Genomic DNA, 57,671 nt, shown 5'->3' on the forward strand with positions numbered 1-57,671 from the left:
CTGTACCATCCTCTGCATGTAACTCCATCACAGCACTTTCCTCAATCACCGTTTCAAAATAAAGTGTAATGCTGTCCAACGGTTCTGTTACCGTGGAACCTTCCTCCGGATCAGACGTATCAAGATGTGTATGTGCAAAAGCAGGACTTGCACTAAAAGCGAAGAGTAAGATAACAAAAGCCAGTGCTCCTGTGAATTTCTTCATCGTTTTTTCCTCCTTAACCTAATGAATTCAGAATAATTTCTCCAGTCTATAGCTTACATGAGAACAAGATTTGCAACAAGTATAATCAAAGTGAAAAAATTACATTTTGATGAACTATGAACAATTAATGACAATGCTGCTCAGCTAAAGGTTTGTACGCAAGATTGCAAAGAAAGCGGAAAATCTTTTCAAGGCTTTCTTTAACGAATACTAAGTTTTCTGATAAACTATAATAAACAACTCAACTTATGCACCTAAGAATAAGCATATAAATCTTGCTATTTCAGGATTATCATGTTCTCTACCACACTTGCTTTTGGTTAAATATCCGGCCATTCTGGAATTAGTGATTGTGCATAGCTCCGCTCCGGCCAACCACTCCGTTCCCGCCGCAGCGGTGCTTTACACTTCACCTTCTATCCTTTGTCAAGGGAGTTATCAAAGGAACCATCAACTCCTGTTTCTATGGAAATGAAGTTTCTTTTTTTAGGTGCATAAGTTGAGTAAACAAATTGATCTTTATTTCAAAACCTGGAGGAGGTAATATGATGAGTAGTTTTCCCGATATAGAAGAAACGAAAACATTAATTAAAGATTTAGTGAAAATAGCAAGTCCAAGCGGTTATACAAAAGATGCGATTCAATTTATTGAAAACAGATTAGCAGAGAGTAATGTACCAACAAAACGTAATCGTAAAGGCGGTTTGATTGCAACCCTGCCAGGAAAAGATACTTCTAAACACCGCTTTCTTACAGCGCATATAGACACATTAGGAGCCATAGTCAAAGAAATCAAAGCAGATGGACGTTTGAAAATACAAGTTATTGGCGGTTTCCCGTTAAATTTTGTGGAAGGGGAATATTGTACGATCCACACAGTAGGTGGAGAAAAATATACAGGTACGATTCTGATGCATCAAACAGCTGTTCATGTGTATCGGAAAGCTGGAGAGCTGAAAAGGGATACAGAAAATATGGAAGTTCGGATCGACGAAGTGATAAAGAGTGAGGAAGATACCCGTAAATTGGGCATTGAAGTAGGTGATTTTATTTCCTTTGACCCCCGGGTAGAAACAACAGAATCCGGCTTTATTAAGTCCCGTCATTTGGATGATAAAGCAAGTGCAGCGATCTTGATCAACGTGATTAAAAAGCTTACTGCAGACCAGACAGAACTGCCATATACCACGCATTTTCTCTTTTCTAATAATGAAGAGATCGGCTATGGCGGCAACTCGAATATCCCGCCGGAAACGGTAGAATACTTAGCAGTTGATATGGGAGCAATCGGTGATGGGCAAAGAACCGATGAATATACTGTATCGATTTGTGTGAAGGATGCTTCTGGTCCATATCATTACGGGCTCCGTAATCACCTTACAGAAATTGCGAAAGCGAACGGTATTGAATACCAATTAGATATTTATCCTTATTATCAATCGGATGCGTCTGCGGCTATCCGGGCTGGATATGATGTAGTTCATGGGCTGATTGGTCCGGGAATTGATGCATCCCATGCGTTTGAACGTACACATGAATTATCTCTGAAACATACGGAGAATTTGGTTTATCATTATGCGCAGTCGGAAATGGCAGAGGAGTAGTGGAGTGGAAAATAAGACTGGGTAACTTACCTGGTCTTATTTTTTGTGTGAAAATCAATTTCTCCAACTAGAATAACCCTTTTCAAAATAAAAATTAAAACATGTGAACCCCTTCGTTTACAAGGGTTTTCAGCTCTATGTCAGTTAATTAGTTGAAATAATAAGTTGACTTTTCTATGTTCATGTTATAGGGTTAGTTACATAAGTAATCAACCAATTAAGGAATGAGGCTAATGAAAAAAGAATTAGACGAAAACAAACCGATTTTCCTGCAGATAAAAGAACAAATTGAGGATTCGATTATCGATGGCTCATTGAATGGCGGCGAACGTGCACCTTCCACCAATGAATTTGCGAAATTTTATCAGATTAATCCGGCTACTGCCGGCAAAGGGATCAATGAGCTTGTCTCAGAAGGTATTTTGATTAAAAAACGGGGTGTGGGCATGTTTGTTACAGAGAAAGCAAAAGGGATTGTGATCGAAAAAAGAAAGCAGACGTTTTATGAGAATTATTTACTTCCAATGAAAAGGGAAGCGGAGAAATTGGAAATGGATATACAGGAACTCATTAATATGCTTAATCGAGAGGATGAGGAACATGGAAATTAAAGTAAATCAATTAAGTAAAACCTATGGAGAAAGTTATGCTTTGAACCAGGTTTCCCTTACGCTAGAGGGGAATAAAATCTATGGCTTATTAGGTAGAAATGGAGCAGGTAAGACGACATTCATGGATATTTTAAGCGGGCAAATCTTAGCATCTGCAGGCAATATCACCATTGATGGAGAGGATCCTTTTGATAACCAACGATTAACAGAATCCATTTGCTTGATTAAAGAAGCAAATAATTTCAACCCAGAGCTGAAGATAAAACAAATATTGAAGATTTATGCTTACTTTTACCCCAACTGGGATCAGAAAATGGCAGAAGAGTTATTAGAAGCTTTTAATTTAAAGCAATCAGCAAAAATAAAGACGTTATCGAAAGGGATGGAGTCTGCATTAGGAATTACAGCAGGATTAGCGAGTAGAGCACCAATCACTGTATTTGATGAACCTTATATCGGTATGGACGCTCCTTCCCGTAAAAAGTTCTATGACATATTATTGGATGACTATCAGGAAAATCCGCGGACAATTATCTTTTCCACACACTTGATTGATGAGGTAAGTTTAATGTTTGAAGAGGTTATTATTTTAAGAGAAGGTTCTGTTATTTTACAGGAAAGTGCTGAAGATCTAAGGGCAAAAACGGTCGCTGTTTCCGGGCCAAAAGATCAGGTGGATGCTTATCTAGCCGATAAAGAAATAATTCAGCGCAATGACTTAGCTGGCACTTCCATGGCATATGTTTTTGGCAGCAAGAAAGAAGCCAAAGCAGCAGGTCTTGAAGCAGAAGGTGTGCCGGTTCAAGAATTAATGATTCATTTAACAGAGAAGAAGAAAGGGGCATAATCCATGAACAATCAAATAAAAGGCATGTTTTACGCGTATTCAACGGAAGTAATTCGGACAGCCAAAATCTTTTTGTCAATTTTTACAGGAATGATTATCATATCAGCTATTATCTGCTATTTATTACTTGGAGTTGATGAGTTTAAAATGTATTTCGCCATCCCTTTTGGGACCTATTTTAATGTTGGCGTTGTAGGGGTTCTCTTAGTGAAGAACAGTGTCCCATTTGGTTTGAAAATGGGGGCTACCCGTAAGAATATGTATCTCATGCATCTATATTTTATAGTAGCTTATTCTTTTATCATGGCTTTTTTAGGAAGCACCTTACAACAGGTAACAGAATGGTTATTCCAGGCAGTTGGGGTTACAAACTATATTTATGTTCATCCGGCAATGCTTTTAACAGATAACTGGGCGATGCGGATTGTTGTAGATACATTTGTGATGATCTTTATTATGGCGTTATTATATTTAATCGGATTAATTTTTTATCGTACGGGCTTGATAGGTGCAGGGAGTTTATTAGGAGTTCTGCTGGTTGTTGTTCTGTATGGTGTTTTTGAAGGATGGCTGATTCAAGCTGCGGTCGATCTGTTCTCCAATGTTACACTAATGACCTTTGTGACGATATTTTTAATTGGTTTGATGTTTTACTTGATTAGTTTTCCGTTTATGCGGAAAATCACCATTGTGAATAGGCGTTAAGGAAGCAGGAAACTGTCTTTTGCTAAATACAAAAGGCAGTTTTTAATGTTATGAAGCATAAAGCAAGAATGAAGCAGTGTTGATTAATATGTTAGAAAAATTTTAAAAACTGAATTTAAGAAATAAGACGCTTTCCTGTTTATAAAATACGGATGCTTTTATATTATAATAGGAACAACTATAGTTGAATGGAGTGGTAACATGCGTTGGGAGGAAGTACAAGAACGTTTTCCAAATGAATGGGTTGTGTTAGAAGTAATAAAAGCGCACTCCGATAATGAATATAGATGTATTAATGATGTCGGAATTATTGATAGATTTGAAAACGCTGTGAGTGCAATGAATCGATATGAAGAATTAAGAAAAGATCAACCTCATCGTGAATATTGCTTTTTCCACACTTCTCGCAAAAATTTGATGGCGCGTGAAAGGTACGAAGGTTTTCAGAGTTTCAGGTTGAAAAAACAAAGGATGCTGTATAATCAATAGCTGATTATACAGCATCCTTTTTAAAAGTACTCTATTATAAATTGTTAATGTGTAGAATCAACTAACAGGTAAACAGTTATTGTTTTAGTTTAGGGTTTTCGGATTTTGCCTCATTAACGCGAGGTTTCCGATAGCCGCCAGCAATATCTGCCTGCTTAAACTCTTTAGAGTAATGGACTTCCTTTGCGTCAGAAATGTCTCTCTTTTTTGCTGGCTGATATTGTATATTTCTCATGAATAATCATCCTTTCTGTTAATGTCTGTTCTACTATGTGTTTTCCCGGTGTAAGTAAATTAAAACATCCCTATTAGGATGAAATTTTCTTTTCCTATTATTATCTTTTAATCAACTTTCGTACATTAACAAGTAACTTCATTTTCATAGAAACAGGAATTGATCGTTCCTTTGCTAACTCCCTTGACGAAGAATAAAAGGTGAAGTGTAAAGCACCGCTGCGGCGGAGTGGTTGGCCGGAGCGGGAGCTATACACTATCATAAGTTCAAAAAAAGCTGATTTAATCAAAAGCAAGCACAATAATGAAGAACACGATAATCCTAGAATGGTAAGATATATGCTTATTCTTAGATTTGAAAGTTAAGTCTTTTAAAATACGTTTTGCTTTCTCTTAACTGGTAAAAATTAATTGTTTGTGTTAAAATTTGATTAATCGATCAAAAAATATTGGATTATAAAATATATCCAGAGGAGAATATAAAATATGCAAAATGAAACTGTACTTGGCTTATCAAAACTGGATAAAGCGATTATTATTATAGGCGGTCCGCTTCTTGGAGCGGTTATTGGCTGGTTTATTCAAATTATCTCGAGCTGGCTGGTCAAGATCCCTTTTGTACCGTTTGGTCCGTTCTTTGAATGGATTGTATCCTGGAATAGTTCCTGGGTATCGATTATTGGAGTAATTGTCGGTTTGATTGCTGGAATTCTTTTTGTGTTCTATGCGTTTAGTGAATCATTAAAAATGACGGTTGCGGATCAAGAAGTTACAATGAAGAGGTATGATCAGGAAGTTATTTTGCAAAAAAGGGATATTTCAGCCATTTATATGGACAGAAAAGAAATTGTTGTTTTAGGTCAAAAAGGAGAGGAATTGTATCGTTCGCAAACAGATGTAAAGCAGCCGAAAATAGAAGCAGCTTTTTTGGAACACCGGTTTCCATGGAAAGACCAAGATCCTTATCAAGCCGATTATCAGCGCTGGGTTCCAGAGCATTCTGATTTTCCTGCTTCTGTTAACAGCCTGCTTTTAGCAAGAGAAAAGGCGCTAAAAGAAGATGATGAAAAAGAAGCAGCGATACTGCGGAATGATTTAGCAGCCGAGGGAGCTGTTATCCGCGATGAGGACAAACGCCAGTATGTGCGGGTGATAAGAGGGTGATACGAAGTGACGAAGGAAAAAACATTTATTTCAGAAGCACGGAGAGAACAGATTTTAAAAGCAACCATTGATGTGTTGAATAATATTGGCTATGTAAAATTAAGTCTTGCTAAAATAGCAAAACAAGCGAAAATCAGTACAGGATTGATTTCCTATCATTTTGTAGATAAAGAAGAGCTGGTCCAGCATACATTAAACTACTTAATTGGTGCCCAACTTGAATTTATTGAGGAACGGGTCAAAGCTGAATCAGATATTTATCAGCAGCTGCTGGCTTATATAAAAGCAACTCTCACATACCAAAATGAATACGTTGAAAATAATGTCGCGCTGATTGAAATTATCTTTAATGCCCGGACAGAGGATAATATCCCTTATTATAAATTAAATGAAGAGGAAGAAGACCCGCTTTATCTGCGGTTAGAAACCATTTTGTCAGAAGGGCAGGAAAAAAATATATTTTCAGCTGATTTTGATCCCAAAGCAACCGCTATACTGATAAATGGTGCAGCAAGTGAAGGCATGCTGCTGCAAAGTAAAAGCTTTGATACAGCGAATTATCAACAGGAATTAATAAAAATGGTAACAAAAATCGTCAAATAAAGAGTAAAGCGATAAAAGAAGCGTCTTCTTCGCCATTAGGAAAGACGCTTCTTTTATCGCGGAAAATCGCTCGTAAAGCTCCCGTTCTCAAATAAAGAAAGAGATTAAATTTATTACGGGTGCTAGCCCCCTGAATTACTCTTCTCAGATAACATACAGATAAATACATAGGAAGTGACCGAGACTTCCCAGCAGGATGAAAATGTGGAAAATTTCATGGTAACCAAAATAACGGGAACGCAGAAATTCTGGTTTCAGCCAGTAAATCACTGCCCCTATGGTATAAAGTATTCCACCGGCGATTAAGAAAAACATTCCTCCAACGCCAATAATTGGTGCAAGTGCTCCACTATAAAAAACAGCTATCCATCCCATTAATACATAGAGTAAGGTGGAAAGCCACCTTGGGGAATGAAACCAGATTAATTTAAACAGAATTCCTAGAAACGCGAGCCCGGTAACACCCCAAAATAGTATCCAGCCGGTTGTCCCCTGCAGCGAAATCAGACATAGCGGGATGTATGTACCAGCAATCAATACATAAATCATGGCATGATCCAGTCTTCTGAAAAAAGCAATGGTTTTAGGACCAGCGATGACAGAATGGTAAACCGTAGAAGCGGTATATAATAGAATTAAACTGACACCAAATGCAGCCACTGCGCCAACATCTAAAGGCGTCCCCACCCGGGCTGCTTTGACAACGAGTAGTATTAACCCGGCAATAGATAACACAATCCCAATAAAATGAGTAAAAGCATTCATTGGTTCCCGGATAAATTTATTCAAAAAAACATCTCCAATCCGTTACATAGTTTTAAATACTATGTAATAACTATATACCTATTTCATCAAGTAGTCAATGTTTGAAATTTAACTAATTACGTCTATAATGAAAAGTAGATAAGCTGAACGATTAACCGTTAAATTACTTGCTTTGCTTACTACCTTTATATTATGAAAGAGAGGTCATTTCGTGGATATACAAAAGCAATTAGAAGGACTTCATTTAGAGAATCAGCTGAAATCTGAAGAAATACCCGATTTAGATTTATATATGGATCAGGTGATCCAGCTTTTTGAAAGTAAATTTGCTTCATCTAAGCGATATGAAGAGGATAAAGTTTTAACGAAAACAATGATTAATAATTATGCAAAGGCTAAGTTATTTTTCCCTATAAATAATAAAAAATATTCGAAAGAGCATTTGCTGCTGATCAGCATGATTTATCAAATGAAAAGTGTTTTATCCATTAAAGATATCGGGAAAACATTTGGAGAAATTAATCAAAGAATGCAGGATGATGATTTTGACCTGGAAAATTTTTATACCAATTATGTTCAATTAATGGATAAAAATGTGACTGGTTTTGAAGAGCATATGAAGAAGCAGGAAGAAATATTTGAGACGGAATTGGATAAAGATATCGTAAATGATGACTATCTAAAGCAAGTATTACTCATTACGAGTTTGACAGGAATGAGTAATTTTTACCGCCGGGCAGCAGAAAACCTGGTGGATCAATTAGAACAGGAAGGAGTGCAGGAAGAATGAAATTAAGTATCTTAGACCAATCGCCATTATTTGCAGATGCGGATGCAAAGCAGGCACTGGAAGCCAGTGTTGATCTGGCAATTCAGGCCGACCAATCAGGTTTTGAACGTTACTGGGTTGCGGAACACCATGATATGCAAGGATTAGCCAGTCCGGCCCCGGATATTTTGCTGGGGATTATCGGCAGCAGAACAGAAAACATTCGCATTGGTTCAGGGGCTGTACTGCTCCCAAATTATCGTCCCTTTAATATCGCTGAGCGCTACCGGATGCTGGCTTCCTTATATCCGGACCGGGTGGATTTAGGAATTGGAAGAGCTCCGGGAGGCTCAGCAGAAGCTTCGATTGCCCTGGCAGGCAATTTTTTGGAGAAGGTAAAAGAAATGCCGGATTATATTGATGAATTGCTTCACTTCCTCCAAGACGATTTTTCGCCCGAGCATCTTTATTCACGCGTGACTGCTACCCCGGTACCGTCCGTTCAGCCTGTGCCTTGGCTGTTAGGAACAAGCCAGCGAAGTGCTCAGCTTGCCGTGACGAAAAAACTGCCTTATGTTTTTGGCCATTTTATGGGTGCTGATAACGGACCGGAAATTGTAGCCGGCTATCAAAGACAAGTTGAGAATCCATTCACGATTGTTGCTGTATCTGTTCTTTGCGCTGACACAGAAAAGGAAGCTTTGGAAATGGCAGAAGAAGCAAAACGCAAAAAGAAAGAGCTGGATCCATCGCCACAAGCAGATGAGGAGGAACAGGCGAAATTTTCCGATAAACAGATTATCGGTGATAAAGCATTTGTTCAAGAAAAACTTACTGAACTGCAAGAGGCGTATCAATGTGATGAAATCATGGTGCTTACAATGGCACCGACATATGAAGCCAGAAAATACTCTTATCGCCAGCTTGCATCTATTATGAATCAAAACCAATAAAAACAGTCCCTTAAAATCTTAACACTTGTTTTCAAAATGAAATAAAAATCATAGGCTGCTGCATGATAGAATATATCTTAATAAAGAGGACAAGTGTAATTGGAGGATATTATGGGAGAATGGGTTACTGCCGTGATGGAGCAATTTGGTTATTTGGGAATTTTTCTGATGATGACGCTGGAGAATTTATTTCCACCGATACCGTCTGAAATTATCCTGCCTTTTGGCGGTTTTATGACAACCTACAGCGCTTTAACTTATACAGGCGTATTAACTGCAGCCACATTAGGAGCGCTTATTGGAGCAATGCTTTTATATTGTATAGGAATGATCGTGGACGTCAGCAGACTGGAGAAAATTGTTGACAAATATGGACATATTTTGCATTTGAAAAAAACAGATATTTATAGGGCAGATGAATGGTTTGAGAAATATGGGTATTGGACTGTATTTTTTTGTCGGATGGTTCCGTTATTAAGGAGCTTGATCTCTATACCAGCAGGGATGGCAAGAATGAATTTCGGTATATTTATGTTATTAACAGCCGCTGGTTCTATTATTTGGAATAGTATTTTAATTGGTATTGGAACAGTTTTAGGAGAGAATTGGCATCGTGTTGCAGCATTTATGGATGTTTATTCAAATGTAGTCTATACTTTCATCCTGCTAGCAATCATACTGTTTCTCATTTGGTATATGAAAAGACGAAAAAAAGGGAAACTGTAGGAACTAAAGGATTGTTCCTACAGTTTTTTGGGTTAAGAAAAACATAAAATGGTTACTGATATTTTAATAGGAGTAACAAGCGTTATTCCTAATGCTTATAGATGGAAAAAGAACCACAGTATCAAGATCTGAACGCTTTTAGTCAATGGAGAATAATTTTTTGTTGACAAAAGAACGTACGTTTGGTTAACTGTATTTAGACCTTCATCAAAGTAAGTCCTCTACTAATAAACGTAAGGATGTGTTTCCATGGTTTATCCTCGAAAAGCAATACTTTTTCCCCCTCAAATTGGTGAAAATGGAGAAGTATATAAAGATTCTATTCCTAAAAAAGAATTCTATCAGCTTATGGATTTAAAGATTGATTATGCCTTTAGGAAATTATTCGGTGATCAACAATATAAAAAGGTTACAATCGCTTTTTTAAATGCTTTGTTTATTCAGTCCAAAAGAGCTCCAATTAAGAATCTTACATTTCAAAATTGGAGAAATATAGAATCTGAAGAATCACATTTAAATTTACTTGTTGAAACAGAAGATAAAAAAACAATTTGTGTAGAAATACTTTTTCCAAGTCAAAATGCTCCTGAAAAGCAATCCCTTTATTTTTGGCCTAAAATATATCGACGGCAGTTTGAAGGAAACTCAGATTTTAAACAATACGATACAGTTGTTACGATTAATATTTTGAATTTTGAGTTATTCCATGAAAGTGATGAATTTCATCATATATTTAGGTTAGCAGGCCAGGAGGAACCAACACCATTTACTAAAATACAAGAATACCAATTTGTTGAAATTCCAAAATTTATCCATCATTGGAATGAAGGATGGTTAAACCTGGATGAGGATGCTTTACCTATATGGTTATTACTATTAGCAGCTGTTGATAGCAATAGGAATTATTTTTACCCAAATATGTATAGAGAATTGGAGAAAATAGCAATAACGGATAAGAACGTAGAGATGGCTATGAAAGCATGGAGAGATATTAGTCATATAGAAGCAAATAAATTAGCGTATCAGCATAGGCAAAAACAAATCATAGAACAACAATTTTTAAAAGAGGTAGAAATAATAGAAACAAAAAGAAAGATAACACAAGAAAAAACTAAGTTGATTGAACAGAAGTATAATCAGATCAAAAAACAATATGAACAGCAAAAACTAGCTCTGACAGAAGAAAAAGAGAAAAGGTTAGAAGCAGAAGAAAATGCAGTGCTGGCCAATCGTGAAGCAGCAAAAATAATCATTCGTTATGGAAAGGTAGTGGCACGTAATTTATTTGAGCAAGGAATGGAAAGGCCGGCTGTAAAAAATATAACTGGATTATCAGATAAGGAATTAGCTGAACTACAAGATGAATTGGAAGAAGAATAGATTCTTATAATGTTTAAAGTATATACATTATCTAATTAAAAAAGAAACAAAGAATTTTTAAATAAATATCTTTGTTTCTTTTTATATAAATATTATTTTTTTAATGAATAATGTTTTTCTATAATTTCGACGATGGAAGTCAGTTCATAAATGGCGACTAATTCGATTGGTAATTTTTCTGTGTCATTCATTTGAGCTCCTTTTAAAGTTTCTTGAAATACTTGATGGAGTTGCGTTCGTCTAGCTTCCCATTCCTTTTCCTCAAAGACAACTTTATCTGCTAATACGTTGGCAAAATAACATACTGCTTCAAACACAGATTTTTGCTTCTCTACGCTCCATTCAAATTTCGTTGTAGGCTGTTCTGAAATGTTAGTTACATGATACTGAATCATACGCAAATGATGTATCTGCTTTCTTAAATGCTCTAACTCTTCATCGCGTTTCTCCAAAATATGATGGTATTTCAAATCCTTCTTTTGATAAAGTGATAGTAATACAACGCTTTCAAGCTCCTTATATATATTTCCAACTTTTTCATTCAAATTTAAATCTAATGGTGTTTTTGTGAAAATTAATTCATAATAACATCGCTTCATATGATTACTTAATTGCTTACGGATAGATATGATTTGTTTATGAATGGAACGTTGGTAATTTGGTGGAAAAACAAACATATTTACCAGCGTAGAAACAGATAATCCAATAGTTGTTGTTGCTAAACGGATAAGAAAGCTTAAGAAATAGCTGTTATCTACTACTTCAATCATAGCAATAGCTGTTAAGGTTGCAACTAATAATCCAGCATGAAGGTTTAATCGAAAACAAGTAAAAATGGTTAGTACTGCAGCTAACATATACGTAAATGGTGAGTTACCAAATAGAGCTAAAAATATAACTGCATAGGCTGCTCCAATAGCAGATGCTGGAAAACGGACAAGTCCTTTTTTGATAGAATCTGTTACTGTCGGCTCGATCGTAACAATAGCAGTAATCACTGCAAAAGTCGGCGGGAAATCTAACCATTTGCAAATAAGAGCTGTGAAAAATACAGCAATACCCGTTTTTATGACTCTATTACCAATAATAGCCTGAACCTTCATGTGAATCCCTACTTTTCACGTTAAATAATCTATCAACGGATCTTTATAAAGAGGTAGCCGTTTTGAGCCTTGAACGTTAAATGTTTGGGAACCTCTTGAATAGTTGATCTATGAAAAAGTATTCCATATTTTCATAGATTATATTGTAACATTATTAAGTGAATTAAATGACGAAAAAATATATTTTAGGTATATTTATTGGGGAGCTTCATACAAAAATACTAGAATGAAAACCGTTGATAGATAAGGAATGTATTATATTATATGACGATTTTTATAAACTTTTGTCGTTATTGAAATATAAATGTAACATTTCTATAATATGCATGACATTTTCTTATGTTAAGCTTTACAAAGTTACAAATTAAAAGACGAAAATAAAATTAATATAAATAAAAATCGCAAATGTTCGGTTATAACAAAATACATAGATAATATATTTGCGGTGTAAAATTTGAAAGTGGGGAATATAAGTTGAAAAAGACAGTAATGACATTAACTGCAGCCTCTGTAGTAGGTTTGAGCAGTGTATTTTTTGCGGGACCGGTAAAAGCAGAATCAGTAGAAGATCTAGAAAACAGACAATCTGAAGTACAGGAGGATCGTGCTTCTGTACAATCTAATCTATCAGATGCAGAAAATGAAGTAGCGAATGTTTTAGTTGATTTACAAGATTTACAACAAGAGATCGATGATTTAAATTCTGCTCTTGAGCAAAATCAAGAAAAATTAGATGAAACAGAAGATGGTATTTCAACTACGGAAGATGAAGTTAGTGAATTAGAAGCAGAGATTGAGGAATTAGAAGAAGCAATTGAAAAACGTACAGAAATTTTAAAAGAACGAGCGGTAGCTTTACAACAAAATGGCGGAGATATCAGCTATCTGGAAGTATTATTTGGAGCTCAAGACTTCAGTGACTTTGTAAGCCGTGTTTCTGCAGTAAACAAAATTACTGATTCTGATTTAGCTTTACTGGAACAACAAGAAGAAGATAAAAAAGATGTAGCTGAAAAACAAGAGTCTGTTGAGGAAAAGCTTGACGAATTAAATCAATTAAAAACAGATTTAACAGGAATTAATAATACCATTACAGACCAAAAAGATGCTGCAAAAGATAAAGAAGATTCATTAAAAGATAAAGAAGAAGAATTAACAGCACTTATCGACGAACTGGAAATTAAAGATTCTCGTTTAGCTGCGATTGAGCAAGATGTTGCTGACCGTTTAGAAGTAGCAACGGCTCCAGCACCGGAAACATTAGTAGCAAGTGCCAGTGTAGGTTCTAGTGATGATAGTAGTGACGAAGCTGAAGTAGAAGAAGAAGCGACAAATGATTCTGAAGAAGAATCAAATGATACAGAACAAGAAGAAACTACTTCCAGTGAAGATCAAGAAGATACATCTTCAAATACCGAAAGCAATGATGATGGTAATAATAGTGGTTCTAGTAATACAAATGAATCCAGTTCTGATAGTGGATCTAGTAACTCAAGTGATTCAGGTAATTCCAATGAATCTAGTGGATCTAGTAATTCAAGCAGCTCTAGCGAATCTAGTAGTTCTAATGGTAATAACTCTGGCAATTCTGGTAGTTCAGGTGGCTCTGGCGGCGGATCAGATAATTCCGATAAAGAGGACAAAGATAATAACTCAGGAGGATCCACCCCATCAACAGGATCTGGAATCAGCGGAGTACTTAGCGCTGCACAAAGTCAAACACATCAAAACACATATGTTTGGGGAGGAAAAAGCCCTAGCACAGGTTTTGACTGCTCAGGTTTTGTATCTTGGGCATTTGCGCAAGCTGGATATTCCATTCCGTCTTACACTGGCGCATTAGTAAATGTTGGTTCATCTGTTTCTCAAAGCGATATGCAACCAGGAGATCTGGTTTTCTTTAATACAAATGGTACAAATGGCCATGTAGGCATTTACCTGGGTAACAACAAGTTTATTGGTTCTCAAAGCAGTACAGGCGTTGCAGTTGCTGATATGTCACCAGGAAGCTACTGGGGTAAAGAATTCAGCGGAACAGTACGTCGCGTACAATAATAAACCTATTACCAAAAGTCTTTGCATGAAGAAGTGCTTCGTGTGAAGGCTTTTTTACTTGATAATAAAATTTCAAATTTTGTTTGTAAGCATACTTGTCCACAAACTATACTATATTTGTTATCATGTTCGGAGCGGTTTTGGGTAAGTAAAAAATGTATTTTATGAACTTGCTAGTAGGAATAGTAGTATATACCCCATCTCAGAAACAATGAAATATATAAAGAATTAAATATTAGACAAACAAAAATTTCGTATTAGATTCTGTATTCTTTATCACGGGGAATTGTCTGTAAAACTCCCACTGAAAGAAGTTTCGTTTTATCTGCAGTACTTTCATAGCCAAGTAGACACATTAAGCCTTTATCCATTATAATAAAGATAAGAGAGAGGGTGATCTGATGGGAAGGTAATATGGAACTATATATATAATCAACATACGTCGATATCCATTGAACCTAATCATTTGGATCATCTACGTGTGGAAAAGGTAAAAAAATCTTTATAATAATCGAAGGATATTTAAAATTTCAGGAGGTGAAATCCTTGGGCAATTTTGCACAAGGATCTTAATTGGACATATCGACCATGATTAATTTATTTGCGGTTGCTATTTTGATCGCATTAACTGCTTTTTTTGTTATGTCAGAATTTGCTATTGTAAAAATTCGGAGTACTCAATTAGAGCCTCATATTGCAGCTGGGAAAGGGTCCGCTGCTGCGGCTAAAAAGGTCGTTACACATCTTGATGAGTATTTATCTGCTTGTCAATTAGGGATTACGATTACAGCACTTGGAATTGGACGTTTAGCAGAGCCAACGTTTGAGAGAATGTTACATCCGCTTTTGGAGGAATTTAATATTGGAGCGGGCCTTGTTACAACCCTTTCCATTCTTATTTCATTCTTAATTGCAACCTTCTTGCACGTGGTTGTCGGAGAACTTGCTCCCAAAACTTTAGCAATTCAAAAAGCGGAACAGGTTACGTTAATTGTGGCTAGGCCACTAACCTGGTTCTATCGCCTGTTGTTTCCTTTTATTTGGTTATTGAATGGATCCGCTCGATTATTAACCAAAGCAGTTGGTTTACAACCAATGAGCGGGCATGAGGAAACTCATACAGAAGAAGAACTACGTTTAATATTGGCTGACAGTTATAAAAGTGGTGAAATCAATCAATCTGAAATGATGTATGTAAACAATATATTTGATTTTGATGAGCGAGTAGCTAGAGAAATTATGACGCCGAGAACAGAAATGATCTATTTCTCAACGGAAGATAGCTTTGAGGAAAACTTGGAAATTATCCGTGAAGGACAATTTACACGTTATCCGGTGGCAGATCAAGATAAGGATAATATTATTGGTTTGGTAAATCTAAAAGAAGTATTTACTGGGAAGTTAAATAATGATGAACCTGCGACGATTGAAGATTATATTCGTCCAATTATTCATGTATCAGAAGCAACACCAATTCGTCAACTTCTCTTAAAAATGCAGAAAGAACGTATTCATATGGCAATTGTTAATGATGAATATGGTGGTACAGCGGGATTAGTTACCGTTGAAGATATTTTAGAAGAGATTGTTGGAGAGATCCGGGATGAATTTGATGAAGATGAAGTACCCGATTTTGAAACAGTTGATGATACCACTTATTTAGTGGCAGGCCGGGTCAGCTTAGACGATATTAATCAAAAGCTGGGTATTACTTTAGAAGATGATGAAGTTGATACGATTGGCGGGTGGTTCTTTACCCATAACCTTGAAGCAGAAGTAGGAACGGTTATGGAATTTGAAGGGTATGCATTTACACTTGTTGAAAAAGATGGGTATCAAATTAAGAGAGTGAAAATCACAAAAGTAGCAGAAGAAGAATTGCCTGAGCAGGAATAAAGCTTAAAATAGAATATACAAACAGATTAAAGTTATCTGTTTTGAAGATAAGAAGGGGGATAACCTCTTCTTTTTTTTGCACTAGAAAAGTATAGGAAAGCGAATATAGGACTGTAAAAATTATTTAGTAGCTTTCTGTAGATATTAAAGTTTAAACACTATTTATTTCGGTTACACAGTAAATATATACTGATTTTGGAGGAGGGCTTATAGTGAACGATATACAAGATATTGTAAAAGAATTAGAGAATGTTAGAGGAACTGGAGCTAATAAAATATTTACCATGTACTTGAATACAGATTTAAGCGATCCAGATCAGCAAAGTGGAGAATGGAAGATTCACCTGAAAAATGGATTGAACAATTTTGAGCATTATTTAAAAGAAGCTGACAATGAAGAAGAACTCAAAAATTATAAGAAAGTTAAAAAGCAAGTAAAAGCTTTTATGGATGAAATAGAAAGAGATTTGATGCGAGGCGTCATTATTGTAGCATCTGCTGACGGGGAAGTCTGGATTGCTGAACGTGTGCAGATGCATTTAGAAAATGAATTTGAATGGCAGGAAACACCAGTTTTAGATCAATTAAAGTCACTCTCAGAAAAGTATCCAAAGACAGGGATCATTCTTGTTCAGCAAAATCAGGTTAAGCTGATTGACAGCAATCTAAATCAGGTAAAAGATACGGCAGAATATGAACTGGATGTAGAAGAGGATACATGGAAGATGAAACAAGGCCCTCGTCATGGCAGAGCAAAGCAAGGAATGGGGGCGAACAGTGTACAGAAAGATTTATTCAATGATCGTTATGAAGCAAATCAATATCGCTGGTATAAAAGCATTGCTCCTAAGTTGGACAAGCAGGCAAAAGATAGAGAATGGAAGCGAATTTTCATCGTTGGTGAAGCACCAGCTTCTAAAACATTGGAAACCGAAATGAACAAAGATGTGGAAGAAGTCATTTTAAAGAATATGCTGGATCATGAAGAAAGTAAGGTCTTGGAAACGATATTAGATTAAACGTTGAGATATTTTAAAGAAAACACTATATTTTGTTAACGAAAAAACCGAACTGATTTCCTTTTTCATCTGATGATGATAGGTAAATCAGTTCGGTTTTCTGTGAGGATATAAATTAAGATTATATGTAACATTTTAATGAGCGATTAGAAATGTTAAACTCCTTACTCAATGGCTTCTAAGTATCCAGCATTTGCATACCCGGTGACATCTTGGTAAGTAACTTCAACCCATTCGTACTCATCTTCCTCGCCAATAACTTGGACAATATCCCCCGTAACGAGTGTTGCGACAACCTCACTGTCCGCACTTGGGCTGCTGCGGATATTTAATAAATCTGCAGTAACCTCAAAATCTTCTCCATTGGAATTATCGGCTTCTGCATCCGCTTCTTCCTCTGATTCAGAATTATCGGATTCCTCATCTGAATCCGTGTCCTCGTCTGTTGAATTTGCTTCCTCTTCTGTTTCTTCTTCATCGCTGTCTATCTCGTTTACTTCTGAAACTTCATTTTGAAAGTCGAAATCTGGATTGTTGAATTGTCTTTGCATAATTAAAACAAATACAATAAATACAATTCCTGCAATGAATAATAATAATAATCGAAATTTACTACTTTTACGCATACTACTCTGCTCCTAATATATTTGTTCTAAAGGTAGTATACATAACTTTTGAACATAAAGAAATAGCAATTCCAAAAAAAGTTTGTCAAATCATTAGAAAACTCGTATTCGCTTATTTTTTAGTGAATACGAGTTTTCTTTACAATAAAATACATGTTTTAAGCATGAATACAGGTTGGACATTTGCCATAAATCTCAAATTTATGATCATCAATTTCATAATTTTTCAGTTCAGCTGAAGCAGTCTCCATCGGACACATTTCAATCTCTTTTGTTTTACCGCAATCGGTACAAATAAAATGATGATGATGGTGATGGCTGCAGCTTAAGCGAAAGTGCTTTTCACCTTCTAAATCTGTTTTTTCCAGTATCCCCAGATCATGATATAAGTGCAGGTTGCGATAGATTGTATCGAAACTGACTGCCCCATATTTATTTTCGAGATGAGCAATTAAATCTTTTGCGGGACGGTATCCATCCTCTGAGGAAAAGAATTCTAAAATCTCTTTCCGTTTTCCGGTTGTTTTGTATCCTTTTTCTTTTAAAATAGTGATGGCTTCTTGAAGATTCATCGAAAAAACCTCCGTTTATTTTCGTAACTTTTTCATTCCTATCGCAATTAATAATAAAACCAACGACGTCATGACAATCGTTCCTCCTGGTGGGATATCTAAATAGTAACCTGAGATAATCCCAAATACAACAGCAATTTCACCAAAAAGAATCGAAAGGAAAATCATTTGTTTAAACCCTTTAGCAATACGCATGCTGGCTGCAACTGGCAATGTCATTAAAGCAGAAACCAATAATACACCGACAATACGGATAGAAGCAGCAATAACAAGGGCTGTCAGTACGATAAATAACATATTGATCCATTTCACATGCAGTCCGGCAATAGTTGCTTGTTCTTCATCAAAGGACATGGTAAATAATTCTTTGAAGAAGAGCCAAATAATGAATAGAACAAAGGCAGCTACACCGAAAATGACATAAAAATCATTGACAGTTACGGCAGATACAGATCCAAATAGATAGTTGAATAAATCCGTGTTAAACCCATCTGCAATCGAAATGAAGATAACACTCAAACCGACTCCGGCAGATAAAATAATAGGAATAGAGATTTCCTGATAGGCTTTATACACGGTACGCAGTTTTTCAATAAAGATAGAGCCTATCACAGAAAATATCATGCCGCTGTAGATCGGTGAGATTACCCACCCGTATATTTTTTCAGCCATCAGCCCAAATGAAATTCCGGCTAAAGTAACGTGCGAAAGTGCATCTGCTATTAATGATTGTCTTCTCACAACGATAAAAGTTCCTAGTAATGGTGCAATTATACCAATTAAGATACCTGTGAGAAACGTATGTCTTAAAAAGGGGTATGTTAAAAAATCCAAAAGCATTGTCTTTCCTCCAACGATAAATTAATGCGTAACCAGGCTGACTGGATGACCATAAATTTGAGAAAAGTCTGCTTCTGTAAGGGATGCATATTCATCAGGATTCCCATGAAAATGCAATGTTTTATTTAAACAAACAATATCAGTCGCATACTCGGTCATTGTGCCTGTATCATGTGTTACCAGCAGTAGTGTTTTTTTGAATTCAGTATTGAGTTTGTAAAGCAATTCATAAAATATTTTTACGTTCTCATAATCAATTCCAACAGTCGGTTCGTCCAAAATAATCAGCTCAGGATCACTGACCAGTGCACGCGCAATAAAAATCCGCTGCTGCTGACCGCCGGAGAGATTGCCGATATTTTGCTTTGTATATTCCGTCATGCCGACTTGAGCAATTGCTTCATGAATTTTTTGCTTATCTTTTTTTGATAAAAATTTTAAATAGCCAAGCTGTGCAGTTAGTCCAGAAGCAACTACTTCATAAACGGTTGCAGGAAAACCTTTATTAAATGCATTCGCTTTTTGTGAGACAAAACCAATTCGATCTCTATTTTTAAGCTTTTGAATAGACTGTCCAAAAACCATTATCTCTCCCGTTTCCGGTTTTTCTAAACCGAGAATCAGCCGGATTAATGTCGTTTTTCCTCCGCCATTCGGCCCTACCAATCCCATGAAAGCTCCTTCGGGAATTTCAAAGTTTATATTATCCAAGACTTTACGAGATTCATAATGGAAGTTAATATTTGACATAGACACAACAGGTGTTGTCATTGTATTCCTCCATTCATTTTAATATAATAATTGAATGTACTAAATAAAGTACTTTATCTATGATAGCGTAAGGATTACTATTTGTAAACAGGAACGATTACGATTTTTAAAAACCTTTCGTGATAATATGTATTATATAGAACTTAATTTTCGTACATTAAATAGAAACTTCATTCCAATGGAAACAGGAATTGATCGTTCCTTCGATAAAAAAGAAGGTGAAGTGTAAGGCACCGCTGCGGCGGACCGTTTTGCTTTCCTAGGGGCACGCTCTTCAGCTAACTTTTGCCAAGAAGAGCGCTTGGCAAAAGTGGATCTTCAGATGGTGCTGATCCCTCAGGAGTCAAAACGGTCCGCCTCCGCTAGTAAGGTGTTCTATACGTGGAATAACTGAACAAAAAAGCTAGATCAGACAGAATATATTTTTCATGGTGCTTAGTAAAAATGTTCGACAATGATTACTTTTTGTGCATGAAAGCTATTCCTGATGTTAACTATCCATGCTGTCATGATTGGCTGTTCAGGGGAAAGCTATTATTTCGTCAAACTCATCAAAATGTGATTTCTTTCATTCGCTGTAGAATCTCATCAGAGTGGAGACCAACCACGGAGCACGTTTGCAGGCTAAACCTGTAACGTCTGCATTAGGGCGTCCTTGGAGTGCGGAATAATTATTTTGAAACCCCTTACAAAAATATCGTTAAATATATTGCGAAAAAATAAATAATCCGTTATAGTATAGATAACATGAGATATGCGATTTGCCAATATCTTTATTTTTTGGCTTAAAAATGAATGAGTATTCATTCAAGAAAGGCTGGAGGATTGTGAAATGACTTATTCTATTAAAAAAGTAGCAGTAATCGGTTCAGGAGTAATGGGTTCTGGTATAGCTGCTCATTTAGCAAACGCAGGTTTACCCGTAATAATGTTTGACAGAGTACCAGATTCTCTGACGGACAAAGAAAAGAAACAAGGTCTCAGCTTAGAAGACAGATCAGTCAGAAATCGAATTGTTGCTGAGGGCAAAAAGAAGCTTTTGAAGCAAAAGCCGTCCCCAATAACATCTAAAAAAAGTTTAGAGTTAATTCAAGTCGCCAATTTGGAGGATGATTTGGCGTTATTGTCAGAGGCAGATTGGATTGTCGAGGTCATCGTTGAGAATCTGGAAGCGAAAAAAGAGCTGTTTAAAAAAGTGGATGCACATCGCAGCGGAGGAACAATCATCACCTCCAATACATCAGGAATTTCTGTCGAAGCAATGATTTCAGAAGCCTCAGAAGATATGCAGGAGCATTTTTTGGGAACACACTTTTTTAATCCGCCGCGTTATTTGAAGTTACTGGAAGTTATTCCAACAGAAAAAACAAAGGCAGAAGTGCTTTCCTTTATGAAGCTATTCGGTGAAAATGTGTTAGGCAAAGGCGTGGTAGAAGCAAAAGATACGCCAAACTTTATTGCAAACCGGATTGGAACCTACGGACTTTTGGTCACTGTACAGGAAATGAAGAAACAGGGATTAAGTGTTGGTGAAGTAGATTCGATTACCGGCCCGCTTATTGGCAGACCAAAAAGTGCTACATTCCGTACTCTGGATGTTGTAGGAATTGATACATTTTATTACGTTGCAAATAATGTTTATCATCACGTATCCGATCCAAAAGAAAAAGAAATATTTACCGTTCCGGAATTTTTAAAGGAAATGATTGAAAAAGGGTGGATTGGTGCAAAAAGCGGAAAAGGATTCTATGAAAAGAAGAAAGATAGAACGATTGTAGAAATTAATCCTAACACGTTAGAGTACCAGGAAAGAAAAAAACTGAAAACAAATGCCGTAGAAGCAGCTAAGCAGGAAAAAGGATTAAGCTGGAAAATGAAAGCGCTTGTAAATCAAAAAGGCGATAAAGCTTCCGATTTTATTTGGTCTATTATAAAGCCTGTATTAGTATATTCTGCTGATTTAGTCGGAGAAATTGCGGATGATGTTGTTTCTATTGATGATGCGATGAAATGGGGCTTCGGCTGGGAACTTGGCCCGTTTGAAATCTGGGATGCGATTGGTGTAAGTGCTGCGGTGGAACGTATCCAAGATGAAGGCACATCTGTACCGAACTGGGTACTGGATATGCTGGAAGAAGGAAATGAAACCTTCTATAAACAGGAAAATGGTGATATTTATTTCTTTCATGATGATACCTATAAACAAAAGAAAGTCAATAAGAAAGAAATATCCTTAGCAGCAGTTAAAGAGCAAAAAGAGGTTATCAAGAAAAATACTGGTGCGAGTCTGATCGATATGGGGGATGATGTTGCTTTATTAGAATTTCATTCCAAAAGTAACGCCATAGGTCTTGATATTATCCAGATGGTCAATGAATCTATTGAAGAAGTTAATAAAAATTACAAGGGGCTTGTGATTGGTAATCAAGGTAAAAATTTCTGTGTTGGTGCTAATTTAGCGATGATGCTGATGGAAGCGCAGGATGATAATATTTTTGAATTAGACCTCGTTATTCGTCAATTTCAAAATATGACGATGAATATTAAATATGCTGATAAACCGGTTGTGGTTGCACCATTTAATATGACATTAGGTGGTGGAGCAGAGGTATCCTTGCCAGCTGCAGCGATCCAGGCTTCACCAGAAACGTATATGGGGCTGGTTGAATTTGGTGTCGGTCTTATTCCTGGAGGCGGAGGAACAAAAGAACTCTATTTAAAAGAGCTTCGTAATCTCCCGGAAGGTGTAGATCTTGATTTAACCAAAGTGGCCAACGATGTGTTTGAAAAAGTAGCAACGGCAAAAGTTTCGACCTCTGCACGAGAAGCAATGGAAAACGGCTACCTGAATAAAAATGACCGCATCAGCAGAAATCCAGATCATATTCTCTATGATGCGAAAAAACGTGTATTATCTTTAGCAAATGAAGGATATGAGAAACCTGCCAGGGAAAAAATTCCGGTTGTCGGAGAAGCAGGTTATGCAGCAATGGTGATGGGGGCGAAATCATTACATTATGGCGGCTATGCTTCCGAGCATGATTTGAAAATTGCTGAAAGATTAGCCTACGTCTTATCTGGCGGAAGAATAAAAGAAGGTACGGAGATTGATGAACAGGTCATGCTTGATTTGGAAAGAGAAGCATTCTTAAGCCTGATTGCAGAACCGCTGACACAGCAAAGGATGCAGCACATGCTTGTAAAAGGGAAACCGTTACGCAATTAATCTCTAAAAGAAGCTATTCAAAAGAAACGCGCGTTTAAAGGAGGATACATCCGTGAAAGAAGCAGTGATTGTAGCTGGTGCTAGAACACCAGTAGGGAAAGCAAATAAAGGCTCATTACAGAATGTTAGGCCAGATGATTTAGCAGCACTTACTGTGAAGGAAACTTTAAAGAGAGCTGACGATTATCAAGGCTCCATCGATGATGTAATTATTGGATGCGCAATGCCGGAAGCAGAACAAGGGATGAATATGGCTCGGAATATCGCTGGACTCGCTGGGTTAAGCCATGATGTTCCAGGTATTACAGTAAATCGTTATTGTGCTTCCGGATTACAGACGATCGCTTATGGTGCAGAACGAATTATGGTTGGCGCTGCGGATACGATTATCGCTGGCGGTGCAGAATCGATGTCGATGATTCCGATGGGTGGACATGTGATTAAACCGAATCCAACCTTGGTTGGAAATGCACCAGAATACTATATGAACATGGGGCATACAGCAGAAGAAGTAGCAAATCGGTTTGAAATTTCAAGAACGGATCAGGATGCTTTTGCAGTACAGAGCCATGAACGTGCGGCGAAAGCAATAGAGAAAGGGTTATTTAAAGATGAAATTGTTCCTGTAGAAGTGAAGGAGCGTGTGGTAGGGAAGCAAAATAAGATTGAAGAGAAATCTTTTTCCTTTGAAATGGATGAAGGGGTTCGTGCAGGAACGAACATAGAAACGTTAAGTTCCTTGCGTCCAGCCTTTCATGTAAAAGGAAGCGTTACGGCAGGAAATGCTTCCCAAATGAGTGACGGGGCAGCATCTGTTTTATTAATGGATAAAGAGAAAGCAGAAGCGGAAGGATTAACGCCAATTGTTAAATTCCGTTCCTTTGCAGTAGCTGGTGTGGCACCGGAAATTATGGGGGTCGGACCGGTAGAAGCAATTCCGAAAGCAGTGAAAATGGCAGGGCTCGAATTATCGGATATTGGTTTAATTGAATTGAATGAAGCTTTTGCATCACAGGCACTGCGAGTTATCCGGGCATTGGATTTAGATGCAGATAAAGTGAATGTTAATGGCGGTGCGATTGCATTAGGACATCCGCTTGGTTGTACAGGTACAAAGCTGACCGTCAGCTTAATGCATGAAATGAAGCGGCGAAATGAACAATTTGGCATTGTAACGATGTGTATTGGCGGCGGCATGGGAGCTGCAGGCGTATTTGAACTTTTATAAGAGGATGTTCCATGTGAACCCGAATTACAATTTATTTGAAAAGGGGAAATTACGATGAGTGAAACAAAAGAAAGATTATTTAAAGGTGGCGCATTTTTAGTTGAGGATATTACGGCAGAAGACATCATTACACCAGAAGATTTTACAGATGAACACAAGATGATTGCGAAAACAACAGAGGATTTTGTATTAGGAGAGGTCGTTCCTAAAATCGATAACCTGGAAAATCAAGAATTTGAGCATTCCGTGGATTTGCTGAAAAAAGCCGGAGAATTAGGCTTATTAGGTGCCGATGTGCCGGAAGCTTATGGCGGTCTTGCTTTAGATAAAATCAGCTCTTCTTTGATTGCGGAGAAGTTTTCCCGCGCCGGCGGTTTCTCTATTACGCATGGCGCCCATGTCGGAATTGGTTCCCTGCCGATTGTTTTCTTTGGAAATGATGCACAAAAGGAAAAATATCTTCCTAAATTAGCAACCGGCGAGTTAATTGCTGCATATGCCCTGACCGAGCCAAGTTCGGGTTCTGATGCGCTTGGTGCAAAAGCAACAGCCAAACTAAACGATGCCGGTACGCATTATATTTTAAATGGTGAAAAGCAATGGATCACCAACTCCGCTTTTGCAGATGTCTTTATTGTCTACGCTAAAATTGACGGCGAGCATTTCAGCGCCTTTATTGTGGAGAGAGAGTATCCTGGTGTATCTACTGGGCCGGAAGAAAAGAAAATGGGTATCAAGAGTTCCTCTACCAGGACACTTGTCTTAGAGGATGCGGAAGTTCCAGTAGAAAATCTACTTGGAGAAAAAGGACGCGGACATGTGATTGCTTTTAACATTTTGAATGTCGGCCGCTATAAACTGGCTGTCGGTGGTATTGGAGCTTCTAAGCGCAGTCTGGAATTAGCAGCGAAATATGTAAATGAGCGGAAACAATTCCAAACACCGATTTCGAGTTTTTCGCTGACACAGGAAAAATTAGCAACAATTGCTGCGAAACTTTACGCCAATGAAAGTGCGGTGTATCGAATCGTGGGGTTATTTGAACAACGGATGGGCGCCCTGACCGATGAACAATTGCAGGATGGGCGTGAAGTGGCCAGAGCAATTGCGGAGTACCAAATAGAATGTTCCATGGCGAAATTTAGTGTGTCTGAATTACTGGATTACGCAGTGGATGAGGCTGTTCAACTCCATGGCGGGTATGGTTTTATGCAGGAATATGAAGTAGAACGGATTTACCGTGATTCACGGATTAACCGTATTTTTGAAGGGACCAATGAAATTAACCGCCTGCTTGTGCCGGGAACACTATTAAAAAAAGCGATGAAGGGTGAATTGCCATTATTAGAAAAGGCACAGGGACTGCAGGAAGAATTAATGATGATGATGCCGGAAGAAGCAGGCACAGAAGCGTTAGAGCAAGAAAAATATTTATTAAAGAATGCGAAAAAGCTTATCTTGCTCGGAGCTGGATTGGCAGCACAGAAATACGGCAAAAAATTAGACCAGGAGCAGGAAATTCTCGTTAAATTAGCGGATATGACAGCGGAAGTATTTAATATAGAGTCTGCTATCCTTCGTACCGAAAAAGCCATTTCTAATGCCGGGTTAGAAAAAGCACAATTAAAATTATTATATACGGAAGTGTATGTACAGGAAGCATTTAACAGGATGGAAACAGCAGCAAAAGAAATTCTGATTACAGCAGAAGAAGGGGATTCACTGCGCGTTATGCTATCTTCTCTGCGTAAGCTGACAAGGCATACACCAATCAATGTAGTTAAGAAAAAACGTGAAATCGCTGCGCAGATTATTGAAGAAGAAAAATATATTGTCTAAACACATTAAAAAGAGGCTGAGCGACCAGCCTCTTTTCGTTTTACTCATCCTTCCTTGATTTTTCCTTTAATAATGCTTTGATTTCTTTCAGCTCTTTATCCATCTCCTCCAGTTTTAAATCAGTTGGTGATGGTGTCTCTTCCCGGCTTGCTTCTTCTACATTATTGACAACAACCCCGACAAATAAATTAACAATTACGAATGCGCCAATTAAAATAAAGGTTACAAAATACCACCAGGAGGAGGGATCTTGTTCTAAAATAGGGTACATCACCCCGCTTGCCCACGACTCTAATGTAATTACCTGAAATAAGGTAAGTAAGGTTCGATGTAAAGAACCAAAGTATTCAGGAGAAATGGAAGCAAAAAGAGTGGTCCCAATAACGCCATAGACATAGAAGAACAGCCCTAAAAGAATCATGATTGTCCCCATCGAAGGAATCGTCAGCAGTAGCGCATTAACCATTTTTCTTAAGGATGGAATAATCGATATCGCTCTTAATACACGAAGAACTCTCAAGATACGCAATATCATGATGTAACTGGAGCCTAGAAATACGATACTGGCGGATACAATGATTAAATCAAACACATTCCATGGATTTTTGAAAAAGGTGTAAAGAGAAGGACTTCCTATTAATCTAATAATAATTTCAATTGTAAATATAGTTAATAGCAGCGTATCCAGCCAATAGATGGTTGAGGGAAATTGATTGGAAATAGCCGGGTACGTTTCAAATCCCACAATGATAGCATTAAAGATAATTAAACCAATAATTACGTTCGTGAATGTTTTATTTTCTGCAATCGCAGCACATTTTGCCTGGAAAGATTTATTTATCATGACAAATATTCCTCTCTCTTTAAGTGTTCATCTGTTATGTAAACTGATTTGATTTACAATTTAAAAGACTTGTTTTTTTCCACAACTATTATTGTACGAATACTTTTTAATTTTGTCACTTCTGATTTCACATTATATATAGAAGATATTGATTCAATATATTGGATGAAAGATAAAGTTTCGTGGTAATCTAAATAAAAAAGGATCAAACTTTTAGGAGGGACTAGCATGTATCGAAATTTAAATGACTTTTTAACAGAATGGTCACAGTCTGCTGATGGTACAAAAGCCGTATTAAAAGCATTAGAGGATGAGAAATTAGATCAATCGATTGTAGAAGGGCATAATAGTCTTGGCTGGCTGGGATGGCATTTAGTGAATAGCCCTGTTTTCTTCGTTAGCTTAGTCGGTATTGATTTAGAATCACCTTATGATCCGGATAGTGTTCCAACAAAAGCAAGTGAAATTCTCGAAGCATATGAAGATATTTCAAAACGTGTTGTTGAGAAAGCAAAAGAGCAATTAACAGATGAAGCTTTAGTAAATGAAGTGGCTGATTTTGGCGGGCCGGCTCCAAAAGGAAGTATCTTACGTATGTTAGTCAGCCACCAGATTCATCATCGTGGTCAAATGACTGTCCTGCTTAGACAAGCTGGCTTAGAGGTTCCTGGAGTGATGGGACCAACAAAAGAGGAACAACAATAGAAGTGGAGGAATAGCCGTGTCATTATCTTTTTATTGGTATCCTAAATGTGGTACGTGCAGGAATGCAAAAAAATGGTTAGATGAAAACCAAGTCGATTATAAGGCAATTCATATTGTAGAAGAACCTCCGAGTGCGAGTGAGCTGTTATCCTGGATGGAAACAAGTGACTTGCCTGCAAAGAAGTTTTTTAATACAAGTGGTAAAAAATATCGAGAATTGAATTTGAAAGAAAGAATAAATGATTTATCTCAACAGGAGATGGCAAAGATTCTAGCTTCTGATGGTATGCTGATCAAACGACCTGTCTTAACAGATGGCGAGAAAGTGACTGTCGGGTTTAAAGAAGACATCTATGAATCTGTCTGGAAATAAGAGAATGTTGGAAGTGCAGATTTAAAAAAGACGCTGACACAGCTGATGAATTTTTAAACATCCTCTAGAAATTAAACAGACTTCCATGTATAGTTAAAGAGAAATAAAGATTTGTTGGAGGGATACGAAATGAGCTTGCCAAAGGATTATTTATATTCAAAAGAACATGAATGGGTAAAAAAAGAAGATGGAAAAGTTCGTATTGGAATTACTGATTTTGCACAAGATGAGCTTGGGGATATTGTCTTTGTTGAATTACCAGAAGTTGGCGATTCTTTAGAGTTGGAAGAACCATTTGGAAGTGTAGAATCTGTTAAAACAGTATCTGAACTGTATGCTCCAGTAAGCGGAAAAGTGGTAGAGGTAAATGAGGAACTAGAAGATAGTCCAGAGCTTGTAAACGAATCACCACATGAAAAGGCATGGATGGTTGTTGTTGAGCTTGAGAATGAAGATGAGTTAGAAGATTTATTAGATGCGGAAGCATACCAAGCATTCATAGAAGAATAATATAATATATTGACACCTATTTTAGAAATCGTGAAAAAGACAGGTTCTTCACCTGGAATTTCAAAAGGGCTCTAAAAAAGGTGAAAAAGAGCTGACTTTTCCACATTCGTGTATAGTTAGCTCTTTTCTTTTCATATAATATAGAAAAAGCATATTATAGTGCGCGTTCAAAACTTCTATGTCTTATTAGACACCGCAATAGATGAAAAATCCCATTTTCGTATAAAAAAGTACGATATGCCGGTTTAGGAACGCATTACCCTCTTAAAAGATTAGAGGATGTGGAACTTAATTGCTTTAATAAGGAGTGCAAAACGATGATGGAAGATGATTACAATAAAGTCATAATCGTTGAAGGGTTATCTGATAAAAAACATATAGAAAAAATTCTTGACGATAATACCATCACCATTGTTTGTACAAATGGAACCATTGGCGTAGAGAAATTTGAAGAGCTGTTAGAATATTATCATTTAGATGATACTGAAGTTTTTATTCTGGTGGATGAGGATGATTCCGGAATAAAACTCCGAAAGCAGCTGGCCAGAGAGCTGCCGCATGCTGAACATATTTACGTAAGCAGTGAATTTCGTGAAGTGGCTGCGACTCCTAAGAAAACTTTGGCCAGTATCCTGGCTGGCAAACGAATTGGAATAGATCTCAATTATCTTGCAAAATGGTAACTTAACGCGTTAAGATAAAAAAGAGTTTTATTTAGAAGAAGGTGAGCAGAACTTTTTAACACCTCAACTTTCGTATATTAAAAAGAAACTTCATTTCCATAGAAACAGGAGTTGATCGTTCCTTCTATAAATCCTTTGACAAAGAATAGCAAGTGAAGTGTAATGCACCGCTGCGACGGACCGTTTTGCTTTCCAACGTACAACGTTTTGATGGGGCGAGTAATCGCAACCCCAGTCCCAGTGGGAAGACCCCGCAGAAAAAAAGCGAACTTCTTTTTTCGAGAAGGCTGAGCTCAAGCCCGCGGAAAGCGTAGTGTTTTTCCGGAGTGGGAGCTATACACTATCATTAGTTCAAAAAAAGCTGATTTACAATACGGAAAGAAAAAAGATCGAGGAGAGTTAACTTGAAACAGTTTAATGAGACAGAAGTGAACCATCATCGGTTTATATTATATATTTATACACCATTCTGCGGGACATGTACCGTAGCACGTGCCATGCTTGAAAAAATAGAAAGATTGCATAAAGAGGATATTTTCACAGAAATCAATGCTTCCATGCATCCTGATTTTATGCAGCACCATCAAATTGAAAGTGTACCATGTCTTGCTTTTATGGAAAATGGAAAAATCGTAGAAAAGGTATACACCTTTCAATCGACAGCAAATATTTATCAGTATCTGATGAAATATAAACCAGAGCTGTTCACAGCAATAAATAATTAAGTTTTTGAAGGCCGATAATATTTTACCGGATTTCAAGGGGATGTTCGGGGTTAATAATTGAAAAGTGCCGGCTTCTGCAAGTAATTTAATGATATCGTATATATTTAAGCGTCTCTCTGTTCTCGTGCAGAAAGACGCTTTTTCCATGAATAAGGTATGACGGAGCGGTCATTCCATTTCTGTACCCCTGGATTAACGAGGAATATGGAAGTATTTTAAGTATATGTGATTTTTTCTATTCATAGCGAAAGATTTTCATAAATTATCGGGATATACACGTTTAAATCGATTTTGAGCGGGAATCATACCTGTGTTAGCATATAGAATGTGTTAAACAAACCGAAAGGATGATTTATTATTACCACTGAGAATGGTTTAAGCTACACTTCGGAAATGGAAAAAGCGATGGGGCAATCGAGAGGAATTAACTACGAAGAATATGATAGAAGCTTGAATAAAAAATTAAAAGTGGAACAAGAAAGAGAACTTGAGTATCAGAATGCAAAGATGATTTCATCGGAAGCAAAGTCTGGAAATTTGAGATAAAAATAATAAAAGCTGATGTCGAGAGGCATCAGCTTTTTAAATGGCAGGATTTTTATTATCCGTCTTTTAAAAGCACATTTTAAAGCTTTTAAAAGACGGATAATAACAGTTGCGAATTAATTTGAAATGCTTTAAGATTGTAATGAGAATAAATTGAGAATGGATATCATATTCATTTCATTTAAAATAAAGTTTTGGAGGTATGATTTATGGCAGGCTCAGTATTAGAAATTAAGAATCTTCATGTATCCATTGAAGACAACGAGATATTAAAAGGGGTAGACCTAACGATTAAAGGTGGAGAATTCCATGCGGTGATGGGACCGAATGGTACAGGTAAATCCACATTAGCATCTGCAATTATGGGACACCCTAAATATGAAGTAACAGAAGGCACGATCACACTTGATGGGGAAGATGTGCTGGAGATGGAAGTAGATGAGCGTGCCCGCGCCGGTCTATTTTTAGCTATGCAGTACCCAAGTGAAATCAGCGGAGTAACAACTTCTGATTTCTTACGTTCTGCAATTAATGCAAAACGCGAAGAAGGCGATGAAATTCCATTAATGAAATTCATCAAAAAATTGGATCAGGATTTAGACTACCTTGATATTGATCAGAATATGGCAACACGTTATCTGAACGAAGGTTTCTCCGGCGGGGAGAAAAAACGTAATGAAATTCTGCAATTAATGCAATTGCAGCCAGATATTGCTATTCTTGATGAAATTGATTCCGGGCTGGACATTGATGCATTAAAAGTTGTGTCAAAAGGAATCAACCAATTGCGTTCTGACAGCTTTGGATGCTTGATTATTACTCACTACCAACGTCTATTAAACTATATTACACCTGATTTTGTACACGTAATGATGCAGGGACGTGTTGTGAAATCTGGAGGACCGGAGCTTGCAAAGCGTCTTGAAGCAGAAGGTTATGAGTGGATTAAAGAAGAATTAGGAATTGAAGACGAAGAAACTGCAGAACAAAACGCGTAAGGTAAGGAGGGGTAATCATGACTGTAGAAACAAAGCTTCCATTCAATCAAGAATATATTCAAGCATATTCCAAAGATCGCAATGAACCAGGCTGGATGGCTACGCTTCGTTCCAAAGCTTTGGAAATGGCCGATTCATTAGAAATGCCAAAACCGGATAAAACAAAAATTTCAAACTGGAATTTTACTGATTTCCAGCATTCCTATAAAGAAGCTGCTAAAATAGCTTCCCTTAGTGAACTGCCTGAAGAATTAAAAGCATACTTTGATGAAGATGCTAATATGGAAAACCTATATATTCAGCGTGATCAGACAGCTGCGTATAACAGCCTTGCTAAAGGGCTTCAGGATAAAGGTGTTATTTTTACAGATATTTTTACAGCAATCAACGAGCACAGTGACCTTGTTGAAAAGTATTATATGAATGACGCAGTTGCAGTAGACCAGAACCGTTTAACAGCACTTCATGCAGCACTGATGAACGGCGGGGTATTTGTTTATGTACCTAAGAATGTACAGGTAGAAGAGCCGCTTCAGGCGATTTTCTGGCATGAAGATACCGACAGTGCACTATTAAATCATGTGCTGGTTGTAGCAGAAGAAGGAAGCTCTGTCACCTATGTAGAAAATTATATTTCTCATAATGATACAGAAGAAACAGTGGCTAACCTTGTAACAGAAATATTTGCTCATGATAATGCACAAGTTGCTTATGGTGCAGTGGATAATTTTGCAGCAGGCACAACCACGTATGTGAACCGCCGTGGTGTTGCAAAGCGTGATGCAAGAATTGATTGGGCGCTTGGCCAAATGAATGATGGAAATACCGTTTCTGAAAATATCACTTATTTATTAGAGGATAATGCTGCTTCAGAAGCAAAAGCTGTTTCTGTCGGACGCGGTAAACAGACTCAAAACTTTACGTCCAGTATTCGCCAATTTGGAAAAGAAACGGATGCTTACATTTTACAACGTGGTGTAATGAAGGGCTCGGCTTCTACGATCTTTAACGCTATCGGTAAGATTGAACATGGCGGTACAAAATCGAACTCTGAACAGGAATCTCGCGTGTTAATGTTAAGTGAAAAATCCCGTGGAGATGCCAATCCGATCCTTCTTATTGATGAGGATGATGTTACAGCAGGTCATGCTGCTTCCGTAGGCCGTGTTGATCCGCTGCAAATGTACTATCTTATGAGCCGGGGATTAGAACGTGAAGAAGCAGAACGTTTAGTTATTCATGGTTTCTTAGCTCCAGTGGTAGCTCAAATTCCAATTGAATCTGTACGTAAGCAATTAACACAAGTGATTGAAAGGAAAGTTTATTAATGGATGTCAAAGCCATTAAAGAACAATTTCCAATTCTTCAACAGGAAGTAAATGGGCATCCCTTAGTATACTTGGATTCTTCCGCAACTTCGCAAAAGCCGGTCCAGGTAATTGAAGCGGTGAATGATTATTATACATTTAATAATTCCAATGTTCACCGCGGGGTGCACACCCTTGGCTCAAGGGCGACTGATCAATACGAGGGAGCACGTGAAAAGGTCCGGGAATTTATCAATGCGAAGAGTTCAAAAGAAATTATCTTTAACAGGGGAACAACAGCTGGTCTTAACTTAGTTGCATCAAGCTATGCAAGAGATAATATTGGACCGGATGATGAGATTGTAATAACGCCAATGGAGCATCATAGTAATTTAATCCCCTGGCAACAAGTTGCTAAAGCAACTGGAGCTCGTTTAGTATATTTGCCGCTGCAAGAAGATGGCAGTATTTTATTAGACGATGTTAAAAATATAGTTAATGAAAAAACAAAAATAGTAGCGATAGCTCATGTTTCTAATGTTCTTGGAACGATTAACCCAATTAAAGAGATAACGGAAATTGCACATCAGCATCATGCTATTACGGTTGTAGATGGCGCGCAAGGTGCTCCGCATATTAAAGTGGACGTACAGGATCTGGATTGTGATTTTTATGCTTTCTCTGGTCATAAAATGTGTGCTCCGACAGGTATTGGCGCACTTTATGGAAAACAGGAGCTTTTAGAAAACATGGAGCCAATTGAATTTGGCGGTGAAATGATTGATTTTGTAGATCTATATGATTCTACATGGAAGGAACTGCCTTGGAAATTTGAGGGCGGTACACCTATCATTGCTGGAGCGGTCGGTCTTGCAGCAGCAATTGACTTTTTAAATGAAGTCGGTCAAGATGAAATATTAGCTCATGAGAAAGAGCTGGCAGCCTATGCGTTGGAGCAGATGCAAACAATTGATGGTATCCAAGTTTATGGACCTCAGAAACGTGCCGGGCTGGTTACGTTTAATCTGGAGGATGTGCATCCGCACGATACAGCGACCGTTCTTGATGCGGAGGGAATCGCTGTGCGAGCAGGTCACCATTGTGCACAGCCTTTGATGAAATGGTTAGATGTAACAGCAACAGCTAGAGCCAGTTTCTATCTCTATAATACGAAAGAGGATATTGATCTTTTAGTAGCCGGGCTGTTAAAGACAAAGGAGTATTTTGGGAATGGCTTTGAATAACCTCGATACACTTTACAGACAAGTTATTATGGACCATTACAAAAATCCACGTAACAGAGGAACGTTAGAAGACGAATCTATTACTGTGGACATGAATAACCCGACCTGCGGAGATCGCATTCAATTACAATTGGACATCGAGAATGGGATTGTAAAGGATGCAAAATTCCAAGGAGAAGGTTGTTCTATCAGTATGGCATCCGCATCAATGATGACACAGGCGATTAAGGGACTGGAAGTAGAAACAGCATTGAAAATGTCAGAATCATTTTCTGAAATGATGTTAGGTGAAGATGTTGATTCAGAAGAAATGGGAGACATTGAAGCACTTCAGGGAGTTTCTAAATTTCCTGCACGTATTAAATGTGCGACACTTGCATGGAAGGCCATGGAAAAGGGTGTGCACAACGAATAAGACAGAAGCTTTTATTCTGTCAGAGGGAGGTTATTAACAATGGCAAAAAATATGCCGGAAATTGAAGAATATAAATATGGATTTCACGATAAAGACGTATCTATTTTCCGTACAGAAAAAGGGTTAACGCCAAATATTGTTAAGGAAATTTCGAAAATGAAGGAAGAGCCGCAGTGGATGCTTGATTACCGTCTGAAGGCACTGGAGCATTTCTATAGCCGTCCAATGCCGCAATGGGGCGGAGATCTTTCCGGATTAGACTTCGATGAGATTGTATATTATGTAAAACCTTCTGAGAAACAAGGCAGAACATGGGATGAAGTACCAGATGAAATCAAGCAGACGTTTGATAAATTAGGTATTCCTGAAGCAGAGCAAAAATATCTTGCCGGAGTATCTGCACAGTATGAATCAGAAGTGGTTTACCATAGCTTGAAAGAAGATCTTCAAGAGCTTGGTATCGTCTTTAAGGACACAGACACAGCGTTGAAAGAAAATGAAGAACTGTTTAAAGAGTATTTCGGAAAAGTTGTTCCTTACTCAGACAATAAGTTCTCTGCATTAAACTCTGCAGTGTGGTCTGGCGGATCATTTATCTATGTGCCAAAAGGTGTTGAAGCGACCACACCGTTACAAGCTTACTTCCGTATTAATTCCGAAAATATGGGACAGTTTGAACGTACACTGATCATTGTAGATGAAGGCGCATCTGTACACTATGTAGAAGGTTGTACAGCACCGGTTTATACAACAAACTCGCTTCACAGTGCGGTTGTAGAAATTATCGTTAAGAAAGATGGCTACTGCCGTTATACAACGATTCAAAACTGGGCAAATAATGTATATAACCTTGTTACCAAACGTGCAACTTGTGATGCGAATGCAACAATGGAATGGATTGACGGAAATATTGGTTCCAAGTTAACCATGAAATATCCTTCTATCCTGTTAAAAGGGGAAGGTGCACGCGGAAATACACTTTCTATTGCTTTAGCAGGAAAAGGACAATTACAGGATGCTGGTGCGAAAATGCATCACTTGGCTCCAAATACGTCTTCTACGATTGTTTCTAAGTCTATCTCTAAACAAGGCGGGAAAGTATCTTACCGTGGTTTAGTACACTTTGGACGTAAAGCAGAGGGAGCTCGTTCCAATATTGAGTGTGATACACTAATTATGGATAACGAGTCTACTTCAGATACGATTCCGTACAATGAAATTCTAAACGACAATATTTCCTTAGAGCACGAAGCGAAAGTTTCCAAAGTATCTGAGGAGCAGCTCTTCTACCTAATGAGCCGCGGCTTATCAGAAGAAGAAGCAACGGAAATGATCGTTATGGGCTTCATCGAGCCATTTACGAAAGAACTTCCAATGGAATATGCTGTTGAAATGAATAGATTAATTTCCTTCGAAATGGAAGGGTCCATTGGTTAAGCATTTCAAAGATTATTATAATAAAGTGACTGCCGTATACCAACCCTGGCAGTCACTTTTTTTGGTTTCACAACTTTTTTAATCGTTTATCACGGAGAACCGCCCGTAAAACTCCCACTGAATGAAGTTTCGTTTTATTGTTTTTGATACATATGAATATATTCTCCATCCATACGGAATAACGCAGGATTCAATGTCTTTTTTCTTCCGTTCATGGCAAAAATAATGATATTGTATGTAAAAACCTTTATGCTAGAATCAGGATATGAACAGAAGGGGGAATTTGGAATGAAAAAAATGATATTATCATTGTTTACACTTTTGCTTGCTGGTGTGCTAGCTGCATGCAGTGGAGATGAAGATGCAGCAGAAACAGAAGATTCTGCAGATGAATCTGTAACTGAAGAGGAAGAGGCAACGGATGACGAAGATAATGAGAAAGAGAGTGGTGAAGGAAAAGGTGGTTTCTTATGGAAGGTAGAATCTGGTGATACTGAAATGTATTTACAAGGAACCATTCATTTAGGTACGGAAGATTTTTACCCGTTAGATCCGGCTATTGAAGAAGCTTATGATCGTGCAGATGTTGTTCTGCCAGAATTTAATATGCTGGAAGAACAGCCTTCTCAGGAAGAAATTTTAGAGTATGCTACATTTGAAGATGACACTACACTTGACGAAGTGCTTTCAGAAGAAACGTATGATGAACTTGCAACTATTTTTGAAGATAATGGATTGGATTTAGAGACAATGAACGAATTCCAACCATGGTTTGTAGAAATGACGTTACTTCAATTTACAACAATGATGAGTGACGTAGATTCCCAAGCAGGTGTTGATTTATATTTTCTTGAAAAAGCAACAGAAGATGGGAAAGAAATTGTTTCTTTAGAAAGCGCGGATGAGCAATTTGAAATGCTTAGCAGTTATTCCATGGACACACAAATACAGACATTAGAATTAGCAGTTGATGGTTATGAGGATGCTGCTGATGAATTGGAGGAACTAACGGAAACATGGCTTGAAGGAGATGTAGAAGCGATGGAAACGATGTCTGATGATTATGGAGAAGCTGGAATTAATGATGAGTACATGGAAGAATTAAATGATAATCGAAATATTGATATGGCGAACCAGCTGGATGAAATTTTACAGGAGGATAGTGGCCAAGTTTATTTTGTCTTTGTAGGAACGGCGCATGTTACAGTTGATCCAAGTATTGTGACAGAACTTGAAGACAAAGGTTATGAAGTGGAGCACGTTTATTAAGGGAAATTTGTTAGCTTGAAACAAATTTTAGGCACGAAATATCGGTTTGCAGCGACGTTAGACACAGATTGCTGCAAGCCGATTATTTCGTGCTTTTTTAAATGAAACGAAATAGCAAAAAAAAGTGTCTTTTTTGAAATTAAATCATATTATTAAGATAAGAATACTTTTAATAGGATTCAGCAGCATAATAATTGCTTGAAAACGAACAAAAGCTTCAAATAGTGTGAAGCCATTTTAGTAGAAAATCAAAGCTTTATTCATTCCATTTTAAAAATTTTAAATGAGCGATTGACAAAAGGGGAAAATATGGATAGAATACTAATAAATCTTATCAAAATACAGGGAATTGAACTTCCTCAAATAACAAAAAATAATTAGGGGGAAGACAACATGTCAAAAGAACATGAAGTTGATGATTTTTATGTGAAATTGAAGGAATTATTAAATGATTTGAACTTTGGAACAATTACGATCGTTGTTCAAGATGGAAAAGTAATACAATTGGAGAAAAGTGAAAAGGTAAGATTAAAGTAAACATGAAAAGAAATAACACTGCTGACTAGACAACTAGAGGCGGCGTTCTCTTCAGAAAAATTCTGGAGGAGCGGCGTCTTTTTTAATGGTCAAGTATTATCAAAGAAAGAGGGGTTATGCATGCAATTAACCTATCAAAAGGCAGCGGCAGAGGATTATGATTCCCTGAATCAAAAGCTTAAAAACAAAGACAGCCTGGAGATATTGAAATGGGCTTATCAAACGTATGGCGATGAACTTGTTTATGCTTGCAGTTTTGGTGCAGAAGGTATTGTTTTAATCGATATGATTCACAAGGTGAAAAAAGATGCCGTCATTGTTTTTCTGGATACCGATTTTCACTTTAAAGAAACCTACGAACTTATTGATCGAGTAAAAGCGCGCTATCCAAGTTTACGAATTGAAATGACAAAACCGGAGCTGACATCGGAAGAGCAGGCGGAAGTCCATGGAGCTGAATTATGGAAGGTGAATCCTGATCTATGCTGCAGTATTCGTAAGCTGATTCCTTTGGAGCAGCAGCTAAATCAATATACTGCATGGATATCCGGTTTACGGCGAGAGCAATCACCGACAAGAGCGAATACGGAATTTGTGAATCAAGACAGACGGTTTCAATCGGTTAAAATCTGTCCTTTGATTCATTGGACAGAAGAGGAAATCTGGATGTATATCCGCCTGCATCAGCTGCCCTATAATGAGCTTCACGATAAAAATTACCCGAGCATTGGCTGTGAGTATTGCACAAAACCGGTGTTGGAGGGGGAAGATGCAAGAAGCGGCAGATGGGCAGACACAAACAAAACAGAATGCGGATTACATCAGGAAAAGTAAGTAATCTAGTCAGGATGAAATTGAATATTATTGGAGGTAAACGATATGACAACTATTGCTCCACATGGAGGAACATTGATTCAACAGTATGAGCCAGCGTATGACACAGAGGGGATCACACAAGAAATAGAGCTGGATTCCTTTGCGCTTTCCGATTTAGAACTGATTGGAATTGGGGGCTTCAGTCCGTTAACAGGTTTTATGGGAAAGGCCGATTATGAGTCGGTAGTCAGCGATATGCGTTTAGCAGATGGAACGGTTTGGAGTATTCCGATCACATTACCAGTTTCAGAGACAGCTGCAAATACATTGGAAATCGGAACACATGCAAAGCTTACTTTTAACAATGATGTGTATGGCGTCATCGAAATTACAGAGTTATATGAACCGAATAAATGGAAAGAGGCAAAGCAGGTATATCAGACAGACGATCAGACGCATCCAGGCGTAAAAAAATTGTTTGAACGTCCTGATTATTATGCAGCAGGTACTATTACATTAATAAAGCGGCTGCAGCGTGATCGTTTTCAAGCTTATTATCTTGATCCAAAAGAAACAAGGGCGTATTTTGAAAAACAAGGCTGGAAAAAGGTAGTCGGCTTTCAAACAAGAAATCCGGTTCATCGGGCTCATGAATATATTCAGAAATCAGCACTGGAAATTGTTGATGGTCTATTCTTAAACCCGTTAGTAGGAGATACGAAAGCAGATGATATTCCGGCAGATGTCAGAATGGAAAGCTATGAAGTATTATTGTCCAAATATTATCCGCGTGACCGGGTGTTTCTTGCTGTATTTCCAGCAGCGATGCGTTATGCCGGACCGAGAGAAGCAATCTTTCATGCATTGGTCCGTAAAAATTATGGCTGTACCCATTTTATTGTCGGAAGGGATCATGCAGGTGTAGGGGATTATTATGGAACCTATGATGCACAGGTTATTTTTCAAAGCTTTACAGAAGAAGACCTAGAGATTACTCCATTATTTTTTGAACATAGCTTTTATTGCAAGGCATGCGGAAATATGGCATCAACGAAAACATGTCCTCATGACAAAGAAAATCATGTGATCTTGTCGGGCACAAAGGTACGGGAGATGCTAACTAATGGTAAAACTCCTCCTCCAGAATTCAGCCGGAAAGAAGTTGTTGAGGTGCTTATCCGGGGAATGCAGCAGCAAGCAAGTGTGTAAGTAAGAAAGAGAGAGGTGTTTTGACGTTATGCTGGTTGCTGTTGCTTTTATAATTGCTTTATTTTTTGCGATGAATATTGGAGCCAGCGGAACAGCTGCTTCGATGGGGCCGGCTTATGGGAGCGGTGCTATCCCTAAAAAAAGGACTGCTATGATTCTGGTCAGCATTTTTGCTTTATTAGGAGCATTGTCTGGAGGCGAGGTTGTCCGAACGATTGGAAATGGAATCATTGCTCCAGGAGTACTTGATGTAGAAATTGTCATCATTATTTTGGCTGCAGCTTGTCTGACTTTATTCTTTGCCAATATGTTAGGGATTCCCTTGTCTACAAGCGAAGTAGTGGTTGGTGCTATTGTTGGAGCAGGTATCGCTTACCAGGCACTCCAATTCGAACAGCTGGTCATTATCATTGCCTTTTGGCTGATTACTCCTATCACCGCTTTTTTACTTGGGTTGGTGTTAGGCAAATGGATACGCTATGCGGAAAATCGCTGGAAGGAGCTTACAGAGCTTGGTAAATGGAAGAAACCACTGGCTTTTTTGCTTATCGCAGCCGGTTGTATTGAAGCCTATGCTGCTGGAATGAATAATGTAGCTAATGCTGTCGGACCGTTAGTTGGTGTCGGGCTGCTTGATGTGACAATGGCTGTATTGCTTGGAGGCCTTTTCGTATCTCTTGGAGCAGTATTATTGGGAGGCCGTGTACTGGAAACAAACGGGAAAAAAATAACGCGGCTGTCCTTGCTGCAGGGCAGTGCCGTCTCCTTAACCGGGGGCAGCTTGGTAATAACGGCATCTATTTTTGGTTTGCCGGTGCCGCTGACACAAATAACTACCTCTGCCATTGTTGGTGTTGGTACAGCTGATAAAGGGTTTCAAATGTGGCAGCAGAGCATTGTGAAACAAATTATGAAAGTCTGGGTGGTTTCACCAGTTATTTCATTAGTCTTATCATATGGTCTTATACTTTTATTTAAAACAACGGATTATTATACGCTTTTCGTTATCCTTTCCGTATTTATTGCAACAGCGGGTGTCTACAGCCTTTATTTGTCCACAAGGGCAGAACGTCGTTCAACATATGATGAAGGCGGGGGTATTTAAGATTTTAAATATAAGTAAGTTTATCAGAATAAAAGGTAAATGAAGGGAGATATTTATTTGATACAAGAAACAAAGGACATTGTTTGGCATGATACAGCTGTTCAGAAAGAAGAACGGCAGCAGAGAAATCAGCATGGAAGTGGTATTTTATGGTTCACAGGACTTTCCGGAGCAGGAAAATCAACATTGGCAAATGCTTTAGAACACCGTTTATTTGAGCAAGGTTTAAACAGTTATGTGCTGGATGGCGATAATATCCGGCATGGTTTAAATAAAGGGCTGGGCTTTGATGAGGAGGACCGCAAAGAGAATATTCGCCGGATTGGAGAAGTCGCCAAGTTGTTTGTAGATGCTGGTCTTATTGTCTGCACAGCCTTTATTTCGCCTTTTGCAGAAGACCGTCAACGTGTGAGAGCTTTGGTCCAAGAAAATGAATTTGTTGAGATTTATGTACGGTGCTCTTTAGAAGCTTGTGAAGATAGAGATCCAAAAGGATTATATAAAAAAGCACGTACAGGAGAAATCAGTCATTTTACCGGTATCAGCTCTCCTTATGAGGAACCATTACAGCCGGAATTGATTGTTGATTCTGATCAGCATTCTATTGAAGCATGTGTCGATAAAATTATTACATTTTTACGGGAAAGAAAGTATTTGCCTGAGGAATCATTCAGGTAAGTTATCTAAATATAATTTGTGAGGTTGATAGCGTTGCAATTTCAAGTGAATAATAGTCCATTTAATCAGGAGCAAGTTGATTTGCTCAATCGTCTTTTTCCAACATTGACAGAAACACAACAAATATGGCTGGGTGGTTATCTTTCTGCTTTACAAAATACAGCCCCGGCTGCTGCTTCAGCAGATACGGAAGTACTACCGCTTGACTTACCGGCTGCAGCTGTAACAGAAGGAGCCCCTGTGGAGGTTACCGTGCTTTTCGGATCACAGACAGGGAATTGTCAAGAAGTGGCAACAAAAGTATCCGGCAAGCTGGAGGAAAAAGGAATGAAGGTGACGCTTGTCTCTACGGCGGATTTTAAGCCGAATAAATTGAAGAGCCTTGAAAATCTGCTGGTTGTTATCAGCACACAAGGTGAGGGAGACCCGCCGGATACAGCCATCCAGTTTCACGAATTTCTGCATGGACGCCGGGCACCGAAGCTGGAAGCATTAAATTTTTCAGTGTTGGCACTCGGGGACAGCTCTTATGAATTTTTCTGTGAAACAGGCAAGCAGTTTGATGAGAGATTGGCAGAATTGGGAGGAAAGCGGATCATAGACCGGGTGGATTGTGATTTGGATTATGATGAAGATGCGGAAGAATGGCTTGAAAATGTGTTAAACAAACTTGCGGCGTCACAGGAAGCGACGCCGGTTCCAGCAGCCGCAGAAGCAGCTGCAACGATAGAAGCGAAGACAGCTACATTTTCTAGAACCAACCCGTTCGAGGCAGAAATCTATGAAAATCTTAAAATGAACGGGCGCGGTTCCAATAAAGAAACGTATCATATGGAATTGTCGCTGGAAGGTTCGAATCTGGAGTATGAACCGGGAGACAGCATTGGAATTTATCCTGAAAATGATCCGGTTATTGTTGATGAGTTAATGAAAGAAACAGGATGGGCACCTGATGAGCTAATTCCGGTGAATAAAAAAGGGGATGAGGTTCCTTTACTGGAAGCATTGCAGAAAACATATGAAATCACTGTACTGACAAAACCATTATTGAAGAAGGTAGCCGAGTTTACACAAAATCCGGGATTACAACTGTTACTAGATCAAGAGAATGATGAAGCGGTTAAAGAATATGTATATGGACGTGATTTATTAGATTTGATCCGTGATTATAAGCTAAAGGATTTACCGGCGAAAGAATTTATAGCGCTACTGCGCAAAATGCCGCCTCGGCTTTATTCGGTAGCAAGCAGTTATAAAGCAAATCCGGAAGAAGTGCATTTAACGGTTGGAACTGTACGTTACCAAACGTATGGCAGAGAACGGAATGGTGTCTGCTCCGTTCAATGTGCTGACCGCAGAGAGCCCGGGCAATCCTTGTCCATCTACGTTCATAAAAACCCGAATTTCAAACTTCCTGCTGATCCGGATAAACCAATTATTATGATTGGACCAGGAACAGGCATTGCTCCATTTCGTTCTTTTGTAGAAGAACGTGAAATGATGGAAGCAAAAGGGAAGTCATGGCTTTTCTTCGGAGACCAGCATTTTGTTACTGATTTTCTTTATCAGACAGATTGGCAGCGCTGGTTAAAAGACGGGACGTTAACCAAAATGGATGTTGCATTCTCACGGGATAAGGCAGAGAAAGTATATGTGCAGCATCGGATGTTAGCGCAAAGCAAGGAGCTTTTTGAGTGGCTGCAAGATGGAGCAGTTGTTTACGTATGCGGTGACGAGAAAAACATGGCTAGCGATGTCCATGATACATTAGTGACCATCCTAGAACGTGAAGGAAACCTTAATACAGAAGAAGCGCATCGCTATCTAGCTGAGATGCAGCAGGAGAAACGTTACCAGCGGGATGTTTATTAGTGAGCAGTGAAAGGAGAATAAGGAATGACAGATCATAAAACAGATCATAAACCGGTTCATATCCAAGACGGACCGCCTAGTGATGTAGAAAGAATTAAAAAGGATAGTAATTATTTACGCGGATCATTGGTAGAAACCTTAAGTGACCCGTTAAGTGCAGGTATTCCGGATGATGATAACCGGTTAATGAAATTCCATGGAAGCTATTTACAAGATGACCGGGATTTACGTACAGAGCGGCAGCGCCAGAAGCTTGAGCCTGCCTATCAATTTATGGTGCGGGTCCGTGTACCGGGAGGAGTAACAACTCCGGAACACTGGCTGGTTATCGATGATTTGGCCAACACCTACGGGAACCAGACAATTAAATTGACGACGAGACAGGCGTTTCAGATGCATGGCATTTTAAAGTGGAATATGAAAACAAGTATGAAAGGGATCAATGATGCATTGATGGATACGCTCGCTGCTTGTGGGGATGTGAACAGGAATGTGATGTGTAATCCGAACCCGGATCAATCGGAGGTACATGCGGAAGTACACGAGTGGTCAAAGGAATTGAGTGATTACTTGTCTCCACGCACGAATGCTTACCATGAGATATGGCTTGATGGAGAGAAAGTAGTTGATTCCAAAGAAAATGACGAAACCGAACCGATGTATGGAGCTGTCTATTTACCAAGAAAATTTAAGATTGGAGTGGCAGTACCACCTTCTAATGATGTCGATATCTTTTCACAGGATTTAGGCTTTATAGCAGTTCTGGAGGATGGAAATCTTCAAGGATTCAATATATCGGTAGGTGGCGGAATGGGGATGACACACGGCGACACCAATACGTATCCGCAGCTGGGAAGAGTCATCGGATTCTGCAATCCGGAGCAGATCACAGATGTCGCTGAAAAAATTATTACCATTCAACGCGATTATGGAAATCGTTCCGAGCGGAAATATGCACGTTTTAAATACACCATTGATGCCCGGGGCATTGACTGGCTTAAAAATGAGTTGACAGAACGTTTAGGATGGCAGCTGGAAGAAGCCCGTGATTTTCATTTTGACCATAATGGCGATCGCTACGGCTGGGTCAAGGGAACGAAGAATTGCTGGAATTTTACGCTGTTTATTCAAAACGGACGTATACAGGATAAACCAGATTATCAGCTGATGACAGGATTGCGGGAAATTGCCAAGATTCATACCGGGGATTTTCGTTTAACAGCCAATCAAAATCTGGTTATTGGAAATGTCACCAGCCAGAAGAAAAAGCAAATCATGGAGCTTATTGAGGAGTATGGACTGTCTGATGGAAAACAGCAATCTGCATTACGCCGGAATTCCATGGCTTGTGTTGCTTTTCCAACCTGTGGTTTGGCGATGGCTGAATCAGAACGTTATTTGCCTTCTCTGATTGAGAAAATGGAAACATTGCTTGAAGAAGAGGGACTTCGAGATGAAGAAATTATTATCCGGATGTCCGGCTGCCCGAATGGGTGCTCGAGGGCAGCGTTGGGAGAGATTGGCTTTATTGGCAAAGCTCCGGGGAAATATAACATGTATTTAGGAGCAGGTTTCGCTGGTCAGCGTTTAAGTAAACTGTACCGTGAGAGTATTGGGGAAAAAGAAATTTTAGAAACGTTGCAGCCGATTATTCAGCATTATGCCAAAGAACGTCTGGACGGGGAACATTTCGGTGATTTTGTCGTCCGAAAAGAATACGTGAAAGCTGTCATTTCCGGAACAGACTTTCATGATTGATGATTTCAGGTATGCGAATTTGTAAGAAAAGCCAGGGCTGCAGCGCCGCCCTGCTTTTCTTTTACTTTACTAAACTAAGAAGGTTCATTTTAACAGCTGGTATTGGATAAAAAAGAGTTGAAAGAAGGGGGATAAAACGATGGGAAAACAAGGATGTGTTTATCTGATTGGAGCTGGTCCGGGCGACATCGGATTAGTGACAGCAAAAGGGTATCAATATTTACAGCAGGCGGAAGTCGTTTTATACGATCGGCTTGTTAATCCTCTTTTGCTGGAATATGCTTCGCCGCAAGCAGAATTTATATATTGTGGTAAAATGCCCAAGAAGCATACACTGCGTCAGGAAGTGATTAATGATTTGTTGGTACAGCATGGCTGCTTGGAGGGAAAGAAGGTTGTGCGCTTGAAAGGCGGCGATCCAAGTGTTTTTGGTCGCGTCGGGGAGGAAGCAGAAGCACTTGAACAAGCAAGTGTCCCCTATGAAATTGTTCCAGGGATAACAGCAGGAATCGGAGCAGCTGCTTATGCTGGGGTACCTGTTACCCACCGTGAACACAGCCTTTCCTTTGCTGTTATTACAGGCCATGATAAATCCCCTTCAGGAGAACCATTAATTGATTGGCATGCGTTAGCAAAAGGGATCGATACGATTGCGTTTTATATGGGGATTGGAAATCTGCCTCATATCGCAGATCAGCTTATCTCCCATGGACGCTCAGCCGACACACCAGTCTTATTAATTCAATGGGGGACGACAGGAAAGCAGAGAACATTGCAGGGCAGCCTGGCAAACATTGTTGGGAAAGCAAAAACAGCACAGTTTAAAAATCCTGCAATTATTTTAGTGGGAGAGGTAAGTGAAATTAAAAAAGGAGAGAGCTGGTTTGAAAGCAAGCCGCTATTTAGTAAGCATCTGCTGCTTGGTCGGGCAAGTGACGAACCGAGTGCGATAGGACAGCATTTAAGAGATCAAGGGGCAGAAGTGTTTGAATTTCCACGTATGCAGTTAAAGAAGAATCTGTTGAAGGAAACCGATATTCCCACAGATAAAGATCTTCTTTTCCTTTCACCGGCAAGTGTGGATGTTTTCTTTGCATCCCTGCAGGCAAATAAAATGGATATTCGCCATATACAAGGAGATTTCTATGGCGTGTCTTCCAAAACAGTAAAAGCTTTAGCGTCTTATCATTGTGTCGGAAAAGAAATGTCAGAAAGGGATCCTCATGCATCTACATTGGTTATATTAGGAGATTCGGAAGGGATAGACCGGGAAAAACAGCGTTATTCGTTTGTATTTGATCAAGATTTTATTGCTACACATACCTATACGCGTGTACCGCAAACGCTGCAAACCTTCCGCCGTCTCCAAGAAGAAGAGCGGATCGAAACCATTATTTTTCCTAACGCCCGCGCTGTTAAAACAGTGACGGAGAGTTTTCAAGAATGTGGAGAATCGCCGGAAAACATCAGCATGTATGCACAGGTGATTTGCTATGGAGAAAAGTCGAAGCAAGCTGCAGTTAAGGCGGGTTATTCTGTTGACAAGGTATTATCAGAGCCGACGGAAAAAGCACTGTTTGAAGCGCTTTTGCAAAAGGAAATTCCGTTTGCTGCGGCGTTTTCTTAATCATTCACACAAGTTTTAAAATGTGTATCGTTCAGCCAATAGAAGTTTGATAAACTGGAAATAGAAATCAGGAAGAAGGTGAATACAGGATGCAGGCCATTTTATATATCGGGCATGGAAGCCGGGTACAACGGGGCAATGAAGAACTCTTGGCTTTTGTCGATAAAGCGAAGAAGAAAAATCCGCAAATAGCGATTCAGGAAACCTGTTTTATTGAACTTGCTTCGCCTCTAATCCAAGCAGGGATTGACAACTGTGTGCGTCAAGGAGCCACACAAATTGCAGTAGTACCGGTGCTGCTGCTATCAGCCGGTCATGCAAAGCTGGATATTCCCAATGAAATTGCAGAGGCGGAGGAACGCTACCCGGAAGTGACGTTTTCCTATGGAAATGTGATGGGGGTCGATCCGGCAATGATTGAATTACTTACCAAACGCCTGGAGATGGGCGGGTTAGAGCAAACAGGACCAACCCCTATCTATGAAGAACGTCAACCAGTTTCCGTGTTACTGGTTGGCAGAGGTAGCAGTGATCCAGATGCGAATAGTGACCTTGCCAAAATTGCACGTTTACTATGGGAAGCAGCTCCAGTAAGTGAAGTAAATACGTGTTATCTGGCTGCCACGCACCCGACATTGGATGAAGGACTAGAGCGGGAAGTGAACAGCTCTTATTCCCGTGTATTTGTAGTTCCGTATTTATTATTCTCCGGCGTGTTAATGAGGGAACTGCGCCAGAAACTGGATGAATTATCGGAACGGACAGAAAAACAATTTATACTGTGCCCATACCTCGGATTTGATGATCAGCTGGTAGATGTTCTGGTTGACCGGGTTCATGCTTTACTGGGGAGGTAGTTTGCTGATGCGCATTCCAATATTGTTTGAGATAAAAAATAAAACCGTGATTGCTGTTGGCGGAGGAGCTATTGCGGCAAGAAAAATCATGCCCTTGTTCGAAGCTCATGCAGAGATAACGCTTATCGCACCTGAGCTTCATCCCGATTTACAGTCATTGTATGAAAATGGAGAAATAAAGTGGCAGCAAAGAACGGTGCAGGAAGGAGAGCAGTTTGACAGTTCCATTCTTCTATTAATGACGGAAAAAGAAGAACTGAACCAGTCTCTATACGAAAATAAGAGGCCGGAGCAGCTGGTTTATATAGTAAATGATGCGCAGAAAAGTGATTTCCATTTTCCTGCTGTTCTAAAGAAGGGGCAATTAACGATTGCGCTATCCACAAACGGTGCTAGCCCGATATATGCAAAACGGCTCAAAAAGCAGCTGGAGGAGCATCTTCCTGCAGAGGTAGAAGAAGACCTTGCTTTTCTTAATCAGGCACGAAAAAGTATTCTGGCTTATCCGTTGACGGCAAAGCAAAAGAAGCAGCTGCTACAGCGGATTACAACAGAGGATTTCCTGCGGCGAGAAAACCGGCAGCAGCTGTTTGAAGCGATGCTGGAGGAAGCCGAATGATGGCGTACAACTCTATACCAGCAGAGACGGAGCTGCGAATCCGAATCAGATGATGATAGGAGCGGGCGCCAAGCTTACTCCTATTTTTCACTTTAATAAAGTATAAGCGTTACGAAGCATTCGCAAAGGTTGAGTTATATTTAATTTTGAAATATGAAAAAATTGATGATGATCATTTATCATTTTGACTGAACGACATGTATTGATTTACCAGCCGTAATGATAATAAAAGCCCCGAGTAATGCAAAGAACACTGGGAAGATATAACTTCCTGGTATTAAAGCAAGAATCATAAAGATAAGCCCAAAAGCTACCATTAACTTACCTGAAAATCTCATCAGTTGACGGCGGGAGTTATGCTCAATCTTTGGCCATTCGTAAGTGCCTTGTGGTAAACGGGGAACCAAATTTCCAATCAGTACGAACGTACTTCCAACGGTCAAGGTAACAAAGATTGCAAAGTTTAACGGATAATCAAGGTTATAAGCAACCATAAACCCGTGTGCGGCGAGTAATACTATTGTTGCAATACTGTTAATGGCAGAAACTATTAATTCCGCCCTTTTCCTCTTATTTTCATCTTTTTCCATTCGAATCAAAAATAAAGTCATCCCTGATAAAACCAGAATCAGAACGGGCATCAAAGACACAGCAATCCGCTTATCCATGAAGGTATCAGATTCTCCATAATTAACAGCCATTTGTGATGGTAAACTATCGTATGCAGCGATACTGATGATAACTGCAATGATCGTAGTGACTATTGGAACAATCCATTTTCTCATTGATGATCATCTCCTTTTGAGTTTTGAATATCAAGCATCCATTTTGTCAGTTCTTGAAAAACCGTAGTATTCAAAGAATATATAATGTGCTGCCCCTTACGCTCCGCCCAGACCAATTGGGCATTTTTTAATATGTTAAGATGATTGGAAACGCTCGGCTTTGACATTTCAAAGTGTTCAGCGATTTCCCCCGCGGTTAAATCAGAATCTTTAAGCAGGTCAAGGATTTGTCGGCGGGTTGGATCAGCTAATGCTTTGAAAGTATCGTTGATTGGCATGAATACTGCATCTCCTTTTGTTTATTATTATATATTTAGAAATTTATCTAATTATTTATTAGTATAAGCGTGCCTTGAACTAAAGTCAAGGTGTGTTTTAAAAATAACTTTCATTTATTTCGCACAAATTAGCTTCTGCTGGTCATGGTATTTTAAAAGAATGAACGGAAAAAGAAGTATATAATAGCTTGTATAACAGCAGGATAAGTTAAATCATTTTTAAAAGACCCAAGTTTTGCACATTAAAAAGTAACTTCATTTCCATAGAAACAGGAGTTGACCGTTCTTTTGATAACTTCCTTGACCAAGAATAAAAGGAGGAGTGTAAGGCGACCGCTGCGGTGGAAAGCGGAGTGGTTGGCCGGAGCGGAGCTATGCACTATCATTAGTTCAAAGAAGCTGATGTAACCAAAAGTAAGCACAATAATAATGAAGAACTTGATAATCCTGGAAAGGCAAGATATATATGCTTATTATTAGGTGCGAAAGTTGAGTAAAAGACTAAAAATATGTAAATTTTGTAAAGAATACATCTTTCCGGCGGTAATAAAGTTTCAATCGAATGAAAAAAGGTAATATCTCAAGATAAAGAAAAACCTTTCATTGCTGTAATATGTTAAAAATAGGAATGGAATATATTAAAGGATGTAAAATAAGCGATAAAAACATCTTATCTTTAAAAAATGAACAAGCAGGGAGATTTGGAAATGGAAATGTATCAAAAAAAATCAACTGAAGTTTTGGAAGAATTAGAGGCTTCCAAACAGGGAATATCAACGCAAGAAGCAGCATCCAGGCTGGATAAATACGGATATAATGAAATAGAGGATAAAGAAAAGGTACCGACGTGGAAGCTGTTCTTAGAAAGCTTCAAAGATCCCATGGTTATTGTTCTGCTAGCAGCAGCTGCAGTACAAATACTGATTGGAGAATGGGTTGAATCTATTATAATTTTCCTTGTTCTGCTGATTAATTCAGTAATTAGCGTGGTACAGACAAGAAAAGCAGAAAGCTCCCTGGAGGCATTAAGAGATATGTCTGCGCCAGATGCGAATGTAATGCGGGATGGAACAGAAAAGACCATTGCTGCAAAAGAGCTTGTTCCCGGAGATATTGTCTTTTTGGAGGCGGGAGATTATGTTCCTGCGGATGGACGTGTGCTGGAAAGCGGTTCTTTGCGAGTCAATGAAGGCATGCTGACAGGTGAATCCGAAGCTGTAGAGAAAAATACGGAAGATATTGAAGAGGAAGCTGCTTTGGGAGATCGTTTAAACATGGTATATAGCAGTTCTTTAGTTGTTTATGGGCGCGGAACGTTTATTGTTACTGGTACCGGAAATCAAACAGAAGTCGGAAAAATTGCTGATATGCTTTCTACTGCTGAGCAAAAAGAAACGCCGTTACAGCAGAAGTTAAACAGCTTCAGCAAAAAACTCGGAATCGGTATTCTAATTTTATGTATTGCTATTTTTGCTGTTCAGGCAGCGCGTATTTGGTTTGGCGGCAGTGAAGCAGATACAACCACCGCGTTATTAAACGCGTTAATGTTCTCGGTGGCTATCGCAGTTGCCGCTATTCCTGAGGCATTGCAATCGATTGTTACCATTGTTTTATCAGTTGGAACGAATAAAATGGCGAAGCAGCATGCGATTATTCGTAAACTGCCGGCTGTAGAGACGCTGGGGTCGACAAGTATTATTTGTACGGACAAAACTGGTACACTGACCCAAAATAAGATGACGGTTACTGACGATTTTATACCTTTTCATAAAAATGAACGCTTACCTGAGAATCCGGATGAGTGGGATAAGTCCGAGAAATTGCTTGTCTATATTGCAGCACTTTGTAATGATTCGTATATAAATCAGGAGAATCAAGAGATTGGTGACCCGACGGAGGTTGCTTTGATTCAATTTGCAGATAAACATGCGCACGATTACCAAGAATTACGAAAAAAATATCCGCGGGAAGCAGAGCTCCCCTTTGATTCTGACCGCAAGCTGATGTCCACTGTTCACCATATTGATGGAGAACGTCTGTTATTTGCTAAAGGTGGTCCAGATGTAATGTTTCAACGTGCAAGTTATGTGCTGTTGGATGGAGAAGAGCAACCATTGACCGATGATTTACTGGAGCGCTTTGAAGGAGCCAATGAAGATTTTTCCAATCAGGCTTTACGTGTACTTGCTTATGGATATAAACGTCTGTCTGAAAACCAAACAGAATTGACGTATAAAGACGAACAGGATTTTGTATTAGTCGGGCTGACAGCTATGATGGATCCACCAAGAGAAGCGGTCTATGGTTCGATTGAAGAAGCAAAAGCAGCCGGAATCCGGACAATCATGATTACAGGAGACCATAAAACAACTGCACAAGCCATCGGGCGGGATATTGGCTTAATGGATAATAATGATCTGGCTATCACAGGAAAAGAACTCGATAAAATGTCAGATAAAGAATTAGAGGACAACATTGAGCAAATTTCTGTTTATGCCCGTGTATCCCCTGAAAATAAAATCAGAATAGTACGTGCCTGGCAGCAAAGAAGTGCTGTAACGGCAATGACAGGTGACGGGGTAAATGATGCGCCTGCTTTAAAACAGGCGGATATTGGTATTGCGATGGGGAGCGGGACAGATGTATCTAAAGATTCTTCAGCGATGATTCTGACCGATGATAATTTTGTATCTATTGTCAATGCGGTGCAGGTTGGCAGAACTGTATTTGATAATATTAAAAAAGCTATTGGTTACTTATTTGCCGGGAATCTGGGGGCAATTATCGCGATTTTATATGCGGTTATCTTTAACCTGCCGAACCCATTTACAGCATTGCAGCTCTTGTTTATTAACTTGGTCAATGATTCGCTGCCTGCGATTGCGTTAGGTGTGGAGAAGTCTGAAGCTGGTGTGATGAAGCGGAAACCGAGGCCGGTTAACGAAGGTATATTTGCCGGCGGTACGCTGCGGACGGTTTTGACACGGGGAATTTTAATTGCCGCTGCTGTAATTATTTCCTTCTATATCGGTTTGAATCACTCCAATGAAATAGGCGTAGCAATGGCATTTACTACATTAATTATGTCACGTACCCTGCAGACCTTTGCAGCGCGCTCAAATACACAGACATCAATTAAAATTGGTTTCTTCTCTAATAAATATGTGATTGGAGCGGTTGTGCTCGGGTTTGTTTTATACGGGATAACCTTACTTCCCTTTGCGAGAGAGGTGTTTAATATACCTGCTTCCTTTGGTTTCCAGGAATGGGGGATTGCAACAGGACTGGCAGCTGCCGCTGTGGTTTGTATGGAAATAGCGAAAAAGATTTTTCATAGAGCATAAAGTAAAAGAATAAAGATAAGGTAAAGAATATGCTGTTTTACTGAGGAATTTTATTACGGAGAATCGCCTGTAAAACTCCCGCTTCCAAATAGAGAGTGAAAATAGTATATTAAGGCGGTAGAAAGCGGATGTTAACTCCCTGAATCACTCAGGATGAACATTCAGTGGGAGAAAAGCAGCAGACTAAGTTCGCAACGTCCTAGGGCTGGATCTGCGATTACTTGCCCCACAGAAAATCATGCGATTACTCGTCCCATCGTAAAGAGTTGTGCGTCGAAAACTCCCACTGAATAAAGTTTCGCTTTATAATAAAAAAACGGCATAATTTTAACGAATGTAAATCTTTTGTTAAGTTTTACTTGTTTTATTAATGTTTGCTGTACTTCATGCTATACTTAATTACTTAACAAAAAAATGAGGACGGAACATGCAGATGGAAAAAGATTATTTTCAAACAAAGCAGGAGCAGGCAAAAAACTATTTTCAAACGCTGCAAGCTCAAATAAAAGAAGAGGATTTTGCGTCCGCCCTGATAGAGACGCTGCACCAATATCAACAAGACAAAAAGAAAACCTGGGTAAATATCGACCATTGGAAGCACCAGCCAAGTAAATTATTTATTTCTTATTTAGCTAAATCAGGCCAGCTGGATTCTTATTTACACCGAAGTATTTCATATATCTATTTCCGTGATCTGGGCAGAGATATTACTTCTGAAGCAATGCAGAACAGAATAGCCGATGTCACGAAAGGCGTCAAAAATTATTTAAACAAGAAGGAACAACAAATCCCGTTTCATATTACAGAACTGTACCAAATGGCGGAAAATGAATCATTGGAAGAAGCATTTTTTTGGGTGTCCGATAAACTTAAACGTGTTTCCGCAATACTCCCGAACGGATTGGATAAAAATGAAGCGAAACGAAAAATCATGAAGATTATCGCCGGGGTTGTCATGCATGAATTGGAAGAATTGGATGGCGAACTGTCCAGGGATACAAGAAGGCAGCTATTAGATCAGGCGGTTCGTACAGGTTATTATTATGGATTAACCTATCCTTTGATTGATGATGTGCTGGATGCAGACTTATTAACGGCAGCAGAGAAGAAAACATTTGCTTCTTTTATCCGGAAAACGTTATTAACAGGAGAAGTGATGCCTATAAAAGCTGCTGATTGGCAGAAAAGTCATTGGGAATTCATTTCTGCCGTCCATCAGGAGCTGTCGGAAGCATTCCATTATTTAAAATCCTGTCAGCCAGCAGAGAATAGACAGCTATTCTTGGAAAATGCATATTTATTTTTTGAAGCACAGGAACTCGACAGGCAAAAGCATTTAGATAATGACAGTTATACCAATGAAGAAATGTATACGTCTGTTATTTTAAAATCGGCTTCCTCCAGACTGATTATCCGCTCATTTAAGCCTTTTTCAGAGGGCGAGAACATTGAAGCAAATATGTTTCATTATGGGATGTACAACCAGCTTGCGGATGATTTAACAGATTTGGATGAGGACCTGGCAAACAGGAATGTCACGCCGTATACGTATTTTGTGACATATCATGAACAGAATCCTGATTTAATTAATCCCTTTGCCATGTATTGGTCTGTTATTTATTATGTTATTCATAAGCTCTATCCGGGAAAGCCGGAGATAAGAGATGTTATTTTGGACCGGGCAATAAACGGTTTGAAGCGTTTAAAGGAAAGATTGGGAAAAGAACGCTATCAGGAATTGATGCAGCAGTTTTCCTTTGATCCGAATGTTGATAAAGCGTTAGAGAAAGCAGTAAATCGTACGAATAATGTGGCTTTCTTTGATAAATGGATTCGCGATCAATTTTTAAATACATTAAAACAAAATCAGCAATTAAAGAAACAGTTTGTATTGAAAATGAAAGAAATCAAAGAACAATTAGAAAAGCAGCTTCCCTTTGAATCGGCGGAAAAGTCGTTAAAAGAGGCAGCAAACTATAGCTTGTCGGGTAATGCGAAGCGTTTACGGCCAATGATGACGTGGGTGCTGGCAAAGGAAGGTCTTCATCTTCCGGATCATTTGGTATTGACCTTAGCAAAATCAATAGAATATATGCACACGGCCTCACTTATTTTTGATGATTTGCCATCACAGGATAATGCACCGGAAAGAAGAGGTAAGCAGACCCTTCATGAGAAATATAATCATGCGACTGCAGAACTGACCGGACTTTGGTTAACACAGCGTGCTGTAGAAGAGCAGGCTGTAATCAAGCATCAAGACCCTGGGAGGCTATTAGAGCTTATTGCTTATTCCACCCGAACCACACAAAATATGTGTCAGGGACAATTTATGGATTTGCAGGCAAAAGGAAAACAGTTGACGCTGGAAGCATTAAAAGAATTATCGGTGTATAAGACATCCTTTGGTTTTGAAGCAGCACTGATGATGCCGATGATTATGGCCGGGGAATCGGATGAACGGAAACAGGCGGTCAAACGTTTCGCGCACTATGCAGGTATTGCCTTTCAAATCAAGGACGATTTATTAGATATAGCGGGTGATGTAAAGCTGTTGGGTAAACAGCCGGGAAGAGATCAGCGGAATAACAGCTCGACCTTTGTTTCTATTCTTGGCAAAGAAGAAGCTCAAAAGGAAATGTGGAGACACTATATGGCAGCGAGAAACGAATTAGCAATGCTGCCGGACATTCCTTTCTTTTATCAGCTGCTGGATTATTTGATATTGCGTGATCATTGAATTGGGACTTTAGTATCTCATTCCGGATAAAGGTTGCATGTTCATTCAGCATGTAGCTTTTATCCGGTTTTTTATTACGGAGAACCGCCCGTAATAAATTGTTGACTAATGTCCTGAAACCTTCTAAATTTAATGATAAATATAAAAGATAAGTTAAATCATCGTGGAGAGGGGGAGATACAAGCATATGATGGGGAAGATTTCTTTATATGGAACTGTCATCCCAATAGTATTGGTTTTACTCGTGGGATTTATCATAATTGGAGGATGGAAATTCCTGCTGTTGATTGCTGGAATAGCTGCTGTCGGTAAGCTGTTAAGCAAATTTTTATCCGAAGCATGGGTGGATCCTATTTTATTTCTTCTGTTTATTGCCGGGATACAGTATCTCATTCAGGATATATATGTCACGATGATTGTAGCGTTTAGTATGATTCTCGTGAGGTTAATAGGAAAATTTATGAATAACAAGAAAATAGAAAGTGTGTTCGTTTTTCTCATAACATTTGCAGCTGCACTCATTCTTGAATATTCCGAAGACATTTTCCATAAAGAGGTGGAGGTTTCCGAATCAGAAGTTTACCACGCAGAACAAGATTTTGAATCTGCATATGATGCAGTTGAGAATGCAGTTATTCATATAGAGGAGGAAGAGAAGACGATTTATTTGCATTTCTCTGTAGAAGGATTTGATGCTGCGGGTGAAGTAGAGGAGTTGGGAGAGACTTTTGCTGAAACGATAAGTAACAAAGTTAGGGACACACAAGAAATAGAAGGTTCTAATACAGGAAATTATGGGGAGCTTTTTCAAGATTATGATCTCAGAATCTACATAAAAGATGAGGAAAGTGATGATCTGCTAACAGGAACAAAGGTAACAGAAGCAACAGAAATTTCATGGTATATATACAATACAGACTAGATACAAGCAGCATGGAAAGCAAGCCCGGGGTCTTCTGATTTCCACTCCGAGCCCGCTGCTGCCATGATTCATATCTTCGTCTAAGAGCGATTTCGGCGATGCCTTTCTTTACCGCCTTTCATCGCATTTAATTCTTCTTTATTTTTCTTCTTTTTCTTTTTGCCTTTATTTACGCTCATTCCTATACCTCCTTTTAGGTTAGTATGAGCGAAATAGTAGAAAAAATGTAATTACAGGCTACGGGCTTTTGGAAACAAATGGATGAATTGTATATTTTAAGTTCTTTATTTGGTTTATCCTTTAATCCGATTTTTTTATTGTTTGTCTTTTCATTGTTATTTTTTGAACATTCTCTAATAATAGTACGATTTATCATTATTATGATATAATTTTCAAGGAAAGCAGGTGAAGAAATTGATTGGTGAAAAAATAAAACAATTACGTAAAGAAAGGCAAATATCGCTATCAGAGCTTGCTGAACAGGCAGGTGTAGCGAAATCCTATTTAAGCTCCATAGAGAGAAACCTCCAATCGAATCCTTCCATCCAGTTTGTCGAGAAAATCAGTCAAGTATTAGGGGTATCTACGAATGATTTGATAAATGAAAGCAATTCCATTAACGAAACAGAATTAGATAGTGAATGGATGAACATTGTAAGAGAAGCAATGGAATCAGGCGTTTCGAAAGAACAATTTAAAGAATATCTGGAGTTTAATAAATGGCGGCAAGAAAAAAAGAATAGCTAAGTCAATAAACCGTTTAGCAGTGTGCTTTATGGTTTTTAATGCTAGGTTATAAAGCTTAAAAAGTGTTGTATTATAAAATGAATTCAAGTTCAATTCGCATTTATAGAAACCATCCAATGAAAAATCACATTAAGGAGATAATAATGCATCATACTTCACCTATTGCTAAGGGAAATACTGCCGAAATATATCTTCACGACAATAGAATTTTAAAAGTTTTCAAGGATTATTTGCCCGATACAGAAGCTGAAATGGAAGGAAATAAACAACAATTTGCATATGAAGCTGGACTTCCAGTTCCCAAAGTTTTTAGTATCGATAAAATTAATGGTAAACAGGCAATAACAATGGAATATGTGAAAGGACAAACGGTAGGAGAATTATATTTTAGTGATAAAGAACAAGCAGAATATTACTTGGCTATTTCTGTTAACATACAGCAAAAAATTCATCGAATGATTCCGAAATCAGGGACCTTTGAGTTGATGTAT

General features: G+C 38.6%; 55 protein-coding genes (2 of these 55 running past the window's edge). 44 read left to right on the forward strand and 11 right to left on the reverse strand.

Annotation, left to right across the window (positions count from 1 at the left end; genetic code table 11):
- On the reverse strand, positions 1-205 hold the 5' portion of the coding sequence (locus tag BN986_RS07080; RefSeq protein WP_040978951.1) for a copper resistance CopC family protein. 377 nt of this gene lie to the left of the window's left edge; 205 of the gene's 582 nt are visible here — the first part of the coding sequence; its start codon is at positions 203-205; its stop codon lies beyond the left edge, outside the window.
- Between the two features lie 548 nt (positions 206-753).
- On the opposite strand from BN986_RS07080, the gene BN986_RS07085 reads away from it, so the two are divergent.
- The 5 genes from BN986_RS07085 (at position 754) to BN986_RS07105 (ending at position 4,461) form a co-directional block, all read left to right on the forward strand.
- Complete coding sequence (locus BN986_RS07085; RefSeq protein ID WP_040978952.1) at positions 754-1,809, forward strand: M42 family metallopeptidase; 1,056 nt, start codon at positions 754-756, stop codon at positions 1,807-1,809.
- Between the two features lie 233 nt (positions 1,810-2,042).
- Positions 2,043-2,420 carry a GntR family transcriptional regulator gene (locus BN986_RS07090; protein ID WP_040978953.1) on the forward strand — a complete coding sequence of 126 codons (378 nt, stop codon included), beginning with the start codon at positions 2,043-2,045 and terminating at the stop codon, positions 2,418-2,420.
- Positions 2,410-3,267 (forward strand): ABC transporter ATP-binding protein, encoded by an 858-nt coding sequence (locus BN986_RS07095; RefSeq protein ID WP_040978954.1) that lies wholly within the window; start codon positions 2,410-2,412, stop codon positions 3,265-3,267. Before BN986_RS07090 ends, BN986_RS07095 begins: the two co-directional genes overlap by 11 nt.
- 3 nt (positions 3,268-3,270) lie before the next feature.
- Positions 3,271-3,972, forward strand: coding sequence for a hypothetical protein (locus tag BN986_RS07100; RefSeq protein WP_040978955.1), 702 nt, complete (start codon positions 3,271-3,273; stop codon positions 3,970-3,972).
- 246 nt (positions 3,973-4,218) lie between these two features.
- Positions 4,219-4,461, forward strand: a complete 243-nt coding sequence (locus BN986_RS07105; RefSeq protein WP_244444954.1) for a hypothetical protein — start codon at positions 4,219-4,221, stop codon at positions 4,459-4,461.
- 76 nt (positions 4,462-4,537) lie between these two features.
- Here the strand turns inward: BN986_RS07105 and BN986_RS26925 are convergent, their stop codons facing one another.
- Positions 4,538-4,696, reverse strand: coding sequence for a YfhE family protein (locus BN986_RS26925; protein WP_148417075.1), 159 nt, complete (start codon positions 4,694-4,696; stop codon positions 4,538-4,540).
- A gap of 485 nt (positions 4,697-5,181) precedes the next feature.
- On the opposite strand from BN986_RS26925, the gene BN986_RS07110 reads away from it, so the two are divergent.
- Both BN986_RS07110 and BN986_RS07115 read left to right on the forward strand, forming a co-directional pair.
- Complete coding sequence (locus BN986_RS07110; protein ID WP_040978957.1) at positions 5,182-5,859, forward strand: YqeB family protein; 678 nt, start codon at positions 5,182-5,184, stop codon at positions 5,857-5,859.
- Between the two features lie 6 nt (positions 5,860-5,865).
- On the forward strand, positions 5,866-6,462 hold the full coding sequence (locus tag BN986_RS07115) for a TetR/AcrR family transcriptional regulator (RefSeq protein WP_040978958.1): 597 nt from the start codon (positions 5,866-5,868) through the stop codon (positions 6,460-6,462).
- 144 nt (positions 6,463-6,606) lie between these two features.
- On the opposite strand, the gene trhA is transcribed toward BN986_RS07115, so the two are convergent.
- Entirely contained in the window at positions 6,607-7,251 is a 645-nt protein-coding gene (trhA, locus tag BN986_RS07120; protein WP_040978959.1) for a PAQR family membrane homeostasis protein TrhA, read from the reverse strand.
- A gap of 187 nt (positions 7,252-7,438) precedes the next feature.
- Between trhA and BN986_RS07125 the strand changes: the two genes are divergently transcribed.
- The 4 genes from BN986_RS07125 (at position 7,439) to BN986_RS07140 (ending at position 11,055) form a co-directional block, all read left to right on the forward strand.
- A complete protein-coding gene (locus BN986_RS07125) occupies positions 7,439-8,017 on the forward strand; it encodes a DUF1836 domain-containing protein (RefSeq protein ID WP_040978960.1) in 579 nt (192 codons plus the stop codon).
- Entirely contained in the window at positions 8,014-8,949 is a 936-nt protein-coding gene (locus BN986_RS07130; protein WP_040978961.1) for an MsnO8 family LLM class oxidoreductase, read from the forward strand. The genes BN986_RS07125 and BN986_RS07130 overlap by 4 nt, the downstream gene beginning before the upstream one ends.
- 111 nt (positions 8,950-9,060) lie before the next feature.
- A complete protein-coding gene (locus BN986_RS07135) occupies positions 9,061-9,675 on the forward strand; it encodes a DedA family protein (protein WP_040978962.1) in 615 nt (204 codons plus the stop codon).
- Between the two features lie 348 nt (positions 9,676-10,023).
- Complete coding sequence (locus BN986_RS07140) at positions 10,024-11,055, forward strand: Rpn family recombination-promoting nuclease/putative transposase (protein ID WP_187378526.1); 1,032 nt, start codon at positions 10,024-10,026, stop codon at positions 11,053-11,055.
- 92 nt (positions 11,056-11,147) lie between these two features.
- Here the strand turns inward: BN986_RS07140 and BN986_RS07145 are convergent, their stop codons facing one another.
- Complete coding sequence (locus BN986_RS07145; RefSeq protein WP_040978964.1) at positions 11,148-12,158, reverse strand: aromatic acid exporter family protein; 1,011 nt, start codon at positions 12,156-12,158, stop codon at positions 11,148-11,150.
- Positions 12,159-12,632: 474 nt separating this feature from the next.
- On the opposite strand from BN986_RS07145, the gene BN986_RS07150 reads away from it, so the two are divergent.
- The 3 genes from BN986_RS07150 (at position 12,633) to BN986_RS07160 (ending at position 17,128) form a co-directional block, all read left to right on the forward strand.
- Entirely contained in the window at positions 12,633-14,213 is a 1,581-nt protein-coding gene (locus BN986_RS07150; protein WP_052400676.1) for a C40 family peptidase, read from the forward strand.
- A gap of 588 nt (positions 14,214-14,801) precedes the next feature.
- Positions 14,802-16,109 carry a hemolysin family protein gene (locus BN986_RS07155; protein WP_244444955.1) on the forward strand — a complete coding sequence of 436 codons (1,308 nt, stop codon included), beginning with the start codon at positions 14,802-14,804 and terminating at the stop codon, positions 16,107-16,109.
- Between the two features lie 212 nt (positions 16,110-16,321).
- Positions 16,322-17,128, forward strand: coding sequence for a VLRF1 family aeRF1-type release factor (locus BN986_RS07160; RefSeq protein ID WP_040978966.1), 807 nt, complete (start codon positions 16,322-16,324; stop codon positions 17,126-17,128).
- Between the two features lie 164 nt (positions 17,129-17,292).
- On the opposite strand, the gene BN986_RS07165 is transcribed toward BN986_RS07160, so the two are convergent.
- From BN986_RS07165 to BN986_RS07180, 4 genes are all read right to left on the reverse strand, one after another.
- Complete coding sequence (locus tag BN986_RS07165; protein WP_040978967.1) at positions 17,293-17,754, reverse strand: SH3 domain-containing protein; 462 nt, start codon at positions 17,752-17,754, stop codon at positions 17,293-17,295.
- 158 nt (positions 17,755-17,912) lie between these two features.
- Positions 17,913-18,326 (reverse strand): Fur family transcriptional regulator, encoded by a 414-nt coding sequence (locus BN986_RS07170; protein WP_040978968.1) that lies wholly within the window; start codon positions 18,324-18,326, stop codon positions 17,913-17,915.
- 15 nt (positions 18,327-18,341) lie between these two features.
- Positions 18,342-19,166, reverse strand: coding sequence for a metal ABC transporter permease (locus BN986_RS07175; protein ID WP_040978969.1), 825 nt, complete (start codon positions 19,164-19,166; stop codon positions 18,342-18,344).
- Between the two features lie 21 nt (positions 19,167-19,187).
- Positions 19,188-19,937, reverse strand: coding sequence for a metal ABC transporter ATP-binding protein (locus BN986_RS07180; protein WP_040978970.1), 750 nt, complete (start codon positions 19,935-19,937; stop codon positions 19,188-19,190).
- A gap of 832 nt (positions 19,938-20,769) precedes the next feature.
- On the opposite strand from BN986_RS07180, the gene BN986_RS07185 reads away from it, so the two are divergent.
- Genes BN986_RS07185 through BN986_RS07195 form a run of 3 tightly spaced genes read left to right on the forward strand, consistent with a single transcriptional unit; the run spans position 20,770 to position 26,230 of the window.
- Positions 20,770-23,163 (forward strand): 3-hydroxyacyl-CoA dehydrogenase/enoyl-CoA hydratase family protein, encoded by a 2,394-nt coding sequence (locus BN986_RS07185; RefSeq protein WP_040978971.1) that lies wholly within the window; start codon positions 20,770-20,772, stop codon positions 23,161-23,163.
- Positions 23,164-23,215: 52 nt separating this feature from the next.
- Positions 23,216-24,391, forward strand: coding sequence for an acetyl-CoA C-acetyltransferase (locus tag BN986_RS07190; protein ID WP_040978972.1), 1,176 nt, complete (start codon positions 23,216-23,218; stop codon positions 24,389-24,391).
- Between the two features lie 54 nt (positions 24,392-24,445).
- A complete protein-coding gene (locus BN986_RS07195) occupies positions 24,446-26,230 on the forward strand; it encodes an acyl-CoA dehydrogenase family protein (RefSeq protein ID WP_040978973.1) in 1,785 nt (594 codons plus the stop codon).
- 40 nt (positions 26,231-26,270) lie between these two features.
- On the opposite strand, the gene BN986_RS07200 is transcribed toward BN986_RS07195, so the two are convergent.
- On the reverse strand, positions 26,271-27,074 hold the full coding sequence (locus BN986_RS07200) for an ion transporter (protein ID WP_040978974.1): 804 nt from the start codon (positions 27,072-27,074) through the stop codon (positions 26,271-26,273).
- Positions 27,075-27,302: 228 nt separating this feature from the next.
- Here BN986_RS07200 and BN986_RS07205 point away from each other — a divergent pair, with 228 nt between their 5' ends.
- The 22 genes from BN986_RS07205 (at position 27,303) to BN986_RS07300 (ending at position 48,364) form a co-directional block, all read left to right on the forward strand.
- Entirely contained in the window at positions 27,303-27,779 is a 477-nt protein-coding gene (locus BN986_RS07205) for a DinB family protein (protein WP_040978975.1), read from the forward strand.
- A gap of 16 nt (positions 27,780-27,795) precedes the next feature.
- Positions 27,796-28,152, forward strand: coding sequence for an arsenate reductase family protein (locus BN986_RS07210; RefSeq protein ID WP_040978976.1), 357 nt, complete (start codon positions 27,796-27,798; stop codon positions 28,150-28,152).
- 129 nt (positions 28,153-28,281) lie between these two features.
- A complete protein-coding gene (gene gcvH, locus BN986_RS07215) occupies positions 28,282-28,662 on the forward strand; it encodes a glycine cleavage system protein GcvH (protein WP_040978977.1) in 381 nt (126 codons plus the stop codon).
- A gap of 317 nt (positions 28,663-28,979) precedes the next feature.
- Positions 28,980-29,345 (forward strand): toprim domain-containing protein, encoded by a 366-nt coding sequence (locus tag BN986_RS07220; RefSeq protein ID WP_074435623.1) that lies wholly within the window; start codon positions 28,980-28,982, stop codon positions 29,343-29,345.
- 404 nt (positions 29,346-29,749) lie between these two features.
- Complete coding sequence (locus BN986_RS07225) at positions 29,750-30,070, forward strand: thioredoxin family protein (protein WP_040978978.1); 321 nt, start codon at positions 29,750-29,752, stop codon at positions 30,068-30,070.
- A gap of 393 nt (positions 30,071-30,463) precedes the next feature.
- Positions 30,464-30,616 carry a YuzK family famiily protein gene (locus BN986_RS27330; RefSeq protein ID WP_187378527.1) on the forward strand — a complete coding sequence of 51 codons (153 nt, stop codon included), beginning with the start codon at positions 30,464-30,466 and terminating at the stop codon, positions 30,614-30,616.
- A 209-nt stretch (positions 30,617-30,825) separates the two neighbouring features.
- A complete protein-coding gene (sufC, locus tag BN986_RS07230) occupies positions 30,826-31,614 on the forward strand; it encodes a Fe-S cluster assembly ATPase SufC (protein WP_040978979.1) in 789 nt (262 codons plus the stop codon).
- 17 nt (positions 31,615-31,631) lie between these two features.
- Positions 31,632-32,942, forward strand: a complete 1,311-nt coding sequence (gene sufD / locus BN986_RS07235; RefSeq protein ID WP_040978981.1) for a Fe-S cluster assembly protein SufD — start codon at positions 31,632-31,634, stop codon at positions 32,940-32,942.
- Positions 32,942-34,165, forward strand: a complete 1,224-nt coding sequence (locus BN986_RS07240; protein WP_040978982.1) for a cysteine desulfurase — start codon at positions 32,942-32,944, stop codon at positions 34,163-34,165. The genes sufD and BN986_RS07240 overlap by 1 nt, the downstream gene beginning before the upstream one ends.
- A complete protein-coding gene (sufU, locus tag BN986_RS07245; RefSeq protein WP_040978984.1) occupies positions 34,152-34,580 on the forward strand; it encodes a Fe-S cluster assembly sulfur transfer protein SufU in 429 nt (142 codons plus the stop codon). The genes BN986_RS07240 and sufU overlap by 14 nt, the downstream gene beginning before the upstream one ends.
- A gap of 39 nt (positions 34,581-34,619) precedes the next feature.
- Positions 34,620-36,017 carry a Fe-S cluster assembly protein SufB gene (gene sufB / locus BN986_RS07250; protein WP_040978985.1) on the forward strand — a complete coding sequence of 466 codons (1,398 nt, stop codon included), beginning with the start codon at positions 34,620-34,622 and terminating at the stop codon, positions 36,015-36,017.
- 288 nt (positions 36,018-36,305) lie between these two features.
- Positions 36,306-37,286 (forward strand): TraB/GumN family protein, encoded by a 981-nt coding sequence (locus BN986_RS07255; RefSeq protein ID WP_040978986.1) that lies wholly within the window; start codon positions 36,306-36,308, stop codon positions 37,284-37,286.
- A gap of 393 nt (positions 37,287-37,679) precedes the next feature.
- Entirely contained in the window at positions 37,680-37,823 is a 144-nt protein-coding gene (locus tag BN986_RS26110; protein ID WP_074435624.1) for a YezD family protein, read from the forward strand.
- A 120-nt stretch (positions 37,824-37,943) separates the two neighbouring features.
- Positions 37,944-38,657, forward strand: coding sequence for a phosphoadenylyl-sulfate reductase (locus BN986_RS07260; protein WP_040978987.1), 714 nt, complete (start codon positions 37,944-37,946; stop codon positions 38,655-38,657).
- Between the two features lie 45 nt (positions 38,658-38,702).
- Positions 38,703-39,848 carry a sulfate adenylyltransferase gene (gene sat / locus BN986_RS07265; protein WP_040978988.1) on the forward strand — a complete coding sequence of 382 codons (1,146 nt, stop codon included), beginning with the start codon at positions 38,703-38,705 and terminating at the stop codon, positions 39,846-39,848.
- A gap of 28 nt (positions 39,849-39,876) precedes the next feature.
- Complete coding sequence (locus BN986_RS07270) at positions 39,877-40,953, forward strand: inorganic phosphate transporter (RefSeq protein WP_040978989.1); 1,077 nt, start codon at positions 39,877-39,879, stop codon at positions 40,951-40,953.
- A 60-nt stretch (positions 40,954-41,013) separates the two neighbouring features.
- Positions 41,014-41,631: an adenylyl-sulfate kinase gene (gene cysC, locus BN986_RS07275; protein WP_244444971.1), complete on the forward strand. Its 618-nt coding sequence runs from the start codon at positions 41,014-41,016 to the stop codon at positions 41,629-41,631.
- A 33-nt stretch (positions 41,632-41,664) separates the two neighbouring features.
- Positions 41,665-43,503: an assimilatory sulfite reductase (NADPH) flavoprotein subunit gene (locus BN986_RS07280; RefSeq protein WP_040978991.1), complete on the forward strand. Its 1,839-nt coding sequence runs from the start codon at positions 41,665-41,667 to the stop codon at positions 43,501-43,503.
- 24 nt (positions 43,504-43,527) lie between these two features.
- Entirely contained in the window at positions 43,528-45,261 is a 1,734-nt protein-coding gene (gene cysI / locus BN986_RS07285) for an assimilatory sulfite reductase (NADPH) hemoprotein subunit (RefSeq protein WP_052400677.1), read from the forward strand.
- A gap of 139 nt (positions 45,262-45,400) precedes the next feature.
- Complete coding sequence (gene cobA / locus BN986_RS07290) at positions 45,401-46,888, forward strand: uroporphyrinogen-III C-methyltransferase (protein ID WP_040978992.1); 1,488 nt, start codon at positions 45,401-45,403, stop codon at positions 46,886-46,888.
- Positions 46,889-46,977: 89 nt separating this feature from the next.
- On the forward strand, positions 46,978-47,745 hold the full coding sequence (locus tag BN986_RS07295; RefSeq protein WP_040978993.1) for a sirohydrochlorin chelatase: 768 nt from the start codon (positions 46,978-46,980) through the stop codon (positions 47,743-47,745).
- A gap of 22 nt (positions 47,746-47,767) precedes the next feature.
- Complete coding sequence (locus tag BN986_RS07300) at positions 47,768-48,364, forward strand: precorrin-2 dehydrogenase/sirohydrochlorin ferrochelatase family protein (RefSeq protein ID WP_187378528.1); 597 nt, start codon at positions 47,768-47,770, stop codon at positions 48,362-48,364.
- A 179-nt stretch (positions 48,365-48,543) separates the two neighbouring features.
- Here the strand turns inward: BN986_RS07300 and BN986_RS07305 are convergent, their stop codons facing one another.
- Together BN986_RS07305 and BN986_RS07310 are read right to left on the reverse strand one after the other, a co-directional pair.
- Positions 48,544-49,149, reverse strand: coding sequence for a DUF1648 domain-containing protein (locus BN986_RS07305; RefSeq protein ID WP_040978995.1), 606 nt, complete (start codon positions 49,147-49,149; stop codon positions 48,544-48,546).
- The gene (locus BN986_RS07310; RefSeq protein WP_148417092.1) at positions 49,146-49,421 is read right to left on the reverse strand and encodes an autorepressor SdpR family transcription factor; all 276 of its coding nucleotides are present in this window, start codon (positions 49,419-49,421) and stop codon (positions 49,146-49,148) included. The genes BN986_RS07305 and BN986_RS07310 overlap by 4 nt, the downstream gene beginning before the upstream one ends.
- A gap of 713 nt (positions 49,422-50,134) precedes the next feature.
- Between BN986_RS07310 and BN986_RS07315 the strand changes: the two genes are divergently transcribed.
- From BN986_RS07315 to BN986_RS07335, 5 genes are all read left to right on the forward strand, one after another.
- The gene (locus BN986_RS07315) at positions 50,135-52,771 is read left to right on the forward strand and encodes a cation-translocating P-type ATPase (RefSeq protein ID WP_040978997.1); all 2,637 of its coding nucleotides are present in this window, start codon (positions 50,135-50,137) and stop codon (positions 52,769-52,771) included.
- 427 nt (positions 52,772-53,198) lie between these two features.
- Complete coding sequence (locus BN986_RS07320) at positions 53,199-55,511, forward strand: polyprenyl synthetase family protein (RefSeq protein WP_244444956.1); 2,313 nt, start codon at positions 53,199-53,201, stop codon at positions 55,509-55,511.
- A 187-nt stretch (positions 55,512-55,698) separates the two neighbouring features.
- On the forward strand, positions 55,699-56,433 hold the full coding sequence (locus BN986_RS07325) for a hypothetical protein (RefSeq protein ID WP_040978998.1): 735 nt from the start codon (positions 55,699-55,701) through the stop codon (positions 56,431-56,433).
- A gap of 414 nt (positions 56,434-56,847) precedes the next feature.
- The gene (locus BN986_RS07330; RefSeq protein WP_040978999.1) at positions 56,848-57,180 is read left to right on the forward strand and encodes a helix-turn-helix domain-containing protein; all 333 of its coding nucleotides are present in this window, start codon (positions 56,848-56,850) and stop codon (positions 57,178-57,180) included.
- A gap of 116 nt (positions 57,181-57,296) precedes the next feature.
- Positions 57,297-57,671, forward strand: partial view of an aminoglycoside phosphotransferase family protein gene (locus tag BN986_RS07335; RefSeq protein ID WP_392392248.1) — the start only. Its footprint extends 405 nt past the window's final position; 375 of the gene's 780 nt are visible here — the first part of the coding sequence; its start codon is at positions 57,297-57,299; its stop codon lies off the right edge, out of view.

The sequence above is a fragment of the Oceanobacillus jeddahensis genome (assembly GCF_000750635.1).
Classification (GTDB): Bacteria; Bacillota; Bacilli; order Bacillales; family Amphibacillaceae; genus Oceanobacillus; species Oceanobacillus jeddahense.

Bases quoted from the DNA above. Each gene is read 5' to 3' on its own strand.
- BN986_RS07295 (WP_040978993.1), top strand. From the start codon at position 46,978: ATGCAGGCCATTTTATATATCGGGCATGGAAGCCGGGTACAACGGGGC.
- sufC (WP_040978979.1), top strand. From the start codon at position 30,826: ATGGCAGGCTCAGTATTAGAAATTAAGAATCTTCATGTATCCATTGAA.
- BN986_RS07270 (WP_040978989.1), top strand. From the start codon at position 39,877: ATGCTGGTTGCTGTTGCTTTTATAATTGCTTTATTTTTTGCGATGAAT.
- BN986_RS07100 (WP_040978955.1), top strand. From the start codon at position 3,271: ATGAACAATCAAATAAAAGGCATGTTTTACGCGTATTCAACGGAAGTA.
- BN986_RS07145 (WP_040978964.1), bottom strand. From the start codon at position 12,158: ATGAAGGTTCAGGCTATTATTGGTAATAGAGTCATAAAAACGGGTATT.
- BN986_RS07195 (WP_040978973.1), top strand. From the start codon at position 24,446: ATGAGTGAAACAAAAGAAAGATTATTTAAAGGTGGCGCATTTTTAGTT.
- sufB (WP_040978985.1), top strand. From the start codon at position 34,620: ATGGCAAAAAATATGCCGGAAATTGAAGAATATAAATATGGATTTCAC.
- BN986_RS07200 (WP_040978974.1), bottom strand. From the start codon at position 27,074: ATGATAAATAAATCTTTCCAGGCAAAATGTGCTGCGATTGCAGAAAAT.
- BN986_RS26110 (WP_074435624.1), top strand. From the start codon at position 37,680: ATGTCAAAAGAACATGAAGTTGATGATTTTTATGTGAAATTGAAGGAA.
- BN986_RS07255 (WP_040978986.1), top strand. From the start codon at position 36,306: ATGAAAAAAATGATATTATCATTGTTTACACTTTTGCTTGCTGGTGTG.
- BN986_RS07130 (WP_040978961.1), top strand. From the start codon at position 8,014: ATGAAATTAAGTATCTTAGACCAATCGCCATTATTTGCAGATGCGGAT.
- BN986_RS07220 (WP_074435623.1), top strand. From the start codon at position 28,980: ATGATGGAAGATGATTACAATAAAGTCATAATCGTTGAAGGGTTATCT.
- BN986_RS07175 (WP_040978969.1), bottom strand. From the start codon at position 19,166: ATGCTTTTGGATTTTTTAACATACCCCTTTTTAAGACATACGTTTCTC.
- BN986_RS26925 (WP_148417075.1), bottom strand. From the start codon at position 4,696: ATGAGAAATATACAATATCAGCCAGCAAAAAAGAGAGACATTTCTGAC.
- BN986_RS07240 (WP_040978982.1), top strand. From the start codon at position 32,942: ATGGATGTCAAAGCCATTAAAGAACAATTTCCAATTCTTCAACAGGAA.
- cysI (WP_052400677.1), top strand. From the start codon at position 43,528: ATGACAGATCATAAAACAGATCATAAACCGGTTCATATCCAAGACGGA.
- cobA (WP_040978992.1), top strand. From the start codon at position 45,401: ATGGGAAAACAAGGATGTGTTTATCTGATTGGAGCTGGTCCGGGCGAC.
- BN986_RS07165 (WP_040978967.1), bottom strand. From the start codon at position 17,754: ATGCGTAAAAGTAGTAAATTTCGATTATTATTATTATTCATTGCAGGA.
- BN986_RS07085 (WP_040978952.1), top strand. From the start codon at position 754: ATGAGTAGTTTTCCCGATATAGAAGAAACGAAAACATTAATTAAAGAT.
- BN986_RS27330 (WP_187378527.1), top strand. From the start codon at position 30,464: ATGGAAAAAGCGATGGGGCAATCGAGAGGAATTAACTACGAAGAATAT.
- BN986_RS07170 (WP_040978968.1), bottom strand. From the start codon at position 18,326: ATGAATCTTCAAGAAGCCATCACTATTTTAAAAGAAAAAGGATACAAA.
- BN986_RS07205 (WP_040978975.1), top strand. From the start codon at position 27,303: ATGTATCGAAATTTAAATGACTTTTTAACAGAATGGTCACAGTCTGCT.
- BN986_RS07110 (WP_040978957.1), top strand. From the start codon at position 5,182: ATGCAAAATGAAACTGTACTTGGCTTATCAAAACTGGATAAAGCGATT.
- sat (WP_040978988.1), top strand. From the start codon at position 38,703: ATGACAACTATTGCTCCACATGGAGGAACATTGATTCAACAGTATGAG.
- BN986_RS07305 (WP_040978995.1), bottom strand. From the start codon at position 49,149: ATGAGAAAATGGATTGTTCCAATAGTCACTACGATCATTGCAGTTATC.
- BN986_RS07325 (WP_040978998.1), top strand. From the start codon at position 55,699: ATGATGGGGAAGATTTCTTTATATGGAACTGTCATCCCAATAGTATTG.
- BN986_RS07095 (WP_040978954.1), top strand. From the start codon at position 2,410: ATGGAAATTAAAGTAAATCAATTAAGTAAAACCTATGGAGAAAGTTAT.
- BN986_RS07180 (WP_040978970.1), bottom strand. From the start codon at position 19,937: ATGACAACACCTGTTGTGTCTATGTCAAATATTAACTTCCATTATGAA.
- sufD (WP_040978981.1), top strand. From the start codon at position 31,632: ATGACTGTAGAAACAAAGCTTCCATTCAATCAAGAATATATTCAAGCA.
- BN986_RS07260 (WP_040978987.1), top strand. From the start codon at position 37,944: ATGCAATTAACCTATCAAAAGGCAGCGGCAGAGGATTATGATTCCCTG.
- BN986_RS07140 (WP_187378526.1), top strand. From the start codon at position 10,024: ATGGATTTAAAGATTGATTATGCCTTTAGGAAATTATTCGGTGATCAA.
- BN986_RS07185 (WP_040978971.1), top strand. From the start codon at position 20,770: ATGACTTATTCTATTAAAAAAGTAGCAGTAATCGGTTCAGGAGTAATG.
- BN986_RS07320 (WP_244444956.1), top strand. From the start codon at position 53,199: ATGCAGATGGAAAAAGATTATTTTCAAACAAAGCAGGAGCAGGCAAAA.
- gcvH (WP_040978977.1), top strand. From the start codon at position 28,282: ATGAGCTTGCCAAAGGATTATTTATATTCAAAAGAACATGAATGGGTA.
- BN986_RS07135 (WP_040978962.1), top strand. From the start codon at position 9,061: ATGGGAGAATGGGTTACTGCCGTGATGGAGCAATTTGGTTATTTGGGA.
- sufU (WP_040978984.1), top strand. From the start codon at position 34,152: ATGGCTTTGAATAACCTCGATACACTTTACAGACAAGTTATTATGGAC.
- BN986_RS07315 (WP_040978997.1), top strand. From the start codon at position 50,135: ATGGAAATGTATCAAAAAAAATCAACTGAAGTTTTGGAAGAATTAGAG.
- BN986_RS07090 (WP_040978953.1), top strand. From the start codon at position 2,043: ATGAAAAAAGAATTAGACGAAAACAAACCGATTTTCCTGCAGATAAAA.
- BN986_RS07155 (WP_244444955.1), top strand. From the start codon at position 14,802: ATGATTAATTTATTTGCGGTTGCTATTTTGATCGCATTAACTGCTTTT.